Raw genomic sequence first — 57,671 nt, 5'->3', positions numbered from 1 at the left:
GCGTCCCGCGGCACGGGCACCGCGGCGTCCAGGTCAGTGGTGTCGACCAGCCGCAGCGTTTCCGCGTTCTGCGCGGCAAATGCCTCGAGTAAACCGGCCAGGGTTTCCTCGTGCCGCATCACAAATTCGTTGGCGTGTTCGGCGGTGCGTTGCGCTAACGGCCGCGGATCCTCGTGAGGGGCGTCCGGAGCGGCGGCCACCCGTGCCATCCATGCCCTTTGCATACCGGTGACGCGCTAGTTGCCGCAGGGCGGTCGCGGCGTGGGTGGCTTACGGCCAATTCTGGTAGTCCGCGGGCGGACCCCGAAGTGGCGGTGATTGCGCACGGCGAACACTCCGACGATGACGGGAGCCAGCCGCCAGGCGATGATGGTGAACGGCATCGGGCTGGGAGTCGGAAACACGAAATCCACCGAGGCGTCCGGATGCAAGGTCGGCAGTCCCGCATCGGCTGCCAGAAGTATTCGTCGTCGGTCAGGCCGTCCGGGCGCGGGCGCAGCTGGGTGTACCAGTGCCAGACTTGCAGTCGCATCGGATGTGGACGGCGGATGGCGTTGTACTTCGCGATGGTGGGCGCCGAGTTCGAGGTGCTGGAACCGGCGGAGGCGCGGCGGCGGGTGCTGTGGGCAAATGTCTTCGTCGTGACGGTAAGGCACCGTAAGGTGCGGTCATGCAACTGGTTTCGGCGGCATCCACCGAGCTGTTCGTAGGCCCGCCCGACCAGCCGCTGCAACTGGTACGCGTCGCCGTCGCCGGATGCGCCGAGCCGACACCGCTACGCGTCGACGGTGACGGCCTGCGCGGGGAGGCGGTCGTCGCTTCCGGCGAAGAGGTGGTCGAGATCGCGGTCTCGGTGAACCGCCCGGTGCTGGGGTCGCCGTTGCCTGCGTGGGTGCGCGCCCCTGGGGCCGGCCTGGCTTTCGAGTTCGTTGTGGCCGAGCCGGGCTGGACCATGTACATGGTCAGCCACTTCCACTACGACCCGGTGTGGTGGAACACCCAGGCCGGCTACACCAGCCAGTGGCGCGAAGACCCGCCGGGGAGAGCCCGGCAGGCCAACGGCTTCGAGCTCGTGCGCGCTCATCTGGAGCTGGCACGACGCGATCCCGACTATAAGTTCGTGCTCGCGGAAGTCGACTACCTCAAGCCGTACTGGGACACCCATCCCGAGGACCGTGCCGACCTGCGCCGGTTCCTCGCCGAGGACCGTGTCGAGGTGATGGGCGGCACCTATAACGAGCCCAACACCAATCTCACCGGTCCCGAGACGACGATTCGAAACCTGGTGCACGGCAGCGGGTTTCAACGTCACGTACTGGGCGCCGATCCGGCCACCGCCTGGCAGCTCGACGTGTTCGGCCACGACCCGCAATTTCCCGGCATGGCCGCCGACGCGGGGCTGACGTCCAGTTCTTGGGCTCGTGGGCCACACCATCAATGGGGACCTACCCAAGGCGGCCCGGTCGACCGGATGCAGTTTGCCAGCGAGTTCGAGTGGATCTCGCCGTCGGGCCGCGGATTGCTCACCCACTACATGCCGGCGCACTATTCGGCGGGCTGGTGGATGGATTCGTCGACGTCGCTGGCCGAGGCCGAGGAGGCTACGTACGCGCTTTTCGGCCAGCTCAAAAGCGTTGCGCTGACCCGCAATGTGCTGCTGCCGGTCGGCACCGATTACACCCCGCCGAACAAGTGGGTGACCGAGATCCACCGCGACTGGGCCGCGCGCTACACCTGGCCGCGGTTCGTGTGCGGGCTGCCGCGGGAGTTCTTCGCGGCGGTGCGCACCGAACTCGCCGATCGCGGTGCGGTGCCGTCGCCGCAGACCCGCGACATGAACCCGATCTACACCGGCAAGGACGTCTCCTACATCGACACCAAGCAAGCCAATCGGGCCGCCGAGAACGCGGTGTTGGACGCCGAACGATTCGCGGTGTTCGCCGCGGTGTTGACCGGCGCCCGGTATCCGCAGGCAGCGTTGGCCAAAGCCTGGGTGCAGTTGGCCTACGGCGCACACCACGACGCGATCACCGGGTCGGAATCCGACCAGGTTTACCTCGATCTGCTGACCGGCTGGCGTGACGCGTGGGAACTGGGCCGCACCGCCCGCGACAACGCGCTGGCAGCGATTTCCGGCCTGGTCGATGCTCCCGAGGGCGCCGTCGTCGTGTGGAATCCGCTGAGCCGCCGACGCACCGACATCGTCACGGTGCGGCTCGAAGCGCCGCAGGTCGCCGGGGTGCGGGTCTATGACTGCGAGGGCGCCGAGGTTCCCGCACTCGTCGAGCACGACGGGCGGACGGTCACCTGGCTGGCGCGGGACATGCCGTCGCTGGGCTGGCGGTGCTACCGGCTGGACACGGCCGACGGCCCGGCAGGCTGGCAACCGGCATCCGGTGACGCGGTCGCCAACGAGCACTACCGCTTGACCGTCGACCCCGCGCGCGGCGGAGCGGTGTCCTCGCTGATGCAGAACGGTCGTCAGCTCATCGCCGACGGCCGGGTGGGCAACGAGCTTGCCGTCTACGAGGAATACCCCGCGCACCCGACGCAGGGTGAGGGTCCGTGGCACCTGCTACCCAAAGGTCCGGTGGTCTGCTCGTCGGAATCGCCGGCGCAGGTGCGGGCCTACCGGTGCCCGCTGGGCGAGCGGCTGGTGGTGCGCGGCCGGATCGGCACGGTGTTGCGCTACACCCAAACCTTGACCCTGTGGAACGGCGTGCCCCGCGTCGACTGCCGCACCACGGTTGACGGGTTCACCGGCGAAGACCGCTTGCTGCGGCTGCGCTGGCCGTGCCCGGTTCCGGGCGCCATGCCGGTCAGCGAGGTGGGCGATGCCGTCGTCGGGCGCGGTTTCGCGCTGCTGCATGACGGGACTCGGTCGGTTGACACCGCAGACCACCCGTGGACGCTGGACAACCCCGCCTACGGCTGGTTCGGCTTGTCGTCGGCGGCACGGGTCCGGGCCGGCAGTGACGCGGTCCGGGCGGTATCGGTCGCCGAGGTGGTGTCGCCCGGTGAGGAGATGTCGGGCCCGATGGCTCGCGAGCTGATGGTCGCGCTGGTTCGCGCCGGCGTCACGGCCACCTGCAGCGGCGCCGACAAACCGCGCTACGGCAACCTCGACGTGGACTCCAACCTGCCGGATATCCGGATCGCGCTGGGCGGGCCCGACCGCAACGTCTTCACCAAGGCGGTGTTGGCCGAGGCCGCCCCGGCATACGCCGCCGAACTCCAGCGGCAGCTGGCCGAGAACGGCCGGGCCAGGGTGTGGGTGCCGGCCGCGGCGCCGTTGCCGGCGGTCTGGGTGCCCGGGGCGGACCTGCGCGCGCCGAACGCGCTGCCGGTCCTGGTGATCGACGGCCGCGACGACGCCAACCTCGCCGCGGCGATCACCTCGGTGATCGCCGACCTCGACGACGCCGAGATCGAGATCAGTCAACAGGCACCGGCTGCGATGGAACCCTTCGAGGCCCGCACCGTGGCGCTGCTCAACCGCGGGGTGCCCAGCTTCGCCGTCGACACCGAGGGCACCTTGCATACCGCGCTGATGCGCTCCTGCACCGGTTGGCCGTCCGGCGTCTGGATCGACGAACCGCGCCGCACCGCGCCCGACGGCTCGAACTTCCAGCTCCAGCACTGGACACACGATTTCGACTACGCTCTGGTCTGCGCTGACGGCGACTGGCGCCGGGCCGGCCTGCCCACGAGCAGCGCGCAGTTCTCGCATCCGCTCATCGCATTGACCCCGCGAAAATCGGCGGCAAGGCTGCCGTCGGCCGGCTCGCTGCTGCAGGTCGACCCCGCCGATGCGGTTCACCTGGGAGCACTTAAAGCGGCGGGCAACCCGTTGACGGCCGGCAGTGCCCGGCCCGTCGATCCCACGGTGGTCGCGCTGCGGCTGGTGGAGACCACCGGGGCCGCCACCCGCGTCCGGATCGGCTCCGACGTCGCTAAGGTAACCGGATTCCGGATGGCCGACCTGCTGGAATCCCCGCAGCAGCGCAAGCGATCAATCGACCTGCACGGCTACCAGGTCGCGACCGTGGTGGCCCGGCTCGACATCAGCGGGACCCCGGGCGACGCCGAGCTCGCGCCGCAAGCCGAAACGGCGCAGCCGCTGTATGCCCGTTACTGGCTGCACAATCGCGGCCCGGCACCGCTGGGCGGACTGCCGGCCGTCGCCTACCTACATCCCCGGCTGGTCAACGCCGACGCGGGAGACCAGGTGGTGTTGCGCCTCACCGCCGCGAGCGACTGCAGCGACTTCGCGTTGAGCGGCACGGTGGATGTGGTGTGTCCCGGCGGCTGGTCGGTGGCGCCGGCCCGGATGCCGTTCACCTTGGGTGCCGGTGAATGCCTGGAAGCCGATGTCGTTGTGATGATCCCGGCCGACACGCCGCCGGCGCTCTATCCGGTCCGAGCCCAGTTGACCGTCACCGATCGGGAGGCGCCGGCTGCGTGGCGGCAGGTGGTCGAGGACGTGTGCGTGCTCGCGGTTGGGACACCTCAGCAGGAGCTGGCCTACCTCCTCGACGGTCCGGCAGACGTCGATGTGGCCGCCGGCGACTCGGCTCGGCTCACCGTCAGCCTCGGCAGCCGTGCGGGCGCAGACGTGGCAGTCGAGGCCCACCTGATCAGCCCCTGGGGCACCTGGGAGTGGCTCGGTCCGGCCGTACGAGCTGCTGTCTTACCCGCCGGCGGCACGGTCGAGGTTGCATTCGACGTCACGCCGCCGTCGTGGCTGCTACCGGGCCAGTGGTGGGCGCTGGTGCGGGTCGGCTGCGCCGGCGGGCTGGTGTACTCGCCGGCGGTGAAGGTGACGGTGCGATGAGCGCCGACCTGGTTGCGACGGTCGCCGGCGTTCCCGTCCCTGTCGGGGAGGTCGACGTGCGGGAAGCATGGCTACGCAACGGTCCGGGTGCGGCCGCCCTGCCGCCGAGCGGCACCAGCGAGGGACGCCAGCTGCGGCGCTGGCTGACTCAGCTGATCGTCACCGAGCGAGTGATCGCCGCCGAGGTGGCCGCGCGCGGACTGACCGCGGCAGCCGCTCCGACCGAGGTCGAGTTGCTGCCGGATGTGGCGGCGCGATTGGAGATCGGCAGCGTCGCCGCGGCGGTGCTGGCCGATCCGTACGCGCGGGCGCTGTTCGCCGACGTCACCGCCGCGGTGGTGGTCACCGACGACCAGGTGGCCGACTACCATCGGCGCAACCCGCTGCGGTTCGCCGCGCCGCGTCGCGGTGGTCACGGCTGGCGCGTTCCCGCGGTTGCCCGTCCGCCGCTGGAGCAGGTGCGCCCGGCGATCACCGGGCATCTGCTGGACGCCGCCCGGCGGCGCGCCTTTCGAATCTGGCTGGATGCCCGCCGGGCCGCATCGGTGCGATTGGCCCCGGGGTATGAGCATCCCGGCGACCCGCGACAGCCCGACAACACCCACCGTCACTGATGCATACCCTCTGCCTTGACATCGGCGGCACCAAGATCGCCGTAGGCCTGGCCGACCCGGGCGGCTCTCTGGTGCACACCGCCGAACGTCCGACCCCGGCCGCCGAAGGAGCCGAACGGATTTGGGACGTGGTCGCCGCGATGATCGCCGATGCGTTGCTCGTCGCCGGTGGCGCCGTTCGTGGTGTGGGCATCGCGTCAGCCGGTCCGATCGACCGGCACAGCGGAACCGTCAGCCCGATCAACATCCCGTCGTGGCGGGGGTTTCCGGTGCGCGACCGGGTTTCGGCGGTGGTGCGCGGAGCGCCGGTGGAGCTGGGCGGCGACGGCGTGTGCATGGCGTTGGGCGAGCACTGGCTCGGCGCGGGACGCGGCGCCCGATTCCTGCTGGGGATGGTGGTGTCCACCGGTGTCGGCGGCGGATTGGTGCTCAACGGTGCTCCCTATCCCGGCCGCACCGGAAACGCCGGTCACGTCGGTCACGTCGTGGTCGACCAGGACGGCGCGCGGTGTGCGTGCGGTGGCCGCGGTTGCGTGGAGACCATCGCGTCCGGCCCGTCGATGGTGCGTTGGGCCCGCGACAACGGCTGGTCCGCGCCGAGGGGCGCCGGCGCCAAGGAGCTTGCCGAGGCAGCGGTGGCGGGAAATGCGTTGGCGCTGGGGGCTTTCCGGCGGGGCGCCACCGCGCTGGCGGCGATGATCGCGTCCGTCGGGGCGGTGTGCGATCTGGACCTCGTGGTCGTCGGCGGGGGAGTGGCCAAATCGGGGCGCCTGCTGTTCGACCCGCTGCGCGCGACGCTGGCCGACTATGCCCGGCTGGATTTCCTGGCCGGGCTGCGGGTGGTGCCGGCCCAGCTCGGCGGTGCGGCCGGGCTGGTCGGCGCGGCCCGTCTGGTGGGGCCCGGCTAACCACGAGCCGCGACGGACCAGAGTCGGCCGGTTGCACGCCAACCTGGTCGGACACGTCGGTGCGTCGCCGCGCGGCATGCTCATCCGGAGCCGTGGGCGCACACTCGATATGCCGGCGGTGCGCCGGGCCCACGTGGTTTTTGGCTGATCGAACCGGTACCGCTATTGTTGTGGCCGATCCACCGAAGACCGTCGGTCACCGAGCAATCGGTTGAAGGTCCGGGAACAACCCGGCGGCCCACGCAGGAGGACGAGGCATCAGCGCCGGCGCAAGCGTCGGTGCATCAGTTACGCCCCGTGCCGCTTCCTGCGCCGGGGCGTTCGTGATTCCTAGACATTGTTCGACGTTCTTAGACGCTTCGAGGTGGCCGCAGACGCCACGTCGCACACTTGTAGGAGGTATGCATGGCCAGGGCTGACAAGGCCACCGCCGTTGCAGACATCGCCGAGCGCTTCAAGGCCTCGACCGCGACCGTCATCACCGAATACCGCGGCTTGACGGTGGCCAACCTGGCCCAGCTGCGCCGATCGCTGGGCGAGTCGGCCACCTACGCCGTGGCCAAGAACACCCTCATCAAGCGAGCGGCCTCCGAGGCCGGTATCGACGGCCTCGATGAGCTGTTCGCGGGCCCCACGGCGATCGCGTTCGTCACCGGTGAACCGGTCGACGCGGCCAAGGCCCTCAAGACCTTCGCCCGGGAACACAAGGCGCTGGTCATCAAGGGCGGCTACATGGACGGCCACCCGTTGACCGTCGCGGAGGTGGAGCGGATCGCCGACCTGGAGTCGCGCGAGGTGCTGCTGGCCAAGCTGGCCGGCGCGATGAAGGGCAACCTCGCCAAGGCCGCCGGGCTGTTCAACGCGCCCGCCTCGCAGGTTGCCCGGTTGGCGGCGGCGCTGCAGGAGAAGCGGGCCGCGGCAGAACCTGCCGCGGACACAGCGGCTACTACGCCTGAAACCCCGGCTCCAGAACCAGCATCAGCCGAATAACCCCACTACCCGAAACCAGGAAGGACCCACACCATGGCCAAGCTCTCGACAGACGAACTGCTTGACGCGTTCAAGGAAATGACCCTGTTGGAGCTCTCCGACTTCGTCAAGAAGTTCGAGGAGACCTTCGAGGTCACGGCGGCCGCACCGGTCGCCGTCGCAGCGGCCGGTCCGGCCGCCGGTGGCGCGCCGGCCGAGGCCGCCGAAGAGCAGTCCGAGTTCGACGTGATCCTCGAGGCCGCCGGCGAGAAGAAGATCGGCGTCATCAAGGTTGTCCGCGAAATCGTCTCGGGCCTGGGCCTCAAGGAGGCCAAGGACCTGGTCGACAGCGCACCCAAGCCGCTGCTCGAAAAGGTTGCCAAGGAGGCTGCCGACGACGCCAAGGCCAAGCTCGAGGCCGCCGGCGCCACCGTCACCGTCAAGTAAGTCCGTACGCCAAGCCCCCGGTACCAGAACCGGGGGCTTGGTGCGATCAGCCGAACGCGGAGCGCTGCGACAGCCGCACCCGCTCGGGCGAATCACCCAGCGCCACAAGCAGGTTCGTGGTCATCGCGGCCAACACCGGTGGGACCGCCGCACCTTCCTCGCCGAAGAAGCCGGCCAGTTCGAGCATCACGAAGCCGTGGATCAACGCCCAGAACTGGGCGGCAACCGAAACGACCACCCGGTCCGGGACGTCGCCGTCGCCCGTCGACCCCACAGTGATTCGTCCCGCGATTCGTCCCGCCAGCATCGAGCGGTGCACCGCGCGCACCACGTGCGCGAAGCTGGGGTGGTGCTGCTCGATCTCCACGATGGTCAGCGTCAGGACATCGTGGGCCGGCGCCTTGATGCCATGTGCGCTGGTACTGCCGAACATCAGCCGATACATATGCGGCCGGTCGATGGCATAGCGTCGATACGCCGCTCCGACAACCAATAGATCGGCAACGGGGTCAGTCGTCGGTGCCACCGCCAGGGCGGCGTCGAACTGCCGCAATCCCTCTTCGGCCACCTCGGCAATGAGTTCCCGCATGCCGCCGAAATGGGTGTAGACCGACATCGTCGAGGTTCCGGCGGCTCCGGACACCTTGCGGGTTTGCAGGGCGTCGGGTCCATGCTCGTCGAGCAGGGCGACGGCGGCATGCACCATCTCCTCGCGAACACTGCGAATGCCGTGTTGGGCGTGCTCAGTCATTCTCGTCATCCCTTGCCATCGTCCCATCGCAGGCGTACGGTCCGAATAACACTGAAATAACGACGTTATAGGAGTTTGGCCGTGACGACAATGCGAACTGCCCAATCCCGGAACCCGTATCTCGAGGGTCTGCTGGCGCCGGTGCGCAACGAGGTGACCGCGACCGACCTGAAGGTCACCGGCCAGATCCCGGAGCATCTCGACGGACGGTATCTGCGCAATGGACCCAACCCCGTCGCCGAGGTCGATCCCGCCGTCTATCACTGGTTCAGCGGTGACGGGATGGTCCACGGGGTCGCCCTGGGTGAAGGGCGAGCCAGCTGGTATCGCAACCGCTGGGTGCGCAGCCTGCCGGTATGCGCGGCCCTCGGGGAGCCGGCTCCGAGCAGACTCGATCACCGGGCGGGCATGTTGTCCCTGGGCGCCAACACCAGCGTGCTGACCCACGCCGGACGAACCCTGGCGCTCGTCGAGGGCGGCGTCGCCAACTATGAGCTCACCGAGGACCTCGACACCGTCGGGACATGCGACTTCGACGGCACATTGACGGGCGGCTACACCGCCCACCCACACCGCGACCCGCGGACTGGCGAACTGCATGCGGTGTCGTACTCGTTTGCTCGCGGACGGACCGTGCAGTACTCCGTGATCGACACCCAGGGGCGGGCACGGCGCACCGTGGATATCGAGGTGACCGGGTCGCCGATGATGCACGACTTCTCCTTGACCGACAAGTACGTGGTGATCTACGACCTGCCGGTCACCTTCGACGCGTCGCAGGTGCTACCCGCGAAGCTGCCGGGCTGGCTGAGTTTGCCCGCGCGACTGGTAATGCAGGCGGTGATCGGTCACGTCCGGGTCCCCGGCCCGATCGCCGCGATGATGAACCGCAACCCCAAGCCGTCCGATCGGATGCCCTACGCCTGGAACCAGGACTACCCGGCCCGCATCGGAGTCATGCCCCGAGACGGCGGCAACGAGGACGTCCGGTGGTTCGACATCGAACCCTGCTACGTCTACCACCCGCTCAACGCCTACACCGAAACCCGAGACGGGTCCGAACTGCTGATACTCGACGTGGTGCGGTATGCGCGAATGTTCGACCACGACCGGCACGGCCCCGGCGACACCCGTCCGTCATTGGATCGCTGGACCATCAATCTGGCCACCGGTGCCGTCACCACCGAATGCCGCGACGACCGGCCGCAGGAGTTTCCCCGGATCAACGAGACCTTGCTCGGCGGTCGGCATCGGTTCGGCTACACCCTCGGGGTGGACGGCGGCTACCTGACCGGCGGAACGACGGAAATGTCCACCTCGCTGTACAAGCACGACTACGAGACCGGATCTAGCCAGGCGGCCCCGCTGGATGCCGCCCTGCTGATCGGCGAGATGTGCTTCGTCCCGAACCCGCGGGACACTTCCGGGGAACGGGCGGAGGACGACGGCATCCTCATGGGGTACGGCTACCACCGCGACCGCGACGAGGGCCAGCTGTTGTTGCTGGACGCCCAGACGTGCGAATTGATGGCCACCGTGCACCTGCCGCAGCGGGTCCCGATGGGCTTCCACGGCAACTGGGCGCCGGCGACCCGTTGAGGCCCCCGACACCGCCCGCCAGCCCCGGCCAGGATTGTTATGTATCCAACCCTGATGTCGCGCCCCAGCGGTGCGCTACAGTGACTCAAGCCACATAAAGTGGCAGGTGGCGGGCATCTTGCCAATGTTGAGCGTCGGAAGGATTTCCCATGGGCGTCGCTATCGAGGTCAACGGACTCACGAAGTCCTTCGGTTCCTCGAGGATCTGGGAGGACGTCACGCTCACGATCCCCGCCGGCGAGGTCAGCGTGTTGCTGGGGCCGTCGGGTACCGGCAAGTCGGTGTTCCTGAAGTCCCTGATCGGCCTGCTTCGGCCGGAACGCGGCTCGATCGTCATCGACGGCACCGACATCATCGAGTGCTCGGCCAAAGAGCTCTACGAGATCCGGACGCTGTTCGGTGTGCTTTTCCAGGACGGTGCGCTGTTCGGATCGATGAACCTGTTCGACAACACCGCTTTCCCGCTGCGTGAGCACACCAAGAAAAAAGAAAAAGAGATCCGCGACATCGTCATGGAGAAGCTGGCGCTGGTCGGCTTGGGCGGTGACGAGAAGAAGTTCCCCGGCGAGATCTCCGGCGGTATGCGCAAGCGTGCCGGGCTGGCGCGGGCGCTGGTCCTCGATCCGCAGATCATCCTCTGCGACGAGCCCGACTCTGGCCTGGACCCCGTCCGTACCGCCTATCTGAGCCAGCTGATCATGGACATCAATGCCCAGATCGACGCGACCATCCTCATCGTGACCCACAACATCAACATCGCCCGTACGGTGCCCGACAACATGGGCATGTTGTTCCGCAAGCACCTGGTCATGTTCGGGCCCCGCGAAGTGCTGCTGACCAGCGACGAGCCGGTGGTGCGACAGTTCCTCAACGGCCGGCGCATCGGGCCGATCGGCATGTCCGAAGAGAAGGACGAGGCCACCATGGCCGAAGAGCAGGCGCTGCTCGACGCCGGTCACCAGGCGGGCGGTGTCGAGGAGATCGAGGGCGTGCCGCCGCAGATCACCGCGACGCCGGGCATGCCGGAGCGCAAAGCGGTGGGGCGGCGCCAGGCCCGGGTGCGCGCCATGCTGCACACCCTGCCGAAGAAAGCGCAGGAAGCGATCCTCGACGATCTCGAGGGCACGCACAAGTATCACGCGAGCGAGTTCGGCGGCTAGCCCCGTCGCGCCGGCGCTCAAGCGTCGCACCCTGTAGCGGTGACGGCGGCTGTTTGGTCGATCTCATCCGCGGTGACGCAACTAACAGTGGCCGTATCCGCGGCCGGCCGGTGAGCAAGAATTCACGCTAACTTGCGGTAACTTGCCGCCCGTCCCCTTGACGACGGCGCGTAAACGGGTCAATCTGTTGGGCAGCATGTGTTGTACCTGTACCTGGGCAAGTCGAAATGCCAGCCAGCGCCGCTTCCCGGGGACACATATCGGTAGCTATTTGAGGAATGCGCCGTCCTGCGCTAGTGTAGGACGTTGCGCTGGCTACCTCCTGCCCACCTCACCCGCCACTTGACATCGTGGTCTAAGCCTGAGCCCAGTTTCCGGCTCAGTTGTTTGGTTGCGTGCGTGAGATCCGGACAGTTCGTTCGCCGGCCTAACCGACACAATTATCTGCGGCGAACAGGTCCGGTGACCGCCGGCTCCAGGTAGTCGCACGAGGTGCTGGAAGGACGCATCTTGGCTGATTTCCGCCAAAGCAAAACAGACGCTAGTCCCGCTCAGAGTCGCCCGCAAAGTTCTTCAAACAGCTCCGTGCCCGGAGCGCCTAATCGGGTTTCCTTCGCCAAGCTCCGCGAACCCCTGGAGGTTCCGGGGCTGCTTGACGTGCAGATTGACTCGTTCGAGTGGCTGATCGGCTCCCAGCGCTGGCGGGACTCCGCTATCGCCCGAGGCGAGGCCGCAGGCGGGATGAACCCGATCGGTGGCCTGGAGGAGGTGCTCGACGAGCTTTCGCCGATCGAGGATTTCTCCGGCTCGATGTCGCTGTCTTTCTCCGACCCCCGCTTTGACGAGGTCAAAGCACCGGTCGACGAGTGCAAAGACAAGGACATGACCTACGCCGCCCCGCTGTTCGTGACGGCCGAATTCATCAATAACAACACCGGCGAGATCAAGAGCCAGACGGTGTTCATGGGTGACTTCCCGATGATGACCGAGAAGGGCACGTTCATCATCAACGGGACCGAACGGGTGGTGGTCAGCCAGCTCGTCCGGTCGCCCGGTGTCTACTTCGACGAGACCATCGACAAGTCCACCGACAAGACGCTGCACAGCGTCAAGGTGATTCCCAGTCGGGGGGCCTGGCTGGAATTCGACGTCGACAAGCGCGACACCGTCGGCGTGCGCATCGACCGCAAGCGCCGCCAGCCGGTCACGGTGTTGCTCAAGGCCCTCGGCTGGACCAGCGAGCGGATCACCGAGCGGTTCGGGTTCTCCGAGATCATGATGTCGACGCTGGAAAAAGACAACACCGCCGGCACCGACGAAGCGCTGCTGGACATCTACCGCAAGCTGCGTCCGGGCGAGCCGCCGACCAAAGAATCCGCGCAGACCCTGCTGGAGAACCTGTTCTTCAAGGAGAAGCGCTACGACCTGGCCCGCGTCGGCCGCTACAAGGTCAACAAGAAGCTCGGCCTCAACACCAAGGACCCGATCACCACGACGACGCTGACCGAAGAAGACGTCGTCGCCACCATCGAGTACCTGGTCCGCCTGCACCACGCTTCTCAGGATGGCCAGCCCGCGGTCATGACGGTCCCGGGCGGGGTCGAGGTGCCGGTGGAAACCGACGACATCGACCACTTCGGCAACCGTCGGCTGCGCACCGTGGGCGAGCTGATCCAGAACCAGATCCGGGTCGGCATGTCGAGGATGGAGCGCGTCGTCCGGGAGCGGATGACCACTCAGGACGTCGAGGCGATCACGCCACAGACCCTGATCAACATCCGCCCGGTAGTCGCCGCCATCAAGGAGTTCTTCGGCACCAGCCAGCTCTCCCAGTTCATGGACCAGAACAACCCGCTGTCGGGCCTGACCCACAAGCGCCGGCTTTCGGCGCTGGGCCCCGGCGGTTTGTCCCGTGAGCGGGCCGGCCTGGAAGTGCGTGATGTGCACCCGTCGCACTACGGCCGGATGTGTCCGATCGAAACCCCGGAGGGTCCGAACATCGGCCTGATCGGCTCGCTGTCGGTGTACGCGCGGGTCAACCCGTTCGGCTTCATCGAGACGCCGTATAGACGCGTCGTCAGCGGAGTTGTTACGGATGAGATCCACTACTTGACGGCCGACGAGGAGGATCGCCACGTCGTGGCGCAGGCCAACTCGCCGATCGACGCGCAGGGCCGCTTCGTCGAGCCCCGGGTGCTGGTGCGCCGCAAGGCCGGCGAGGTCGAGTACGTGGCCTCGTCGGAGGTGGACTACATGGATGTGTCGCCACGCCAGATGGTGTCGGTGGCCACGGCCATGATTCCGTTCCTCGAGCACGACGACGCCAACCGGGCCCTGATGGGCGCCAACATGCAGCGCCAGGCGGTACCGCTGGTGCGCAGTGAGGCGCCGCTGGTGGGCACCGGCATGGAGTTGCGTGCGGCCATCGACGCCGGCGACGTCGTCGTCGCCGAGAAGTCGGGGGTGATCGAGGAGGTGTCCGCCGACTACATCACCGTGATGGCCGACGACGGCACCCGGCACACCTACCGGATGCGCAAGTTCGCCCGCTCTAACCACGGCACCTGCGCCAACCAGTCTCCGATCGTGGACGCCGGAGACCGGGTCGAGGCCGGGCAGGTCATCGCCGACGGTCCGTGTACGCAAAACGGCGAGATGGCGCTGGGCAAGAACCTGCTGGTGGCGATCATGCCGTGGGAGGGTCACAACTACGAGGACGCCATCATCCTGTCCAACCGGCTCGTCGAGGAGGACATCCTCACCTCGATCCACATCGAGGAGCACGAGATCGACGCCCGCGACACCAAGCTTGGCGCCGAGGAGATCACCCGCGACATCCCGAACGTCTCCGACGAGGTGCTGGCGGACCTGGACGAGCGTGGCATCGTGCGCATCGGCGCCGAGGTCCGTGACGGCGACATCCTGGTCGGCAAGGTCACCCCGAAGGGGGAGACGGAGCTGACCCCCGAGGAGCGGCTACTGCGGGCGATCTTCGGCGAAAAGGCCCGAGAGGTCCGCGACACCTCGCTGAAGGTGCCGCACGGCGAGTCCGGCAAGGTGATCGGCATCCGGGTGTTCTCCCGCGAGGACGATGACGAGCTTCCCGCCGGCGTCAACGAACTGGTCCGCGTCTACGTGGCCCAGAAGCGCAAGATCTCCGACGGCGACAAGCTGGCCGGGCGGCACGGCAACAAGGGCGTCATCGGCAAGATACTCGCGCAAGAGGACATGCCGTTCCTGCCGGACGGGACTCCGGTGGACATCATCCTCAACACCCACGGTGTGCCGCGACGGATGAACATCGGCCAGATCCTGGAGACCCACCTGGGGTGGTGCGCGCACAGCGGGTGGCAGATCGCGGGTACACCCGACTGGGCGGCCAACCTGCCCGAGGCGTTGCGCAGCGCCGAGCCGAACCAGATCGTGTCCACTCCGGTGTTCGACGGCGCCCAGGAGGCCGAACTGCAGGGACTGTTGTCATCGACATTGCCCAACCGTGACGGCGACGTGCTGGTCGACGGCGACGGCAAGGCGGTCCTCTTCGACGGCCGTAGCGGAGAGCCGTTCCCGTACCCGGTGACCGTTGGCTACATGTACATCATGAAGCTGCATCACCTGGTGGACGACAAGATCCACGCCCGCTCCACCGGCCCGTACTCGATGATCACCCAGCAGCCGCTGGGCGGTAAGGCGCAGTTCGGTGGCCAGCGGTTCGGCGAGATGGAGTGCTGGGCCATGCAGGCCTACGGCGCGGCGTACACGCTGCAGGAGTTGCTGACCATCAAGTCCGACGACACCGTCGGCCGGGTCAAGGTCTACGAGGCGATCGTCAAGGGCGAGAACATCCCCGAGCCGGGCATCCCCGAGTCGTTCAAGGTGCTGCTCAAGGAGCTGCAGTCGTTGTGCCTCAACGTGGAGGTGCTGTCGTCCGACGGCGCGGCGATCGAGCTGCGCGAAGGCGAGGACGAGGACCTGGAGCGTGCGGCGGCGAATCTCGGAATCAACTTGTCCCGCAACGAATCCGCCTCTGTCGAGGACTTGGCCTGAACCTTCTTGGAAGTAACTAAACCCGCAAGGGGAAAGGGAGTTACGTGCTAGACGTCAACTTCTTCGATGAACTCCGTATCGGCCTGGCCACCGCGGAGGACATCCGGCAGTGGTCCTACGGCGAGGTCAAGAAGCCGGAGACCATCAACTACCGCACGCTCAAGCCGGAGAAGGATGGCTTGTTCTGCGAGAAGATCTTCGGGCCGACTCGCGACTGGGAGTGCTACTGCGGCAAGTACAAGCGGGTGCGCTTCAAGGGCATCATCTGCGAGCGTTGCGGTGTCGAGGTGACCCGCGCCAAGGTGCGCCGGGAACGGATGGGCCACATCGAGTTGGCCGCACCCGTCACCCACATCTGGTACTTCAAGGGCGTGCCGTCGCGCCTGGGCTACCTGCTGGACCTGGCGCCCAAGGACCTCGAGAAGATCATCTACTTCGCCGCCTACGTAATCACCGCGGTCGATGACGAGATGCGGCACAACGAGCTGTCCACCCTCGAGGCCGAAATGATGGTGGAGCGCAAGGCCGTTGAGGACCAGCGTGACGCGGACCTGGAAGCGCGTGCCCAAAAGCTGGAGACCGACCTGGCCCAGCTGGAGGCCGAGGGCGCCAAGGCCGACGCCCGGCGCAAGGTTCGCGACGGCGGCGAGCGCGAGATGCGTCAGCTGCGCGACCGCGCCCAGCGCGAGCTGGACCGGCTGGAGGACATCTGGAACACCTTCACCAAGCTGGCGCCAAAGCAGCTGATCGTCGACGAGAACCTCTACCGCGAACTGCAGGACCGTTACGGCGAATACTTCACCGGCGCCATGGGTGCGGAGTCGATCCAGAAGCTCATCGAGAACTTCGACATCGACGCCGAAGCCGAGTCGCTGCGTGAGGTCATCCGAAGCGGCAAGGGGCAAAAGAAGCTTCGTGCCCTCAAGCGTCTGAAGGTGGTGGCGGCTTTCCAGCAGTCCGGCAACTCGCCGATGGGCATGGTCCTGGACGCCGTCCCGGTGATCCCGCCGGAGCTGCGTCCGATGGTGCAGCTCGACGGTGGCCGCTTTGCCACCAGCGACCTCAACGACCTCTACCGCCGGGTGATCAACCGCAACAACCGGCTCAAGCGGCTGATCGATCTCGGCGCGCCCGAGATCATCGTCAACAACGAGAAGCGGATGCTGCAGGAGTCGGTGGACGCGCTGTTCGACAACGGCCGCCGCGGCCGTCCGGTCACCGGGCCGGGCAACCGTCCGCTGAAGTCGCTGTCGGATCTGTTGAAGGGCAAGCAGGGCCGGTTCCGTCAGAACCTGCTCGGCAAGCGTGTCGACTACTCGGGCAGGTCCGTGATCGTGGTCGGTCCGCAGCTCAAGTTGCACCAGTGCGGTCTGCCCAAGCTGATGGCGTTGGAGTTGTTCAAGCCGTTCGTGATGAAGCGTCTGGTCGACCTCAACCACGCGCAGAACATCAAGAGCGCCAAGCGGATGGTGGAACGTCAGCGTCCCCAGGTGTGGGATGTGCTCGAGGAGGTCATCGCCGAGCACCCGGTGTTGCTGAACCGGGCGCCCACCCTGCACCGGCTGGGCATCCAGGCGTTCGAGCCGATGCTGATCGAGGGCAAGGCGATTCAACTGCACCCGCTGGTGTGTGAGGCGTTCAACGCCGACTTCGACGGTGACCAGATGGCCGTGCACCTGCCGTTGTCCGCCGAGGCCCAGGCCGAGGCACGCATCCTGATGCTGTCATCCAACAACATCCTGTCGCCGGCTTCGGGTCGCCCGTTGGCCATGCCGCGGCTGGACATGGTGACCGGGTTGTACTACTTGACCACCGAGGTCGACGGCGACACCGGCGAATACCAGCCGGCCGCAGCCGACCGTCCCGAGACGGGGGTGTACTCCTCGCCGGCCGAAGCCATCATGGCTGCCGACCGCGGTGTGCTCTCGGTGCGGGCCAAGATCAAGGTGCGGCTGACCCAGTTGCGTCCGTCCGCTGAGATCGAGTCCGAGCTGTTCGGGGCCAACGGCTGGCATCCGGGCGAGCCCTGGATTGCCGAGACGACGCTGGGCCGGGTGCTGTTCAACGAGCTGCTGCCGCCGGGCTATCCGTTCGTGAACAAGCAGATGCACAAGAAGGTTCAGGCCGCGATCATCAACGACCTGGCCGAGCGTTACCCGATGATCGTGGTGGCGCAGACCGTCGACAAGCTCAAGGACGCAGGGTTCTATTGGGCAACCCGAAGCGGTGTCACGGTCTCGATGGCCGACGTGCTGGTTCCACCCCGCAAGAAGGAGATCCTCGACCGCTACGAGGATCGCGCCGACAAGGTCGAAAAGCAGTTCCAGCGTGGTGCTTTGAACCACGACGAACGCAACGAGGCCTTGGTGGAGATCTGGAAGGAAGCCACCGACGAGGTGGGCCAGGCGCTGCGGGAGCACTATCCCAGCGACAATCCGATCATCACCATCGTCGACTCGGGTGCCACGGGTAACTTCACCCAGACCCGGACGCTGGCCGGGATGAAGGGTCTGGTGACCAACCCCAAGGGTGAGTTCATCCCGCGTCCGGTCAAGTCGTCGTTCCGTGAGGGCCTGACCGTGCTGGAGTACTTCATCAACACCCACGGTGCTCGAAAGGGCTTGGCCGACACCGCGTTGCGTACCGCCGACTCGGGCTACCTGACCCGTCGTCTGGTGGACGTGTCCCAGGATGTCATCGTGCGCGAGCACGACTGCGGCACCGAGCGCGGCATCGTGGTCGAGCTGGCCGAGCGTCAGCCCGACGGTGCGCTGATCCGCGACCCGTATATCGAAACCTCAGCCTACGCAAGGACTTTGGGTATCGACGCGGTCGACGAGGCGGGCAACGTGGTGGTCGCGCGCGGCGAGGATCTGGGTGATCCGGAGATCGATGCGTTGCTGGCCGCGGGGATCACGCAGGTGAAGGTGCGTTCGGTGCTGACCTGCACCACCGGCACCGGCGTGTGCGCGACGTGTTATGGGCGCTCGATGGCCACCGGCAAGCTGGTCGACATCGGTGAAGCGGTCGGTATTGTGGCCGCCCAGTCGATTGGTGAGCCGGGCACCCAGTTGACCATGCGTACCTTCCACCAGGGTGGTGTCGGTGAGGACATCACCGGCGGTCTGCCACGGGTGCAGGAGCTGTTCGAGGCCCGGGTGCCGCGCGGCAAGGCGCCGATCGCCGACGTCACCGGCCGGGTCCGGCTGGAAGACGGTGAGCGTTTCTACAAGATCACCATCGTGCCCGACGACGGCAGCGAGGAGGTCGTGTACGACAAGCTCTCCAAGCGGCAGCGGCTGCGGGTGTTCAAGCACGAGGACGGCTCGGAGCGGGTGCTTTCCGACGGCGACCACGTCGAGGTGGGCCAGCAGCTGATGGAAGGCTCGGCCGACCCGCACGAGGTGCTGCGGGTCCAGGGTCCCCGCGAGGTGCAGATCCACCTGGTCCGCGAGGTCCAGGAGGTGTACCGGGCGCAGGGTGTGTCGATCCACGACAAGCACATCGAGGTGATCGTGCGCCAGATGCTGCGCCGGGTCACCATCATCGACTCGGGCTCGACGGAGTTCCTGCCCGGCTCGTTGATCGATCGTGCCGAGTTCGAGGCGGAGAACCGCCGGGTGGTGGCCGAGGGCGGCGAGCCCGCCGCCGGCCGTCCGGTGCTGATGGGTATCACGAAGGCGTCGCTGGCCACCGACTCGTGGCTTTCTGCGGCGTCGTTCCAGGAGACCACCCGGGTGCTGACCGATGCGGCGATCAATTGCCGCAGCGACAAGCTCAACGGTCTGAAGGAGAACGTGATCATCGGCAAGCTGATCCCGGCCGGTACCGGTATCAACCGGTATCGCAACATCGCGGTGCAGCCCACCGAGGAGGCGCGCGCCGCGGCGTACACGATCCCGTCGTACGAGGATCAGTACTACAGCCCGGACTTCGGCCAGGCCACCGGGGCCGCGGTGCCGTTGGACGACTACGGCTACAGCGACTACCGGTAGACGCGCATAGAAGAAAGCCCCGGGCCTTGCCCGGGGCTTTCTTCTATGCCGAGTTTCTATGCCGAGCAGTCGCAGAATCGCACGTTGTGGGCTCGCGCAGGGCGATTCTCTGTCTGCTCGCCGCATTACACTGGGCCGGGTGCTGATAGGTTCCCATGTCCACTCGGACGATCCCCTGGCCGCCGCCCAGGCCGACGGCGCCGATGTGGTGCAATTCTTCCTCGGCAACCCGCAGAGCTGGAAGAAGCCCAAGCCGCGGGACGACGCCGAGACGCTGAAGGCGTCGACCATTCCGCTGTACGTCCACGCGCCGTATCTGATCAACGTCGCATCGGCCAACAACCGCATCCGCATCCCGTCGCGCAAGATCCTGCAGGACACCTGCGACGCGGCCGCGGCAATCAACGCGACGGCGGTGATCGTGCATGGCGGCCACGCCGACGACAACGACATGGAGGCCGGCTTCGAGCGGTGGGTCAAAGCGCTGGATTACCTCGAAACAGACGTGCCGGTGTACCTGGAAAACACCGCGGGCGGCGACCACGCGATGGCCCGCTATTTCGACACCATCGGCAGGCTGTGGGATCGTATCGGCGACAAGGGAATTGGCTTCTGCCTGGACACCTGCCACGCCTGGGCCGCGGGTGAGCAGCTGATCGACGCGGTCGACCGGATCAAGGCCTTGACCGGCCGCATCGACCTGGTGCACTGCAACGACTCGCGCGACGCCGCGGGCTCAGGCGCCGACCGGCACGCCAACATCGGCAACGGTCGCATCGATCCCGACCACCTCGTCGCGGTGGTGAAGGCCGCCGATGCCCCGGTGATCTGCGAAACCGCCGACGAGGGCCGCAAGGACGACATCGCGTTTCTGCGGGAAAAAGTCAACGGCTGATTTCACGGCTCATTTAATACTCGTTAAGCAAGTGTCGCGGGCCTACCGTTAACCTATGGTTCGCCGGTTGGTCACCCTGCTGGGCGTCGTGGGGATGCTCGTTGGCTGCGCCCACGCTCCGCCGCCGCCGCCCGCCGGCTTCGGAAGCGGCACCAGCTTCCACACCATCGACGTCGGCGGAGTCCAGCGCTCCTACCGGCTCTATAAGCCCGCGGGACTGCCCTCGTCGGCACCGCTGGTCGTTATGCTGCACGGTGGTTTCGGCAGCGCCCGGCAGGCTGAAAGATCTTACGACTGGGACGAATTGGCCGATTCGGAGAAGTTCGTCGTCGCCTACCCCGACGGTCTGAACAGAGCGTGGAACGCCAACGGCGGCGGCTGCTGCGGCCGGTCCGCACGCGAAGGCGTCGACGACGTCGCCTTTGTCAGCGCGGCGGTTGCCGACGTCGCCGCGAACGTGCCCGTCGACCCGGCCAGGATCTACGCCACCGGCATGAGCAACGGTGCCATCATGGCCTATACCCTGGCCTGCAACACCGGCATCTTCGCCGCGATCGGCCCGGTCTCGGGAACACAACTGGACCCGTGCCCCTCCCCGCATCCGGTGTCGGTCATGCATATCCACGGCACCGGGGATCCGCTTGTCCGCTACTTCGGCGGGCCGGGGGCCGGCTTCGCCCACATCGACGGGCCACCGGTCGAACAGCTGAATGCGTTCTGGCGCAATGTGGATCACTGTGCGCCCCCTGCCACCACGACCAGTGGCCGGATTACCACGTCGAACGCCGCGTGCGCGAACAACCGCAGCGTGGTGCTGGTTACCGTTGACGACGGCGGCCATGAGTGGCCATCGGTAGCCACCGAAATGCTGTGGAAGTTCTTCGCCGCCCATCCCCGCTGAGCAAGGCATTACACCTCTTGTACGGTTGTCGGGAAAATGTAATATGGGTGGCATGCCAGACACCCATGTCGTCACCAATCAAGTCCCGCCGCTGGAGAACCACAATCCCGCTACCTCTCCGATGCTTGTCGAAGCGCTGATCCGCGAGGGCGGGCAGTGGGGACTGGACGAGGTGAACGAGCTCGGGGCGATCTCCGGCGGCCACGAAGCCCAGCGTTGGGGTGAGCTGGCCGATCGCAACCGGCCCGTCCTGCACACCCACGACCGGGTCGGCCACCGCATCGACGAGGTCGAATACGACCCGGCTTACCACGAACTGATGCGCACCGCGATCGCGCACGGGCTGCACGCCGCCCCCTGGGCCGACGACCGGCCGGGTGCCCACGTCGTGCGCGCCGCAAAGATGTCGATCTGGAACGTCGAGCCCGGACACACCTGCCCGATCTCGATGACCTACGCCGTCGTGCCGGCGCTGCGCCACAACCCCGAGCTGGCCAGCGTTTACGAACCGCTGCTGACCAGCCGCGAGTACGATCCGGAGCTCAAGCTCGCCACCACGAAACGCGGTATCACCGCAGGCATGTCGATGACCGAGAAGCAGGGCGGCTCGGACGTGCGCGCCGGCACCACCGAGGCGAGCCCCAACGCCGATGGCACCTACAGCCTGACCGGCCACAAGTGGTTCACCTCCGCGCCGATGTGCGACATCTTCCTGGTGCTCGCGCAGGCCCCAAAGGGATTGTCCTGCTTCATGCTGCCGCGGATCCTGCCCGACGGCACCCGCAACCGGATGCTGCTGCAGCGCCTCAAGGACAAGCTCGGCAACCACGCCAACGCCTCGAGCGAGGTCGAATACGACGGCGCCATCGCGTGGCTGGTCGGCGAGGAGGGCCGCGGCGTCCCCACCATCATCGAAATGGTCAACCTCACCCGGCTGGACTGCACCTTGGGCAGCGCCACCAGCATGCGCACCGGTCTGACCCGTGCCATCCATCATGCGCAGCACCGAAAGGCGTTTGGCGCCTACCTCATTGACCAGCCGCTGATGCGCAACGTGCTGGCCGACCTGGCGGTCGAAGCCGAGGCCGCCACCATCGTCGCGATGCGGATGGCCGGGGCCACCGACAACGCGGCACGCGGCGACCACAAAGAGGCGCTGCTGCGCCGCATCGGCCTCGCGGCCAGCAAGTACTGGGTATGCAAACGCTCCACCCCGCACGCCGCCGAAGCGCTGGAATGCCTGGGCGGCAACGGCTACGTCGAGGACTCCGGCATGCCGCGGCTATACCGGGAGGCGCCGCTGATGGGCATCTGGGAGGGCTCGGGCAATGTCAGCGCGCTGGACACGTTGCGCGCCATGGCCACTCGGCCGGAATGCGTCGAGGTGCTGTTCGACGACCTGGCTACCAGCGCGGGCCAGGATGCCCGGTTGGACCGCCATGTCGAGCGGCTGCGGGAGCAGCTGGGGGATCTGGACACCATCCAGTACCGGGCCCGCAAGATCGCCGAGGACATCTGCCTGGCGCTGCAGGGATCGCTGCTGGTGCGCCACGGGCATCCGGCCGTCGCCGAGGCGTTCTTGGCCACCCGGCTCGGCGGCCAGTGGGGCGGGGCGTTCGGCACCCTGCCGACCGGACTGGATCTGGCGCCCATCCTCGAACGTGCTTTAGTCAAGGGATGACACACGCGATCCGGCCGGTCGATTTCGACAATCTGAAAACGATGACCTATGAGGTCACCGATCGGGTAGCACGGATCACGTTCAATCGGCCCGAGAAGGGCAACGCGATCGTCGCGGATACCCCGCTGGAACTCTCGGCGCTGGTGGAGCGCGCCGACCTCGATCCCAACGTGCACGTCATTCTGGTGTCCGGCCGCGGCCAGGGCTTCTGCGCCGGCTTCGACCTGTCCGCTTACGCGGATGGCACCGGCTCCGCGGGCGGCACCGGCGCATACCAGGGCACGGTGCTGGACGGTAAGACCCAGGCCGTCAACCACCTGCCCAACCAGCCGTGGGACCCGATGATCGACTACCAGATGATGAGCCGGTTCGTGCGCGGGTTCTCCAGCCTGATGCATGCCGACAAGCCGACGGTGGTCAAGATCCACGGCTACTGCGTGGCCGGTGGCACCGACATCGCGCTGCACGCCGATCAGGTGATCGCCGCCGCAGACGCCAAGATCGGCTACCCGCCCACCCGGGTCTGGGGTGTACCCGCGGCTGGCTTATGGGCACACCGCCTCGGCGACCAGCGTGCCAAACGCCTGCTGTTCACCGGCGATTGCATCACCGGCGCCCAAGCGGCCGAATGGGGTCTTGCGGTTGAGGCGCCGGATCCCAAAGACCTCGACGAGCGGACCGAGCGGCTGGTGCAGCGCATCGCCGCGCTGCCGGTCAATCAGCTGGTCATGATCAAGCTGGCGCTCAATTCGGCTCTGCTGCAACAGGGTGTGGCCACCAGCAGGATGGTCAGCACGGTGTTCGACGGCATTGCCCGGCACACGCCCGAGGGACACGCCTTCGTCGCCGACGCGGTCGAGTACGGCTTTCGGGATGCGGTCAAGCACCGCGACGAGCCGTTCGGCGACTATGGCCGGAAAGCGTCCGGAGTGTAGCTTCATGCCGAAATCGCTGGCGCGCATGACCGCCCGGTCCGTGGTGCTCAGCGTGCTGCTCGGCGCGCATCCCGCGTGGGCCAGCGCCAGCGAATTAGTCAGGCTTACAGCCGATTTCGGTATCAAGGAAACGGCGTTGCGGGTGGCCCTGACCCGCATGGTCAGCGCCGGTGATCTGGTCCGGTCCGCCGACGGTTATCGGCTTTCGGATCGGTTGCTGGCCCGGCAGCGGCGCCAGGACGAGGCCATGCGTCCGCCGGTGCGGGCCTGGCACGGCTACTGGCACATGATCGTCGTCACCAGTGTCGGCGATGACGCACGCACCCGCGCCGCATTGCGAAACACGCTGCAGGACAAGCGGTTCAGTGAACTGCGTGAAGGGGTGTGGCTACGTCCCGACAATCTCGGCCTGGAACTGCCCCCCGATATTCAGGCCCGGGTACGGGTGTTCAGAACCCACGACGACGCGCCCGCCGAGCTGGCCGCGCGACTATGGGACCTAGCCGAGTGGGCCGACGCCGGACAGCAATTGCTGGAGGAGATCTCCCAAGCCACAGACATTCCCGGTCGCTTCGTGGTGGCCGCCGCCATGGTCCGTCATCTGCTCACCGACCCGATGCTGCCCGCCGAACTGCTGCCAGCTCACTGGCCGGGTGCTCCGCTGCGCGCGGCATACCACGACTTCGCCATCGAGCTGGCGAAACGCCTTGACCCATCCCAACTCCTGGAGGCGACATGAGCGATCTGGTGCAAGTGGAGCACACCGGTCCGGTGACCACGGTGATCATCAACCGGCCGGCGGCACGCAACGCAGTCAACGGGCCGACGGCCGCCGCGCTCTACTCGGCGTTCGAGCAGTTCGACCGTGACGACGCGGCTGCGGTGGCGGTGTTGTGCGGCAACGGCGGAACCTTTTGCGCCGGAGCCGATTTGAAGGCCTTCGGCACAGCGGAGGCCAATGCCGTACACCGCACCGGCCCGGGCCCGATGGGCCCGTCGCGAATGGTGCTGTCCAAACCGGTGATCGCCGCTGTCAGTGGCTACGCCGTAGCCGGTGGTCTGGAATTGGCGTTGTGGTGCGACCTGCGGGTGGCCGAGGAGGACGCCGTGTTCGGGGTGTTCTGCCGCCGCTGGGGCGTACCGCTGATCGACGGCGGCACGGTACGGCTGCCGCGGCTGATCGGGCACAGCCGGGCGATGGACATGATCCTTACCGGCCGGGCGGTGGCGGCCGATGAGGCGCTGGCGATGGGACTGACCAATCGGGTGGTGCCCAAAGGGCAGGCAAGGCAGGCGGCCGAGGCGTTGGCGGCCGAATTGGCCGCCCTGCCTCAGCAGTGTCTGCGGTCGGATCGGTTGTCGGCGCTGCACCAATGGGGACTGCCGGAGTCGGCGGCGCTCGACCTGGAATTCGCCAGCATCTCCCGGGTGGCGGCAGAGGCCTCGACGGGGGCCGCACGCTTCGCGGGAGGTGCCGGCCGCCACGGCGCGCCGGCGTGACCTGTCGGCCGGTCAGCCGCCCTTGTTGATGGTGTTGCCCGACCCGATGTTGTCGACTTGCGGGTCACCATTCTTGTAGGTGATGGAGTTGTTGAGTCCCAGCACGCTCAGGTGCTGGTCGATCTTGTCGAAGGTGATCTTGTTGTTGGTGCCGCCAATGGTCACCGTCGAGCAGGTGCCGTTGACGGTAAGGGTGTTTTCCGAGCCGGCGACATTCAGTGACTTGCCGTCGGCGCAGTCCAGGGTGGCGGTCGTCCCGATCGATCCGTAGTTCAGCATGTTGCCGATCTCGATCGACGCGGTCGTGGGGGGCCCGGCTGACGTGGACGGCGCCGCCGTTCCGCTACTCGGCGCGGTTGTGGGCTTTGCGGAGCTGCTGGTGGCCGGCGGGGGATTGGCGGTCGAACTGCAGCCGACCAGTCCGGCGGCCGTTGCACCAAAGGCCAGTGTCAGAGCGATCGCAGACAGCCGCGAGGTGGGGACATGAACGCGCATAGGCTCCTCGATTCCTTAAGGGCCCACTCGCTGGAGCCGATTGACCATACCCAGTTCGCGGCCGCGATCCCAGATGAACGGATCGCCGTTCTTGAAGAACACCGTCTGATCCCAACCGTAGACGGTGATGTCGTTGATCACCGTGTCGGCAACGACGGTGTTGGACGAGCCCATTACCGTCACCGCCCAGCACGTTCCCTTCGCGGTGATGATATTGGCGGTGCCGTTGACCAACAGGGTGGAATCGTTGCAATCCAAAACCTGCTCGAGGCCCTCGCCGGTGATATGGGTGTCGCCGTTTTTTGCGTGCGCGGCCGGCGGTAGCGCGAGTGACGTGACTGCGGTGGTGACGATGGTGACGACGCAGCTGGCCAGTGACGCGGCGGCGGTTGTCCATCTCACTGCGGGCCCCCCTCCGTTGGCGCGTGATCGGTGCTCGATCGAGGTGTGCACCTAGCCTAGGTGTAGTGCCCTGCCCGACGACAGCGTTGACGGCATTTGGTTGACACCCCGCCGCGCCCGCATCTGACGCGGTCGATCGACGGTCGAGTCAACTAGAGTCATTAGTTGACCCACCGTTGACCTCCCACAACCGCAGCGGCGATGACTCACTGTCATTCGCACGTCGAACAATTATAAGGACGATCCTCATGGCAGCTTCGCCGGAACCGCCCTCAACGGCTGGTCGCCAGCGCGCTGTGAAAGCCGCGGCGCGGCCGGCCAAGTTGAGCCGCGATTCCATCGTCGAGGGTGCCCTGAACTTTCTGGACCGGGAGGGCTGGGATTCGCTGACCATCAACGCGTTGGCGACCCAACTGGGGACCAAGGGGCCGTCGCTGTACAACCACGTGGACAGCCTCGAGGACCTGCGCCGCGCGGTGCGGGTTCGGGTGATCGACGACATCATCATGATGCTGAACCGGGTCGGCGAGGGGCGCTCCCGCGATGACGCGGTATTGGTGATGGCCGGTGCCTACCGCAGCTATGCCCACCACCATCCGGGTCGGTACTCGGCATTCACCCGGATGCCGTTGGGCGGGGACGATCCCGACTACGCCGCGGCGACCAGAAGTGCTGCCGCGCCGGTGATCGCCGTGCTGTCCTCCTACGGCCTGGAAGGCGAAGAGGCCTTCTACGCGGCGCTGGAGTTCTGGTCGGCACTACACGGGTTTGTGCTGCTGGAAATGACTGGCGTGATGGATGAGATCGATACCGACGCGGTGTTCTCCGACATGGTGTTGCGCCTGGCGGCGGGGATGGAAAAGCGCACCGCGGAGCCCGGCGCCAAGCAGGCCTAACGCTGATCGGGGACGCCCGGGTAACGGATCTCCGCTTGGTTTGGGCACCACTTTGACCTGCCTGACCGGCGAGCGGTATTGTGGTTGCTCGTGCCTGGCGGCCTACAGCGCCCGACTTGAGGGCGTGGATGCCGGGCCAATTCGCATGTCCATGATTTCGCCGAGATGTCATGTACGAGGCGGGTTGAGTTCGGAGCCCAACCGCATGCGACACACCCGGCAGCGGGGTACGGCGTTTATACGGCGTTGGTTCCGAGGCAGGGCATAACTGCAGTACAAGGACTTGTAACAATACGGGGACCGGAGCCGGACCCTCAGACAGCGACACAGAAAGCCGGTAGATGCCAACCATTCAGCAGCTGGTCCGCAAGGGTCGTCGGGACAAGATCGCCAAGGTCAAGACCGCGGCCCTCAAGGGCAGCCCGCAGCGCCGTGGCGTGTGCACCCGGGTGTACACCACCACTCCGAAGAAGCCGAACTCGGCGCTTCGCAAGGTCGCGCGGGTGAAGCTGACGAGTCAGGTTGAGGTCACGGCGTACATCCCCGGCGAGGGCCACAACCTGCAGGAGCACTCGATGGTGCTGGTGCGAGGCGGCCGGGTGAAGGACCTGCCCGGTGTTCGGTACAAAATCATCCGCGGTTCGCTCGACACCCAGGGAGTGAAGAACCGCAAGCAGGCTCGCAGCCGTTACGGCGCCAAGAAGGAGAAGAGCTGATGCCGCGCAAGGGGCCGGCGCCTAAGCGTCCGTTGGTCAACGACCCGGTGTACGGGTCGCAGCTGGTCACCCAACTGGTGAACAAGGTTCTGCTGAAGGGGAAGAAATCGCTGGCCGAGCGCATTGTTTATGGTGCGCTCGAGCACGCCCGCGACAAAACCGGCACCGATCCCGTGATCACCCTCAAGCGCGCTCTGGACAACGTGAAACCGGCCTTGGAGGTTCGCAGCCGCCGCGTGGGTGGTGCGACCTACCAGGTGCCTGTCGAAGTGCGCCCGGACCGGTCGACCACGCTCGCGCTGCGCTGGCTCGTCGGCTACTCGCGGCAACGCCGGGAGAAGACGATGATCGAACGGTTGGCAAACGAGATTCTGGATGCCAGCAACGGCCTTGGGGCTTCTGTCAAGAGGCGTGAGGACACCCACAAGATGGCCGAGGCGAACCGCGCCTTTGCGCATTACCGCTGGTGAAAGCCGCCGGCGAACAGCAGCCGGGCGCACCTGACAGCGAACTGACTTAGCAACCGAAAGAGTGGGAAGACTTCTGTGGCACAGAAGGACGTGCTAACTGACCTGAGCAGGGTCCGCAACTTCGGCATCATGGCACACATCGATGCCGGCAAAACGACGACGACCGAACGCATCCTGTACTACACCGGCATCAACTACAAGATCGGCGAGGTGCACGACGGCGCCGCGACGATGGACTGGATGGAGCAGGAGCAGGAGCGCGGCATCACCATCACCTCTGCTGCGACGACGACGTTCTGGAAAGACAACCAGCTCAACATCATTGACACGCCGGGGCACGTCGACTTCACCGTCGAGGTGGAGCGCAACCTGCGGGTGCTCGACGGGGCCGTCGCCGTTTTCGACGGGAAGGAGGGCGTCGAGCCGCAGTCCGAGCAGGTCTGGCGCCAAGCCGACAAATACGACGTCCCGCGCATCTGCTTCGTCAATAAGATGGACAAGATCGGTGCCGACTTCTACTTCTCGGTGCGCACCATGGAGGAGCGGCTGGGGGCCAACGCCGTGCCGATCCAGTTGCCCATCGGCTCCGAGGCGGACTTCGAAGGCGTCGTCGACCTGGTCGAGATGAACGCCAAGGTATGGCGCGGCGAGACCAAGCTGGGCGAGACCTACGACACCATCGAAATCCCGGCCGAACTGCAGGAAAAGGCCGAGGAATACCGCACCAAGCTAATCGAGACGGTCGCCGAGACCGACGAGGAATTGCTGGAGAAGTACCTCGGCGGCGAGGAGCTCACCGTCGCGGAGATCAAGGCCGGGATCCGCAAGCTGACGATCGCCAGTGAGATCTACCCGGTGCTGTGCGGCAGCGCCTTCAAGAATAAGGGCGTGCAGCCGATGCTCGACGCCGTGGTGGATTACCTGCCGTCGCCGCTGGATGTGCCGCCGGCAATCGGCCACCCGCCCGGCAAGGAGGACGAAGAGGTCGTCCGCAACGCGACCACCGACGAGCCGTTCGCCGCGCTGGCGTTCAAGATCGCCACTCACCCGTTCTTCGGCAAGTTGACCTACATCCGGGTGTACTCGGGCACCGTCGAGTCCGGCAGCCAGGTCATCAACGCCACCAAGGGCAAAAAGGAGCGGCTGGGCAAGCTGTTCCAGATGCATTCCAACAAGGAGAACCCTGTCGAGCGGGCCAGCGCCGGCCACATCTACGCGGTCATCGGCCTGAAGGACACCACGACCGGTGACACGCTGGCCGACCCGAACAACCAGATCGTGCTCGAGTCGATGACCTTCCCCGACCCGGTGATCGAGGTGGCCATCGAACCCAAGACCAAGAGCGACCAGGAGAAGCTGAGCCTGTCGATCCAGAAGCTCGCCGAGGAGGACCCCACCTTCAAGGTCCATCTGGATCAAGAAACCGGCCAGACCGTGATCGGTGGCATGGGCGAGCTGCACCTGGACATCCTGGTGGACCGGATGCGCCGGGAGTTCAAGGTCGAGGCCAATGTCGGCAAGCCGCAGGTGGCCTACAAGGAGACCATTCGCCGCGTGGTGGACACCGTCGAGTACACCCACAAGAAGCAGACGGGCGGCTCCGGCCAGTTCGCCAAGGTGATCATCAAACTGGAGCCATTCACCGGCGAAGACGGTGCGACCTACGAGTTCGAGAACAAGGTCACCGGTGGCCGCATCCCGCGCGAGTACATCCCGTCGGTCGACGCCGGGGCCCAGGACGCCATGCAATACGGCGTGCTGGCCGGCTACCCGCTGGTGAATTTGAAGGTCACCTTGCTCGACGGCGCCTTCCACGAGGTCGACTCCTCGGAAATGGCATTCAAGATCGCCGGTTCCCAGGCGCTGAAAAAGGCGGCGGCACAGGCCCAGCCGGTCATCCTGGAGCCGATCATGGCCGTCGAGGTCACCACGCCCGAAACGTATATGGGCGATGTGATCGGCGACTTGAACTCCCGCCGTGGTCAGATTCAGGCCATGGAGGAGCGGGGCGGTTCGCGCGTCGTGAAGGCGCACGTGCCGCTGTCGGAGATGTTCGGCTACGTCGGCGACCTGCGGTCCAAGACTCAAGGCCGGGCGAACTACTCGATGGTGTTCGATTCCTACGCCGAAGTGCCGGCTCAGGTGTCGAAGGAGATCATCGCGAAGGCGACGGGCGAGTAGGCGGCGTGAGGTGACGGCGAGTGATTTGCGCGTAAGCTAGCCCGGTCAACACCGCGGCATAACTGAAAACATCAACACTGCTTTTATAAGCACCAACAGTCCAGGAGGACACAACAGTGGCGAAGGCGAAGTTCCAGCGGACCAAGCCCCACGTCAACATCGGGACCATCGGTCACGTTGACCACGGCAAGACCACCCTGACCGCGGCTATCACCAAGGTCCTGCACGACAAGTTCCCGGACCTGAACGAGTCGAAGGCGTTCGACCAGATCGACAACGCGCCCGAGGAGCGTCAGCGCGGTATCACCATCAACATTGCGCACGTGGAGTACCAGACCGAGAAGCGGCACTACGCACACGTCGACGCGCCGGGCCACGCCGACTACATCAAGAATATGATCACCGGCGCCGCCCAGATGGACGGCGCGATCCTGGTGGTCGCCGCCACGGACGGCCCGATGCCGCAGACCCGTGAGCACGTGCTGCTCGCGCGTCAGGTGGGTGTGCCCTACATCCTGGTCGCGCTGAACAAGGCCGACGCGGTCGACGACGAGGAGCTGCTCGAGCTCGTCGAGATGGAGGTCCGCGAGCTGCTGGCCGCCCAGGAGTTCGACGAGGACGCCCCGGTAGTGCGGGTTTCGGCACTGAAGGCTCTCGAGGGCGACCCCAAGTGGGTGGAGTCGGTGGAGCAGCTGATGGATGCGGTCGACGAGTCGATCCCCGACCCGGTCCGTGAGACCGACAAGCCGTTCCTGATGCCCGTCGAGGACGTCTTCACCATCACCGGCCGCGGCACCGTCGTCACCGGTCGTGTGGAGCGCGGCGTGGTCAACGTCAACGAGGAAGTCGAGATCGTCGGCATCCGCCCGACGACCACCAAGACCACCGTCACCGGTGTGGAGATGTTCCGCAAGCTGCTCGACCAGGGGCAGGCCGGTGACAACGTCGGGCTGTTGCTGCGTGGCGTCAAGCGTGAGGACGTCGAGCGCGGCCAGGTCGTCATCAAGCCCGGCACCACCACCCCGCACACCGAGTTCGAGGGTCAGGTCTACATCCTGTCCAAGGACGAGGGCGGCCGGCACACGCCGTTCTTCAACAACTACCGTCCGCAGTTCTACTTCCGCACCACCGACGTGACCGGTGTGGTGACCCTGCCGGAGGGCACCGAGATGGTGATGCCCGGTGACAACACCAACATCGCCGTCAAGCTGATCCAGCCCGTGGCCATGGACGAAGGTCTTCGGTTCGCGATCCGTGAAGGCGGCCGTACCGTCGGCGCCGGCCGGGTCACCAAGATCATCAAGTAGCGCTAACCGGTTCATCACCAGGCCCGGATTGCCGATCATGGCAATCCGGGCCTGGTGCTTGGTGCCCTCGGCAACCGACCGGGCCAGCGGCACAGTATGTGATCGGTAGCCGAGTGTGCGCGCTAATCTGACACGACCTAACCGTGAAGCGAGGAGCAGGCACATGCTGGCGCGCTATATCAAGATGCAGTTGTTGGTGCTGTTGTGCGGCGGTCTGGTCGGGCCGATCTTTCTGATCGTCTATTTCACGCTGGGCGTGGGCAGCCTGCTGTCGTGGATGTTCTATGTCGGTCTGCTGATCACCGTGGCGGATGTGCTGATCGCGCTGGCATTGACCAACTGGGGCGCCAAGACGGCGGCCAAGACGGCCGAACTCGAGCAGCACGGGGTGTTGGTGCTCGCGCAAATCACCGGTCTCACCGAAACCGGGACCAGGATCAACGACCAACCGGTGGTCAAGGTGCACCTGCATATCGCCGGACCCGGCATCGTGCCGTTCGACAGCGAAGACCGGGTGATCGCCAGCGTGACCCGGCTGGGCAACCTGACCGCGCGCAAGCTGGTCGTCCTGGTCGATCCGACTACCCAGCAATACCTGATCGACTGGGAGCGCAGCTCTCTGGTCAACGGCCTGCTCCCGGCGCAGTTCACCCTGGCCGAGGACAACAAGACCTACGACTTGAGCGGTCAGGCCGGCCCGTTGATGGAGATCCTGCAGATCCTGAAGGCCAATGGCATTCCACTCAACCGAATGGTCGACATCCGGTCGAATCCGGCGTTGCGTCAGCAAGTCCAAGCGGTGGTGCGGCGGGCGGTCGCGCAGCAGGCGCCGGCATCCCAGCCGGCCGCCTCGCAAGCGTCGATCGCCGAGCGATTGCAGGAGCTGGAGTCATTGCGGGCCAGCGGAGTGGTGAACGATCAGGAGTATGCCAGCCGGCGGGCTCAGATCATCGCCGAGATCTGAGCGGGCTAGTCGCCGGGCTCGTTGGATCCGGTAGCGGCGATCCGAGCGGCCGTCCACGCGCTCGGGGGTGGGGCTTTCGCTAGGTGCGTACGGCGCCCTGCCGGCCCCGGCGCGGACCGTGGAGCCGGGTGTTAGAACACGTTCCAATTCCGCTGCTAGCCTGACAGCGGCGGAAGGGGTACACGTGGCTGGATCACTACAGGGACGGGTCGCATTCGTCACCGGAGCTGCCCGCGCTCAGGGACGGTCGCACGCGGTGCGGCTGGCCCGGGAGGGCGCCGACATCATCGCGCTGGACATCTGTGCGCCGGCGTCGGACTGTCTCACCTACCCCGCGGCCACACCGGAGGACCTCAACGAAACCGTTCGCGCGGTGGAGGCCGAGGGCCGCAAGGTGCTGGCGCGCGAGGCGGATGTCCGCGATGGCGCGGCACTACGGCAGCTGGTCGCCGACGGGCTCGAGGCTTTCGGCCGGCTGGACATCCTGGTGGCCAATGCCGGGGTGCTGGGCTGGGGGCGGCTCTGGGAACTCACCGATGAGCAGTGGGACACCGTCGTCGGGGTCAATCTCACCGGCACCTGGCAGACGCTGCGCGCCGCGGTGCCCGCCATCATCGAGGCGGGCAACGGCGGGTCGATCGTGGTGGTCAGCTCTGCGGCGGGGCTGAAGGCCACACCGGGTAACGGACACTACGCGGCGAGCAAGCACGGGTTGGTTGCGTTGACCAACACGCTGGCGCTCGAGCTCGGCGAATTCGGTATCCGGGTCAACTCCATCCACCCGTATTCGGTCCGCAGCCCGATGATCGAGCCGGAAGCGATGATGCAGATATTCGCCGAGCACCCCGGCTATGTGCACAGCTTCCCGCCAATGCCGTTGCAGCCCAAGGGATTCATGACCCCCGATGAGGTCTCCGACGTGGTCGTGTGGTTGGCCGGCGACGGCTCGGGCACCCTGACCGGAACGCAGATACCCGTCGACAAGGGCGCCTTGAAGTATTGACGCGCGATCGTGTATGAACTGCAGGTGACCAGTAGCGAAGGCGTCAACGAAGTTGACACGCACCCGGAATCGGGGCCTGACTCCGGTGCTGATAACGGGATCGTGATCGTCGGTGGGGGACTGGCCGCGGCCCGGACCGCCGAGCAACTGCGCCGGGCCGGCTACGCGGGTCGCCTCACCATCGTCAGCGACGAGGTCCACCTCCCCTACGACCGGCCGCCCCTGTCCAAGGAGGTGCTGCGCAAGGAGGTCGACGATGTCGCCCTCAAACCGCGTGAGTGGTACGACGAGAAGGACATCACGCTTCGGTTGGGGTCGGCGGCCACCGGCCTCGACACCGTCGCGCAGACACTCACTTTGGCCGACGGAACCATGTTGCGCTACGACGAGCTCGTCATCGCGACCGGCCTGGTGCCGCGGCGCATTCCGACGTTCCCGGACATCGAGGGCATTCGGGTGCTGCGGTCGTACGACGAGTGCATGGCGTTGCGCGCCCACGCGTCGGCCGCCACCCGCGCCGTCGTCGTCGGGGCGGGTTTCATCGGCTGCGAGGTGGCGGCCAGCCTGCGCGGGCTGGGTGTGGCGGTGGTGCTGGTCGAGCCGCAGCCGACGCCGCTGGCATCGGTGCTTGGCGAGCAGATCGGTCAGCTGGTCGCCCGCCTGCATCGGGACGAGGGCGTCGACGTGCGCACCGGCATCGGCGTGGCCGAGGTCCGCGGGGCGGGCCATGTCGACACGGTGGTCCTGACCGACGGTACCGAACTACCGGCCGACCTGGTTGTCGTCGGCATCGGGTCGCATCCGGCGACCGGCTGGCTTGACGGTACCGGCGTCAAGGTCGACAACGGCGTGATCTGTGACGCAGCCGGACGCACCAGTGCGCCCAACGTATGGGCGCTGGGTGATGTCGCCTCCTGGCGCGATCCGATGGGACACCAAGTGCGCGTGGAACATTGGAGCAATGTTGCCGACCAGGCCCGGGTGGTGGTGCCGGCGATGCTGGGCCGTGACGTACCGTCCAACGTGGTCGTTCCCTATTTCTGGAGCGACCAGTATGACGTCAAGATTCAGTGCCTGGGTGAGCCGCACGCCACCGATATCGTCCATCTCGTCGAGGACGACGGCCGAAGGTTCCTGGCCTACTACGAGCGCGATGGTGTGCTGGTCGGTGTCGTGGGTGGCGCGATGCCGGGCAAGGTCATGAAGGTGCGCTCCAAGATCGCCGCCGGCGCGCCCATCTCCGAAGTGCTGGAATCACCGGATGCCGGTTGAGCCTCATTGAGCGAGGGTCTGACGGGGTCCGCGTGGCCGTTGCCAGTTCTGCCGCGGCGGTCGACGGACGCGTAGCAGGGCCCGGATGCAGAAGGCGCCGTAGTTGCTGCCGCACACCACTACCGGCGTCGCGCTCATAACAGCGTGGGGTGATGCTGGGCCGGGCCGGCGGCGAGCTCGCGTTCGGGCACGCTCAGCCGACCTCGTGCACGGGGTTCTCATCGGTGACGCGGCCGAGGACAACGACAGGTCGGGCGCCACGACTTTCACGAGCGACACCGATCCGCCGATCGGCGGACAGCCGGCGATGCGGGTGCGACAACTACTGACAAGAACTACTGCCAGGTCACCGGTGGCCCGTGCGGATGACATTCGCCCAGGACCCGCGTCCGCCCGTCAGGCCAACTGGCGGCGCGGACCAGGAACTTCAGCGGACTACCGGGTCCGTTGCGCGCCGGCTCGAGCGTCAGGTGCGCGAAGGGGGTGCGTGCGCCGGCTTGCGCGCCCAGGTGCTCGACCGCGGCGCGGATCGCGGACCGCTCGTCGGTGGACAGGTACTGCCAGGTGATCGAATGCCATAGCACCGTCAGCGCACCGTCGGCCAGAGCCAGGGCGGCGACCGCCTCGGCCGCGGTCTGACGTTGCAGTTCCGCCGGAACCTTGCGGGCGACCTCGATGGCGCCGCGCAGCCGCTTCAAACGGGCGTGCTGGTCGGGCCAGACGTAGCTCAACACGGTCAATTCGCCGTCGGCGCCGGTCACATCGATGGGCGCGATGTCGTACCCGTGGCGCTCCGCGATGCGCACCGCAGCGGGCGGCGGCAACCGACCGTGCCACGCATCGGCGATCGTCACCGGCGTCTCGGCCGGTCCCCACTGGCCGCGGTCGTAGCGGTAGCGGTACCGGTCTGCCCGCAGATTCAGGCCGGCACTGGCACCGATCTCGAAAAGCCTTATCGGCAACCCGAATTCGTGGTTGACGTGCAGCAGGCCGCCGATCAGCGCGGCGGATCGGCCGACCTCGTTGGTTTGTGGTGGTTGGTCCAGGGCCGCCCGCAACACATCGCTGCGATCAACCGCGACGCGCACGATGGCGGGCCAGGCGGCCGCGGCGTCCCAGCTGCCGCCGGTGCTCGGATACCAGCTGCGCAACGTCGGCGCCCGGCCGTCCAGCACCAACCGGTGCAGGCCGCCGAGTAGCCGCAGCGGCACCGCGTGGCGCGCTGGGTCGTCCTCGTGACCGGCAAGGATGGTCGCGAAGACGCCGCCCGCTTCGACGTCGGCGGCCACCAGCTCGAACAGCTCGCCGTACATCGGTGAGCCGGAGCCGGCGCAGAACCGTCCCTGCGATCGCAGGGTATGCGGCAAGTGCTCACCACTCGCGGGGCCGCTCATCCGAGCCGGTCCAATCCGGCGCCGACGACGTCGAAGGCATTGCCGAGCGCCTCGGGTAGCGAGACGGATTCGTCAGCCAGCCAGTTTTCGTAGGCGCTCAAAGCGACCCCGAGCATCGTCCAGGCGATGGTCTGAGGCAATAGGTCGGTGGCCTTGCCGCCGAGCCTGCGGGCCACGAACCCGGCGATCACCGCTCGCCAGCCGGCATACATCGTCATCGAATACGCTTGCAGCTCAGCGGTTTCCAGAATGATGCGCATACGCTGGCGGTGCCGGACGGTCTCGGATTCGTCGAAGGTGTTGAACGCCAGCAGCGCCGCACGCAACGCCGCGCCCAGTCGGACCCGCGGATCGATGTTGTCGAGCAGCTGCTGTAGCTGCGCGAGGTGGGCGTCGAAGTCACCCCACGGAATCGCGTTCTTGGATACGTAGTAGCGAAACAGGGTGCGCCGGGCGATGCCGGCCGCCTGTGCGACGTCGTCGACGCTGACCTCGGCGAAGCCGCGGGCCGCGAACAACTCGATGGCAACGTCGGTGATGTGGTGCTTGGTCGTCGAGCGGCGTCGGCCCACCCGCGACTGGTGCAGCATCAGACCCGCCCTTTCATTTCGGCACTCGATGCCATATTCTGGCGATCAGTGTGACCAGTACCACCTCACATTGTCGAGGCCCAGGACGACCCAGGACGAAAGGCATCCACGTGGACCACGAGACTGACACCGACGTCGAGCTCGTCACCGAGACCCTGGTTGAAGAGGTTTCCATTGACGGCATGTGCGGGGTCTACTGACCCGGTGCCGGCAGTGCCCGACGACTTCGACCCGGATCGCGGCTGGCGGCTGCATCCGCGGGTGGCGGTTCGGCCCGAGCCCTTCGGCGCGCTGCTGTATCACTTCGGCACCCGCAAGCTGTCGTTTCTGAAGAATCGCACCATCCTGACGGTGGTGCAGTCGCTGGCCGATTATCCCGACGTGCGCTCCGCCTGCCGGGGCGCCGGTGTGGCGGATTCCGGGCAGGGTCCCTATCTGCATGCGCTGGGTGTGCTGGCCGCTTCGGCGATGCTGGTTCCGCGGGAGGGCCCGTGACGGTGCCCCGGCTCATCGAGCAGTTCGAACACGGGCTGGACGCCCCGATTTGTCTGACGTGGGAGCTGACCTACGCCTGCAACCTGGCGTGTGTGCACTGCCTTTCGTCGTCCGGCCGACGTGATCCGCGCGAGCTGTCCACGCGCCAGTGCAAGGACATCATCGACGAGCTGGAACGCATGCAGGTGTTCTACGTGAACATCGGCGGTGGTGAACCCACGGTGCGTCCCGACTTCTGGGAGCTGGTGGACTACGCGACCGCGCACCGCGTCGGCGTGAAGTTCTCCACCAACGGCGTGCGGATCACCCCCGAGGTGGCAGCGCGGTTGGCGGCCAGCGACTACGTGGACGTCCAGATATCTCTCGACGGCGCGACCGCCGAGGTCAACGACGCGGTCCGGGGCACCGGGTCGTATGCGATGGCGGTGCGCGCCCTGGAGAACCTGGCCGCAGCCGGATTCGGCAAGACCGGAGCCCCCAAGATCTCGGTGGTGGTCACTCGTCACAACGTTGGCCAGCTCGATGAATTCGCTGCCCTGGCAAGCGGTTACGGTGCCACCCTGCGGATCACCCGACTGCGTCCGTCGGGGCGGGGCGCCGATGTCTGGGAGGACCTGCACCCCACCGCCGATCAGCAGGTGCAGCTCTACGACTGGCTGGTGCTCAACGGCGAGCGGGTGCTCACCGGTGATTCCTTCTTCCACCTTTCCCCACTGGGCGAATCCGGGGCGCTGGCCGGGCTCAACATGTGCGGCGCCGGTCGGGTGGTCTGCCTGATCGACCCGGTGGGCGACGTGTATGCCTGCCCGTTCGCCATCCATGACCGCTTCCTCGCCGGAAACGTGTTGTCCGACTCCGGTTTTGGAACTGGCTTCGACAACATTTGGAAGAACGCTCCGTTATTTCGTGAATTGCGGTCGCCGCAGTCCGCGGGCGCCTGCGGCAGCTGCGGGCACTACGACAGCTGCCGGGGCGGCTGCATGGCGGCCAAGTTCTTCACCGGCCTGCCGCTGGACGGGCCGGATCCCGAATGCGTCCAAGGACACGGAATGCCGGCCCTGGCCCGGCAGCGCGAGGCGCCGCGCCCGCGCGTCGACCATTCGCGAAAGACGAGTCGACCCGTACCCCTGACACTGAACGTCAGACCGCCGGCCCGGCTCTGCGACGAAAGCCCGCTGTAGTCATGGCCGATGCCTGGTTCGAAACGGTGGCCATCGCCCAGCAACGCGCAAAATGGCGATTGCCCAAGTCCGTGTACTCGTCGCTGATCGCGGCAAGCGAAAACGGCATCACGGTCGCCGACAATGTCGCGGCATTCGCTGAACTCGGCTTCGCGCCACACGTCATCGGCGCGACGGAAAAGCGTGACTTGGCCACGACCGTGATGGGCCAAGACATTTCGCTGCCGGTGATCATTTCGCCGACCGGTGTGCAGGCGGTCGATCCCGACGGCGAGGTGGCCGTCGCCCGGGCGGCGGCGGCCCGGGGCACCGCGATGGGCTTGTCCTCGTTTGCCAGCAAGCCGATCGAAGAGGTCGTCGCCGCCAATCCCAAGATCTTCTTCCAGATCTACTGGCTCGGCGGCCGCGACGCCATCGCCGAGCGTGTCGACCGGGCGCGGCGGGCCGGGGCGGTGGGGTTGATCGTCACCACCGACTGGTCGTTCTCGCATGGGCGGGACTGGGGTAGCCCCAAGATCCCCGAAGAGATGAGCTTGTGGTCGGTGGTGCAGCGGTTCCCGGAGGCGATCGTCCGGCCGCGCTGGTTGTGGAAGTTCGGCAAAACGCTGCGCCCACCGGATCTGCGGGTGCCCAATCAGGGCCGCCGCGGCGAACCCGGGCCGACGTTCTTCGCCGCCTACGGCGAATGGCTGGGCACCCCGCCGCCGACCTGGGAAGACGTCGCCTGGCTGCGGGAGCTATGGGGGGGCCCGTTCATGCTCAAGGGCGTGATGCGGGTTGACGACGCCAAAAGAGCGGTCGATGCCGGCGTCTCCGCGATATCGGTGTCCAACCACGGCGGAAACAACCTGGACGGCACGCCTGCCTCGATCCGTGCCCTGCCCGCCGTGGCGGCGGCGGTCGGCGACCAGATCGAGGTGTTGCTGGACGGCGGTATCCGGCGGGGCAGCGACGTCGTCAAAGCGGTGGCGTTGGGAGCTCGGGCAGTGATGATCGGCCGCGCATACCTCTGGGGACTGGCCGCCAACGGCCAAGCCGGCGTCGAAAACGTCCTCGACATCCTGCGCGGCGGCATCGACTCCGCACTGATGGGCCTCGGCCGTAGTTCGGTCCATGACCTGCGGCCGGACGACATCATCGTGCCCGCCGGGTTCGCTCGGGAATTGGGTGTGTAACGTCCAAGTAAATTCCGGCCGCGTCAATATCGGTGGCGCAGAAAAAAATTCGGTAGAAGAGGTAACAATCGGTGCACGGCAGGTAAATTCGGCCTACCATCGGCGAGTGCCCGTACGCGGCGAACTGGCGAACTCGACGTCGAGCCAGCTACCACGCAACTCGCCGTCGATAGTGGTCCCGCTGGGGTCTACCGAACAACACGGTCCCCACCTGCCGCTGGATACCGACACGCGGATCGCGACCGCCGTCGCCCGGGCGGTGGCCGCACATCTATCCGGGCCGGACTGGCTGGTGGCTCCCGCGCTCGCCTACGGCGCCAGCGGTGAGCATCAGAGCTTTGCCGGGACCATCTCCATCGGTGTCGACGCCCTGGCCATGCTGCTGGTGGAGTACGGCAGGTCGGCCGGCTGCTGGGCCGATCGGCTGGTTTTCGTCAACGGTCACGGCGGCAATATCGCGGCGTTGCGCCGCGCAGTCGGCATGCTGCGCTCCGAAGGTCGCGACGCCGGATGGTGTTCATGTCGCGCCGTGGGTGGTGACGCGCATGCCGGGCACACCGAAACATCGGTATTGCTGCATCTTTCGCCGGACGATGTGCTGACCGATCGGTTGCTGGCCGGCAACGGCGCGCCGCTGCCGGAATTGCTGCCGTCGATGCGGCGCGGCGGAGTCGCGGCCGTCAGTCCGACCGGGGTGCTGGGCGACCCGACCACGGCGACGGCGGCGGCGGGAAGACGGATCTTCGCGGAGATGGTCGATGATTGCCGGCGTCGGATTGCCAGGTGGTTGCCCGGACCCGACGGGATGCTGGCATGACCCAGACCCGACTGCCGGATGGATTCGCGGTGCAGGTCGACCGCCGCGTGCGGGTGCTCGGCGACGGGTCGGCCCTGCTCGGTGGTTCACCGACCCGGCTGCTGCGGCTGGCTCCCGCCGCTCAGCACATGCTTTCCGACGGCCGGCTCAAGGTGCGCGACGAGCTCAGCGCACAACTGGCCCGCACCCTGCTGGATGCCACGGTGGCGCATCCGCGCCCCGCCAGCGGTCCCTCATATCGTGACGTCACCGTGGTGATACCGGTGCGCGACAACATATCTGGTGTACGCCGGCTGGTGGCCGCACTGCGTGGATTGCGGGTCATCGTGGTCGACGACGGGTCGGCGTGCCCGGTCGAGTTGGAGGACTTTCCCGGGGCGCGCTGCGACATCGAGGTGCTGCATCACCCGCGCAGCAAGGGTCCGGCGGCGGCACGCAACACCGGTCTGGCGGCGTGCACCACCGACTTCGTGGCATTCCTGGATTCCGACGTGGCGCCACGCCGCGGATGGCTCGAAGCGTTGCTGGGCCACTTCTGTGATCCCACTGTCGCTTTGGTCGCGCCCCGCATCGTCGGTATGGCGCAAAGCGAGAACCTGGTGGCTCGCTACGAGGCGGTGCGCTCGTCGCTGGATCTCGGTCTGCGGGAGGCGCCGGTGTTACCGCACAGCCCGGTGTCCTACGTACCGAGCGCCGCGATCGTCTGCCGCGCCGCGGCCCTGCGCGACGTGGGTGGTTTCGACGAGACCCTGCATTCGGGGGAGGACGTCGACCTGTGCTGGCGGTTGATCGAAGCGGGCGCCCGGCTGCGCTACGAGCCGATCGCGCTGGTCGCGCATGACCATCGCACGCAGCTACGGGACTGGATCGCGCGCAAGGCCTTCTACGGCGGTTCGGCCGCGCCCCTGTCGGTGCGCCACCCCGACAAGACCGCGCCGCTGGTGATTTCCGGCTGGGCACTGACGGCCTGGATCCTGATGTCGCTGGGTACCGGGCTTTGTCAACTGGCATCGCTGGTCATCGCGGTGGTGACCGGTCGTCGCATCGCCAGGACCATGCGCAGCGCCGACACCTCACTGTCGGATGTGCTGGTAGTCGCCACCCGCGGATTGTGGTCCGCGGCTTTGCAGTTGGCGTCGGCCATGTGCCGGCACTACTGGCCGGTGACCTTGATTGCCGCCCTGCTGTTTCGGCGTTGCCGGCGGGTGGTGCTGGTCGCGGCGATCGTCGACGGCGTGGTCGACTGGCTGCGCCGCAAAGAGGCCAGGGATGGCGATGCCGGCGATACCGAACCGCTCGGCGTGCTGACCTACGTGTTACTCAAGCGCGTCGACGACCTCGCCTACGGCCTGGGCCTGTGGTACGGCGTGGTGCGCGAACGCAATGTCGGCGCGCTCAAACCGCAAATTCGGGTATAACGGCCACCTTGACTGCTGCCGCCGGGCACAGCGACGTGTTGATCGTCGGCGCGGGCAGCGCCGGATCGGTGGTGGCCGCCCGCCTTTCTGCCGATCCCCGCTGTGTCGTGACCGTCCTCGAGACGGGCCCCGGCCTCGCCGATCCGCAGTTGCTGGCGCAAACCTCCAATGGGTTTCGCCTCCCGATCGGCGTGGGCAGTCCGCTGGTCCGGCGATACCAGACCCAGCTCACCGACCGGCCGATTCGCCGACTGGCGATCGTGCGCGGAGCGACCCTCGGTGGTTGCGGTGCAATCAACGGCGGCTACTTCTGCCGCGGACTACCACAGGATTTCGATCGCGCTGCGCTACCCGGCTGGGCATGGCCCGACGTACTCGAACACTTCCGGGCCATTGAGACAGATCTGGACTTCAGTACGTCCGCGCACGGTGGCGACGGCCCCATCCTGGTTCGGCGAACGCACGAGATCACCGGCATCACCCAGCGCTTCATCAGTGCCGCCGAGCGCGCCGGGTTCCCCTGGATCGACGACCTCAACGACGTTGGTCCGTCGAGTGTCTCGGGGGTGGGCGCGGTCCCGCTGAACATCGTGGACGGTGTCCGGACCGGGTCCGGCGCCGGGTATCTGCTGCCCGCGCTGCGCCGACCAAACCTGACACTGCTGGAACAGACCCGGGCATTGCGATTGCGCTTCTCCGGCGCCAGAGCCGTCGGTGTCGACGCGGTTGGCCCATCCGGGCCGATCACTCTGGCGGCCAACCGAATTGTTCTGTGCGCCGGTGCGATTGAGTCGGCACATCTGCTGATGCTGTCCGGGGTCGGTGACGAGGCGATGCTTCGTGCGGTCGGCGTTCCGGTGGTGGCGGCGTTGCCGGTCGGAATGAGTTGCAGCGACCACCCGGAATGGGTGCTCCCCACGACGTGGGTCGTTGCTCCCGAACGGCCGGTGGTGGAGGTGGTGCTGCACACCGCAGACGACCTCGAGATCAGGCCCTATACCGGTGGTTTCGTGGCTATGACCGGTAATGGCCTTGGGGGACAGCCTGATTGGCCGCATATCGGGGTGGCGCTCATGCGGCCGCGGGCCCGTGGTCGGATCACGCTGCTCTCGGCGGATCCCGACGTGCCGCCGCGGATCGAGCATCGATACGACAGCGAGCCGGCCGACGTCGCCGCGCTGCGGCGGGGCGTCGATCTAGCCCGCGAAATAGCGGGTGCGGCAACGGATGTCGGGCAAGTCGCGTGGTCCACGTCACAACATCTGTGTGGCAGTGCCCCCATGGGGGTTGACGGTGACCCCGGGGGCGTCGTCGACGTCCGGTGCCGGGTGTACGGTATCGAAAATCTATGGGTGATCGACGGCTCCGTGCTGCCGGTGATCACCAGCCGCGGTCCGCATGCCACCATTGTGATGTTGGGGCATCGGGCGGCCGAATTCGTCGTATGAGCGTCAGGCTCGGTGCCGTCCTGCCGTTGCCGGCGCGGGTGCGACGACCCGGCGGATCGGCCCCAGTTGCCGGCCATCTCGGCCGGGTGCCCACAATCCGATCAGCACCGCTGCGATGGCCACAATCACGGCCATCACCAGCGTCGAGGCGTGCATGGCGGTCAGGAACGCCGCCTTGCTGACGTCGGCAAGCTGCTTTCCCTGGGGCCCAAGCCGATTGGCTACCTCCACGGCCTGGGCCAGCGAATCGGTCGCCGCGCCGCGGACGGCCGGTGGGAAGGCCGACAAACTCGTCGCCAGCTCTTGGGCGTAGCGTCCGGCCAGTATCGAGCCGGCCACCGCGATTCCCAACGCTCCGCCCACCTCCCTGGTGGTGTCGTTGACCGCCGATGCCACGCCTTGCTTTTCGTCGGGAACGGCCGCCATGATCGCCGAAGTCGTCGGTGCCGTGCATAACCCGATGCCCGCGCTGAGTATCAACGCGGGCCAGGCCAGGTCGAAATACGATGAGTCCACCGACAGCCCGCGCATGCACAGGAAGCCCACCGACATCACCAGCATGCCCACCAGCAACACCAGCCGCAGACCGAGTTTCGGGACGTACCAGAACGACAGTGCCGACAAGATGCCCAGCGGCACCATGAACGGGCCGAAGGCGACCGCCGTCATCAGAGCGGAGTAGCCCATGATCTGCTGGACGTATTGCATGCCGAGGTAGAAGAAGCCGAAGGTCGCCCCGAACAGCATGACGATGGTTCCCACCCCGGTGGCAAATCCGGGATCGGCGAACAGCCGCACGTCGAGAAGCGGCTGCCGGCGCCGGAATTCGACGACACCGAACGCCCCGGCAAGAACCGCTCCGACGACAAGGCCGCCGACGACGACGGCGTCGCCCCAGCCGCGCTGGGGTGCTTGCAAGATACCGAATACCGACACCGCGACGGCGGCGCCGATCAGTACGGCACCCAGCCAGTCGACTCGCGGCGCATCGGGTTCGCGTGACGACGCGACGGAGCACGTCAGCGCAAAGACCAACGCGCCGGCGGCCCCGAGCGCCCAGAAGATCGACTTCCAATCCCAGAAGCTGAGCAGGATGCCGGAACCGAACATGCCCAGCACCCCGCCCGAGCCGGCGACTCCGGCCCAGATCCCGACGGCCTTCATCCGCTCTTCTTTCGGATAGGCAACGGTCAGCAGGGAGAGCGTCGCGGGCATCACGAACGCCGCTCCGGTCCCGGCGACCGCCCGGGCCACGATGATCTGCAGCGGGGTGTCGAAGATCGCCGGCGCCACCGAGGCCACCGAGAAGACGGTCAGACCGAACAACAGCGCGCCTCGTCGCCCGTAACGGTCGCCGATGGCCCCGGCCGGTAGCAGCAGGCAGGCCAGCGCGACGGTGTAACCGTCGACCACCCAGGTCAGCTGAGACTGCGTCGCCGAGGTCGCCACCGCAAGGTCGCCCAGTGCCGTGTTCAACGCGACCATCGACGCGACGACGAGCGACACGCCCGTGCAGGCCACCGTCAGGGTCCAGATTCGAGCGCGATGGGAGGTGCCCGACGGCATCCCGTCGGTACGCTGATGAGGCCGGACGAGGGTGTTCACCATGCTGCACGCCTCCTTCCGGCGGCGAGTACTTGCCGAGACTAACGGTCTTGCATATAGACGGATAGTCTCGTTCTTAAACGGAGGTAGTGCAGATCGCCGGCAGTAGCGTTGATCCCCGCCCGGAGCGGTCTCGGGCTCGGTTACTGGAAGCCGCCACTGCGTTGCTGCGGTCCGGCGGGCCGAAGGCGGTGACCGTGGAGGCGGTCACCCGTGGCGCCAACGTTGCCAGAGCCACGCTGTACCGCCACTTCGCCAGTGGGAACGACCTGCTGGCCGCGACGTTCAACAGCCTGATACCGCCGGCGCCCATGCCGCCTTCGGAAGGTTCGCTGCGGGATCGGCTCATCGCGTTGTTACAGGCTCAGGCCGAGCTGATTGCCGAAGCGCCGGGCATGCTGACCGCGATGGCCTGGGTCGCGCTGGGCGGCGATCTTGAACAACTGCCGGAAGCGCGGCACGCCCATAGCGGTGACAGCACTGCGCTTGCCACCTTGCGCGAACGCATCGCCCAGCAGTATGCGGCGCCATTCGACGCGATTTTCGACAGCCCGGAGGCGGCCGAATTGGGCGAGATCGACCGGTCCCGCGCGATCGCCCTGTTGATCGGCCCCCTGGTGCTGGGACGGTTGAGCACCCTGCCGGACTTCGACTATCGGGAATGCGCGCGGGCAGCAGTCGACGGCTTTCTGTTCGTCCAGCGCCGGCGGGGTGGAGCGGTGGCGGCCACCAACATCGAATCGGCATGAGTCAACGGACGGATCTTCATCCCGCTCAACGGATTTGAGCTGCGTTACCGGCCGGTCCGATCCTTGATCCGCTGCCTGACCGCGGCTTTGCCTTCGGCCAGTGTGGCCAAGCCCAGGCGGGTAGCGCTCCACCTGAGCTCGTTATTGATGATCCAGCGCGCCAGAATCAATTCGGAGTGCTCCAACAGCTGAATGGCTTCCAGCATCGGTTCCAGCACCGGTCTGGCCGGCACAATGAGGCCGCGGCGCCTCGGGAAGCCGCGGAACATCCAGTCGGTGAACTCCGACAACGCCAGGGCCGGCGCATCGCTGGGCATGTTCGGGTCGAAGGCCGCCATCAGTTCGGCGGCTAATTCGCCCGGCGGGGCGCCGTTGATCCAGTCGACCATCGGTTGCGCGGCGTCAGGTGCCCCCAAATCCGGCCCGATCACGGGATGAGAGCGTAGGCTTGGCCGCCACCGCCCGGTGGAACAAACCAAAAGCCCTGGTGGGGTCGCTGCCGGCGATGATCGTGGACCGCCCGGCGGACACCGCCGGCGGCCCACCGATGCCGATGACCCGGGATTTGGCCGAAGCGGTGATCTGGGGCATACTGTTCAGGTTGCCTTGCGCCAGGTTTGCGCCTGGCCAGGCACACGACCGGCGCCCACACGGGCGCGTCCGGCCCCATCCTTGGAGCGCGACCGATTTCGGCGCCTACAAGGCTGCGTGCGGGCGACACGCCCGACCGCGGGGGTCGGTGGACCACGACAGGTAAACAGCGGCGCAGTATCCGGCGCACGCTAGTTCGACCCGGGATCGGCCGGCGTCGATCGGCGGGCTGGCGGCACCAGGTCCGGACCCGGGCCTGAAGTATTGGAGTGAGGTAGGAGAAGCGTGGCGGGACAGAAGATCCGCATCAGGCTCAAGGCCTACGACCATGAGGCTATCGACGCTTCGGCGCGCAAGATCGTCGAGACCGTCGTCCGCACGGGTGCCAGCGTCGTAGGTCCGGTGCCACTGCCGACCGAGAAGAACGTGTATTGCGTCATCCGCTCCCCGCATAAGTACAAGGACTCGCGGGAGCACTTCGAGATGCGCACCCACAAGCGGTTGATCGACATTCTCGACCCGACCCCGAAGACGGTTGACGCACTCATGCGCATCGATCTTCCGGCCAGCGTCGACGTCAACATCCAGTAGGAGTCTGCAGAGCAATGGCACGAAAGGGCATTCTCGGTACCAAGCTGGGCATGACGCAGGTATTCGACGAGAACAACAGAGTCGTACCGGTGACAGTGGTCAAGGCGGGCCCGAACGTCGTGACGCGCATCCGCACGCCGGAGCGCGACGGCTACAGCGCCGTGCAGCTGGCCTACGGCGAAATCAGTCCCCGCAAGGTCACCAAGCCGCTGAGCGGTCAGTACACCGCCGCGGGCGTCAATCCGCGGCGGCACCTGGCCGAGCTGCGCCTCGATGACCCGGACGCGGTGGCCGAATACGAGGTCGGCCAGGAGCTGACGGCCGAGATCTTCGCCGACGGCAGCTACGTGGATGTGACCGGGACCTCCAAGGGCAAAGGCTTCGCCGGCACCATGAAGCGGCACGGCTTCCGCGGTCAGGGAGCTGCTCACGGTGCCCAGGCGGTGCACCGGCGTCCCGGCTCCATCGGCGGTTGCGCCACCCCGGCGCGGGTGTTCAAGGGCACCCGGATGGCCGGCCGGATGGGCAATGACCGGGTAACCGTGCAGAACCTGTTGGTGCACAAGGTCGATGCCGAAAATGGCGTGCTGTTGATCAAGGGTGCGGTTCCCGGCCGCACCGGCGGACTCGTGATGGTCCGCAGCGCGATCAAACGAGGTGAAAAGTAATGGCTGCCACCACCCTCAAGATTGACGTCAAGACGCCGGCCGGCGAAGTCGAAGGCTCCATCGAGCTGCCGGCCGAGTTGTTCGACGTACCGGCCAACATCGCGTTGATGCACCAGGTGGTCACCGCGCAGCGGGCGGCGGCCCGCCAGGGCACACACTCGACGAAGACACGCGGCGATGTCAGCGGCGGTGGTCGTAAGCCGTACCGGCAGAAGGGCACCGGTCGAGCCCGGCAGGGATCGACGCGGGCCCCGCAATTCACCGGCGGGGGCGTGGTGCACGGTCCCAAGCCTCGTGACTACAGCCAGCGCACCCCCAAGAAGATGATCGCCGCCGCGTTGCGGGGCGCGTTGTCGGACCGCGCGCGCAACGGGCGCATCCACGCGGTCACCGAGTTGGTTGCCGGCCAAACCCCCTCTACCAAGAGCGCCAAGACATTTCTGGCGACGCTGACCGACCGCAGGCAGCTGCTGGTGGTCATCGGGCGCGACGACGAGACGGCGGCCAAGAGCGTCCGCAACCTGCCCGGTGTGCACGTCCTGTCGCCCGATCAACTCAACACCTACGACGTGCTGCGCGCCGACGACGTGGTTTTCAGCGTCGCGGCGCTCAACGCCTACATAGCCGCTAATACAGCCGCCAACACTCCCGAGGAGGTTTCGGCCTGATGGCGACCATCGCCGACCCCCGCGACATCATCCTGGCCCCGGTGATCTCGGAGAAGTCCTACGGGTTGCTCGACGACAACGTCTACACGTTCGTAGTGCATCCCGATTCCAACAAGACGCAGATCAAGATCGCTATCGAGAAAATCTTCGCGGTCAAGGTCGCATCGGTGAACACCGCCAACCGGCCGGGCAAGCGCAAGCGCACCCGTACCGGATACGGCAGGCGCAAGAACACCAAGCGCGCCATCGTGACCCTGGCGCCGGGCAGCAAGCCGATTGACCTGTTCGGAGCACCGGCCTAGCCGCGCGCGAGAGAAAGACCTGATTAGACATGGCAATTCGCAAATACAAGCCGACGACGCCGGGCCGCCGCGGCGCCAGTGTGTCGGATTTCGCCGAGATCACCCGGTCCACGCCGGAGAAGTCACTGGTGCGTCCGTTGCACGGCCACGGCGGCCGCAACGCGCACGGCCGGATCACCACGCGCCACAAGGGCGGCGGTCACAAGCGCGCCTACCGGCTCATCGACTTCCGTCGTAACGACAAGGACGGGGTCAACGCCAAGGTCGCGCACATCGAGTACGACCCGAACCGCACCGCAAGGATCGCACTGCTGCATTATCTCGACGGCGAAAAGCGCTATATCATTGCGCCCAACGGGCTTACGCAGGGCGACGTGGTGGAATCGGGTCCCAATGCCGACATCAAGCCCGGTAACAACCTTCCGCTGCGCAACATCCCGGCCGGCACCTTGGTCCACGCGGTGGAGTTGCGGCCCGGCGGCGGGGCCAAGCTTGCGCGCTCGGCCGGGTCGAGTATCCAGTTGCTCGGCAAGGAAGCCAGTTACGCGTCGCTGCGGATGCCCAGTGGCGAAATCCGCCGGGTCGACGTCCGCTGCCGCGCGACGGTCGGCGAGGTGGGCAATGCCGAGCAAGCGAACATCAACTGGGGCAAGGCCGGTCGGATGCGATGGAAGGGCAAGCGCCCGTCGGTCCGTGGCGTGGTGATGAACCCCGTCGACCACCCGCACGGTGGTGGCGAGGGTAAGACCTCCGGTGGCCGTCACCCGGTCAGCCCCTGGGGCAAGAAGGAAGGGCGCACCCGCCATCCGAACAAGCAAAGCAACAAACTCATCGTCCGCCGCCGGCGCACCGGCAAGAAGCATGGCCGCTAGCCTGGCGACGATGCGCGCGGGCAAATTAGACCCAGGAAGTTTCAGGAGTAGCCAACTATGCCACGCAGCCTGAAGAAGGGCCCGTTCGTCGACGACCATCTGCTCAAGAAGGTCGACGTACAGAACGAGAAGAACACCAAGCAGGTCATCAAGACCTGGTCGCGGCGTTCGACCATCATCCCCGACTTCATCGGCCACACCTTCGCGGTACACGACGGCCGCAAGCATGTCCCGGTGTTCGTCACCGAGGCGATGGTGGGTCACAAGCTCGGTGAATTCGCGCCGACGCGCACCTTCAAGGGACACATCAAGGACGACCGGAAGAGTAAGCGGCGATGACTACCACCACTGAATATCCGTCGGCCGTCGCCAAGGCACGGTTTGTGCGGGTATCGCCGAGAAAGGCGCGCCGGGTCATCGATCTGGTTCGGGGCCGCTCGGTATCGGATGCACTCGACATCCTGCGCTGGGCGCCGCAGGCCGCCAGTGAGCCGGTGGCCAAGGTGATCGCCAGTGCCGCCGCCAACGCGCAGAACAACAACGGCCTGGACCCGACGACGTTGGTGGTCGCCACGGTCTATGCCGACGAGGGTCCGACCGCCAAACGCATCCGTCCGCGTGCTCAGGGTCGTGCGTTCCGAATTCGGCGGCGCACCAGCCACATCACCGTGGTGGTGGAGAGTCGCCCGGCCAAGGACGAGCGGTCTTCGAAGTCGTCGAGGGCGCGTCGGGCCGAGGGCAGCAAGGCCGCCGCGAAGGCACCTGCGAAGAAAGCCCCTGCTGTTTCGGGGACCAAAGCACCGGCCAAGAAAGCGGCGACCAAAGCGCCCGCCAAGAAAGCACCCGCAAAGACTTCTGAGACTTCTGCATCTGAGAATTCCGTTGGGAAGGGAGGCTCAGACTAGTGGGCCAGAAGATCAATCCGCACGGCTTCCGGCTGGGCATCACCACCGACTGGAAGTCGCGCTGGTACGCCGATAAGCAGTACGCCGAGTACGTCAAGGAGGACGTCGCGATCCGCCGGCTGCTGTCGAGCGGCCTGGAGCGCGCCGGTATCGCCGACGTGGAGATCGAGCGGACCCGCGATCGGGTCCGGGTGGACATTCACACCGCCCGCCCGGGCATCGTCATCGGCCGCCGCGGCACCGAGGCCGACCGGATTCGCGCCGATCTGGAGAAGCTGACCAAAAAGCAGGTTCAGCTAAACATTCTCGAGGTGAAAAACCCCGAGTCGCAAGCTCAATTGGTGGCCCAGGGGGTTGCCGAACAGTTGAGCAACCGGGTGGCGTTCCGCCGCGCGATGCGCAAGGCCATCCAGTCGGCGATGCGTCAGCCCAACGTCAAGGGCATCCGGGTGCAGTGCTCGGGCCGCCTTGGCGGTGCCGAGATGAGCCGCTCGGAGTTCTACCGCGAAGGCCGGGTTCCCCTGCATACCTTGCGCGCGGACATCGACTACGGCCTGTACGAGGCCAAGACCACCTTCGGCCGGATCGGCGTGAAGGTGTGGATTTACAAGGGCGACATCGTCGGTGGCAAGCGCGAATTGGCCGCCGCGGTCCCCGCGGGCCCCGAACGGCCGCGCCGCGAACGGCCGGCGGGCACCCGTCCGCGCCGCAGCGGTGCCTCGGGCACGACGGCCACGGGCACCGACGCGGGCCGCGCCGCGGGCGGCGAAGAGAGCACCGCGGGGGCCGGCAACGAGACCGCGCCGGCGGTCGAAGCGCAGAGTACGGAGTGAATGAATCATGCTGATTCCCCGCAAGGTCAAGCACCGCAAGCAGCATCATCCCCGCCAGCGAGGCATCGCCAGCGGTGGAACGTCGGTGAATTTCGGCGACTACGGGATCCAGGCCCTCGAGCACGCCTATGTCACCAACCGGCAGATCGAGTCGGCCCGTATCGCCATCAACCGGCACATCAAGCGTGGCGGCAAGGTGTGGATCAACATCTTTCCGGACCGCCCGTTGACCAAGAAGCCCGCCGAGACCCGGATGGGTTCGGGCAAGGGCTCCCCGGAGTGGTGGGTGGCCAACGTCAAGCCGGGCCGGGTGCTGTTCGAACTCAGCTACCCCAATGAAGCGATCGCGCGGGCCGCGCTGACCCGTGCGATCCACAAGTTGCCGATCAAGGCACGCATTATCACTCGAGAGGAGCAGTTCTGATGGCAGTGGGAATTTCCCCTGGCGAACTGCGTGAGCTCACCGACGAGGAACTGACCGAGCGACTGCGCGAATCCAAGGGAGAGTTGTTCAACCTGCGCTTCCAGATGGCGACCGGCCAGCTCAACAACATCCGCCGGCTCCGCACGGTGCGTCGGGAAATCGCCCGCGTCTATACGGTGCTGCGCGAACGAGAACTGGGTCTGGCTTCCGGTCCCGATGGTCCCGAAGGCCCCGAAGGCCCCGAAGGTAAGGAATCGTGATGGCAGAGGCTAAGACTGGCGCAAAGGCGGCACCCGCGGCGGCTAAAGCCCCACGCAAGGCAGCGTCCAAAGAGGCCGCACCCAAGGATGTCCCCTCGAAAGCGAAGGGCCCCAAGCACACTCCGAGCGCTCCCAAGCCGCGAGGCCGTCGCAAGACACGCATCGGCTACGTGGTGAGCGACAAGATGCAGAAGACCATCGTGGTCGAGCTGGAAGACCGCATGCGGCACCCGTTGTACGGCAAGATCATTCGCACCACCAAGAAGGTCAAGGCGCACGATGAGAACAGCATCGCCGGCATCGGCGACCGCGTTTCGCTGATGGAGACGCGTCCGCTGTCGGCGACCAAACGCTGGCGGCTGGTCGAGATCCTCGAGAAGGCCAAGTAACGGCCGAAAGAGCTTTGCGGAGCGCCGGGTCAGACGATTTTCGTCGCCTGACCCGGCGCTTCTTCGTGGACATGACAGTTTGCGTGTGGTGAGGCGAATCGCCGGACACCTCGGCCACTGCCAGATGTAGGACTGCACTTGTCCACCGCTGGTAGGACAAGCAATGATCCAGGTAAATCCGCCCATAATGGGACAGAGTTTGCCGGCGTGGGTTGCTAATTTTCGGGTGGAAAAGACATCTGCATCATGTCCGCCTTGCGCGCGCATGGCAGGTCTGTGAATCGATACGAGGAGGAAATTTCATGTCCCACGAGATGCTGTTCGCCGAATGCGAGCTCGTCTACTCGGCTCCTATCTGCAAGGCCGACGAAATCTGCGAGTGAATCTAACCTGACTGGCCGGGCGGGATCTGATATCCCAAGGTGGTCAGATCCCGCACCGGTCGAGACCCGCGACGCCGCCCGGCGGCATTGAATCCCAAAATCGGATTCGAGGAGAGCAGAATGACGCCAGGCTCCGCTGGTCCTGTCGTAGCTTCGCTGTTCGGAATCGACCTGACAAATCCGGACACCTTTGCGAACGGCTTCCCGCACCACGTATTTGAGAGCCATCGCACTGAAGCACCGGTGTTCTGGCACTCGCCCACTGAGCACACTCCCGATGGTGAAGGCTTCTGGTCGGTAGCCACCTATGCCGAGGTACTGGCAGTACTGCGTGACTCAGCGACCTTCTCATCGGAAGCCGGCGGCCAACGGCCGTTCGGTGGCACCTTGTTGCAGGATCTGCCAATCGCCGGTCATGTGCTCAACATGATGGATGATCCGCGGCATGCTGCGATCCGGCGGCTGGTCAGCTCTGGTCTAGGGCCACGAATGATTCGCCGAATCGAACACGACCTGCGCCAACGGGCCCGAAGGCTGCTCAACCGGATCGAGCCCGGTGTAGCGTTGGACTTCGCGGTTGATATCGCTGTCGACCTGCCGATGCAGGCGATCTGCATCTTGTGCGGAATTCCGGAGATCGACCGGCACTGGTTGTTGGAGGAGTTTGAGGCGGGTCTGGATTTTCGCGGAACCCGAGCGGAGTACATGGCATGGGCGCTTGGTGAAGGTGCCGAATCACGGCGGGACAGCTACTGTCGGGAGCTGATTGCGCGCAAACGCGCTGAGCCGGCCGACGACTTGCTGTCTATCGTCGCCAACGCAACCGAACCTTTCCTGTCGGACGCCGAGGTTCACTTGTTTTTCAACACGATGTTCAGCGCGGGCTCAGACACTACTCGCAATGCGATTGCGGTTGGGCTGCTTGCTCTGGCCGAACGTCCCGACCAATGGCGGCAACTGCGCGGGGATTTGAAGTTGTTGCCGTCGGCGATCGAGGAAATGGTGCGTTGGTCATCGCCATCGCCGTCGAAGCGGCGCACGGCCACTCGCGCCGTCACCTTGGGAGGCCACTGGATCGAGGCTGGCCAAAAGGTGTTGGTGTGGGAGGGCTCGGCCAACCGCGATCCCAGCGTGTTCGACCGTCCAAACGAATTCGACATCACCCGAAAGCCCAACCCGCACCTCGGTTTTGGCCAAGGGGTGCACGCTTGCATGGGCGCAAATCTGGCCCGGATGGAGCTGCGGCTGTTTTTCGAGGAACTGCTCCCGCGCTTCGAAGCAATCCAGTTGACGGGGCCCGTGGAATGGATCGGCACTAACCGCCGCAACGGCTTGCGGCACCTGGTGTTGGAATTCAACTGACCGCACCACCGGCGCCGGTGGCCGGGAAGCCGCCGAAAGTCGCGGGGCCCGCGGAGCGCCCGGCCAGACCCCGATACCGGCCTCGCGAAATTTGTCATACTATGTTGACAATGTAAGGTGACGGCAGGCCGCAAGATCAGGCAAGCGCCCAAATTGTGCACTGCCGCGTCGTTGTGCGGTCGGGTCACCCCTGTTCGGGGTAATCTCCACGCGACGCCGATAAATGTGCGTACAGAAAGTGGGTGTGTTGCAGTGACGACGGGGTCGACCGAGTTTCAAGGCAAGATCGAGCTGGATATCCGTGACTCGGAACCGGATTGGGGTCCCTACGCGGCGCCGACGGCGCCCGAGAACGCGCCCAACATCTTGTATCTGGTCTGGGACGACACCGGCATCGCGACCTGGGACTGCTTCGGTGGCGTGGTGGAGATGCCCGCCATGACGCGCATCGCCGAGCGCGGCGTGCGCCTGACGCAATTCCACACCACCGCGTTGTGTTCGCCAACGAGGGCGTCGCTGCTGACCGGTCGCAACGCGACTACCGTCGGCATGGCGACCATCGAAGAATTCACCGACGGTTTCCCCAACTGCAACGGACGGATACCGGCCGATACCGCCCTTCTTTCGGAGGTGCTCGCCGAAGGCGGCTACAACACCTATTGCGTGGGCAAGTGGCACCTGACACCGCTCGAAGAGGCCAACATGGCCGCGACGAAGCGGCACTGGCCCACGTCTCGGGGATTCGAACGCTTCTACGGATTCATGGGCGGCGAGACCGACCAGTGGTATCCCGACCTGGTGTACGACAACCACCCGGTCAGCCCACCCGGCACCCCAGAGGACGGCTATCACCTGTCGAAGGACCTGGCGGACAAGGCGATCCAATTCATCCGCGATGCCAAGGTGATCGCGCCGGACAAGCCGTGGTTCACTTACCTGTGCCCGGGCGCCGGGCATGCGCCGCACCACGTCTTCAAGGAGTGGGCGGACAAATATGCCGGCAAGTTCGACATGGGCTATGAGCAGTATCGCGAGGTTGTGCTGGAGCGGCAGAAGTCGATGGGGATCGTCCCGCCGGACACCGAATTGTCGCCGATCAACCCATATCTCGACGTGAAGGGGCCCCAAGGCGAGTCGTGGCCGCTGCAGGACACCGTGCGGCCGTGGGGCTCGCTCAACGATGAAGAGAAGAAGCTGTTTTGCCGGATGGCCGAAGTGTTCGCCGGCTTCCTGAGCTACACCGATGCGCAGATCGGCCGGATCCTGGACTACCTCGAGGAATCGGGACAACTGGACAACACCATCATCGTGGTGATCTCCGACAACGGTGCCAGCGGTGAGGGCGGACCCAACGGGTCGGTCAACGAAGGAAAATTCTTCAACGGCTATATCGACACCGTCGAAGAGAGCATGAAGCTCTTCGACCACCTGGGTGGCCCGCAAACCTACAACCACTACCCGATCGGGTGGGCGATGGCCTTCAACACCCCCTACAAGCTGTTCAAGCGCTACGCCTCGCACGAGGGCGGGATCGCCGATACGGCCATCATCTCCTGGCCGGCCGGGATCACGGCCCACGGCGAAGTCCGGGACAATTACGTCAACGTCGCCGATATCACCCCGACCGTTTACGAGCTGCTGGGCATGACCCCGCCGGATACCGTCAAGGGCATCACCCAGAAGCCCCTGGATGGGGTGAGTTTCAAAGCCGCCCTGGACGATCCAGCCGTCGACACCGGCAAGCACACCCAGTTCTACGCCATGCTCGGCACCCGCGGAATCTGGCACGAGGGCTGGTTCGCCAACACCATCCACGCCGCCACACCAGCCGGCTGGTCGCATTTCGACACCGATCGGTGGGAACTGTTCCACATCGAAAAAGACCGCAGCCAATGCCATGACCTCGCTGCCGAGCATCCCGACAAGCTCGAAGAACTCAAGGCGCTGTGGTATTCCGAGGCCGCCAAATACAACGGTCTGCCACTGTCGGATCTCAACATCGTGGAAACCATGATGCGGTCGCGGCCCTATCTGGTCACCGAACGATCCACCTACATCTACTATCCCAACTGCGCTGACGTCGGTATCGGAGCCGCCGCCGAAATCCGCGGCCGTTCGTTCGCCGTCGTGGCCGACGTGACGGTGGACACCACCGGCGCCGAAGGGGTGCTGTTCAAGCAGGGCGGTGCGCACGGCGGGCACGTATTGTTCATCCAGGACGGACGCCTGCACTACGTCTACAACTTCCTCGGTGAGCGCCAGCAGGTGCTCTCGTCGGTCGGCCCGATCCCGCTCGGCCGACACCTGCTCGGCGTGCGCTACGCGCGGACGGGAACCGTGCCCAACAGCCACACCCCGCTGGGTGACTTGACGATGTACTTCGACCAGCACGAGGTCGGCGGACTTGCTGATGTGACCACCCACCCGGGAACATTCGGGTTGGCAGGTGCCGGCATCACCGTCGGACACAACGGCGGTTCGGCGGTGTCCAGCCGCTACATGGCGCCATTCGCCTTCACTGGCGGAACTATTGCCCAAGTGACGATCGACCTATCCGGACGACCGTATGAAGACGTGGAAAAAGAACTCGCCCTTGCGTTTTCGCGAGACTAGCCGCTCGGCACAGCTGCTGCGCGCAGCGGCGCTGCTATGCCTGTCGGGCATCGTGGCCGGCTGCGGTGAGCGCGGCGGTGGGCCGGGCGCGCCCGCACATCCTGACCCGGCGGAGCCGGTGCCGGGGATCGTGACGACGCACCCCGAGCACGTCCCGCCCGACACGGTCGCCTGTTCGCCGTCGCTGACCGGCGAGGGCCGCGCGACGCTTGCCAGTGTCTCGGACCCGGCCGCACCCAGGATCACGATCAGCGTGCCCGACGGTTGGACGTCGACCCCCGGCAGCGGGGCTACGGCGCTGACTTTGACCGGCCCCAACGGCATGTCGGCGTCAGTGACCATCGCCCCCACCGACCGACAGCCGGACAGCGCGTTCCTGGCCTACACCGCCAGCCTGGGAGGGTCGATGCGGCGGCTGAATTTCCTGGTCGCCGGCGTCCCGTTCTGCGGCTTCAGCAGCCAGCTGTTGACCGGCACCCTGCAGGGATCGTCCGGCCCGATCGAATTCGCCGACCGCATCGCTCACATCTGGACGAACACCAAGAACTACCTGGTCGCCGTCCACCTGGAGGGTCCGGCGGCGGTGCCCGGGTTCCGTTCGGCAAAATCCGCTTTGATGCAGAACTTCGCTGTCCTCATACCCTGAGCCATACCCTGAAGCCGTGTTAACCGAACTGGTTGAGCTGCCGGGCGGATCGTTCCGCATGGGGTCGACGAGCTTCTACCCCGAGGAAGCGCCGATACACACCGTCATCGTGCCCGCGTTCGCGATCGAGCGCCACCCGGTCACCAATGCGCAGTTTGCCGAATTCATCGCTGCCACAGGGTATACCACCGTGGCGGAACAACCTCTGGACCCCACGCTCTATCCGGGGGCAAACCCCGACGACCTGTGTCCGGGCGCGATGGTGTTCCGTCCGACCGCGGGTCCGGTGGACCTGCGTGACTGGCGGCAGTGGTGGGATTGGGTGCCGGGCGCGAGCTGGCGCCATCCCT

General features: G+C 66.3%; 54 protein-coding genes and 2 pseudogenes (2 of these 56 only partly in view). 46 read left to right on the top strand and 10 right to left on the bottom strand.

Features of this window, described 5'->3' with window-relative positions:
* Positions 1-230 (bottom strand): annotated as a pseudogene (locus tag BST40_RS01035) (mycothiol transferase) (its annotated part extends 196 nt beyond the left edge of the window); the annotation flags it as partial.
* Positions 205-532 (bottom strand): annotated as a pseudogene (locus BST40_RS01030) (DinB family protein); the annotation flags it as partial. The pseudogenes BST40_RS01030 and BST40_RS01035, both read right to left, overlap by 26 nt.
* 138 nt (positions 533-670) lie before the next feature.
* On the opposite strand from BST40_RS01030, the gene BST40_RS01025 reads away from it, so the two are divergent.
* From BST40_RS01025 to rplL, 5 genes are all read left to right on the top strand, one after another.
* On the top strand, positions 671-4,834 hold the full coding sequence (locus tag BST40_RS01025) for a glycoside hydrolase family 38 N-terminal domain-containing protein (RefSeq protein ID WP_075547004.1): 4,164 nt from the start codon (positions 671-673) through the stop codon (positions 4,832-4,834).
* A complete protein-coding gene (locus BST40_RS01020) occupies positions 4,831-5,448 on the top strand; it encodes a DUF7158 domain-containing protein (protein ID WP_075547005.1) in 618 nt (205 codons plus the stop codon). Before BST40_RS01025 ends, BST40_RS01020 begins: the two co-directional genes overlap by 4 nt.
* Complete coding sequence (locus BST40_RS01015; protein ID WP_083153145.1) at positions 5,448-6,356, top strand: ROK family protein; 909 nt, start codon at positions 5,448-5,450, stop codon at positions 6,354-6,356. The genes BST40_RS01020 and BST40_RS01015 overlap by 1 nt, the downstream gene beginning before the upstream one ends.
* A 405-nt stretch (positions 6,357-6,761) precedes the next feature.
* Entirely contained in the window at positions 6,762-7,346 is a 585-nt protein-coding gene (gene rplJ / locus BST40_RS01010; RefSeq protein WP_075547007.1) for a 50S ribosomal protein L10, read from the top strand.
* A 33-nt stretch (positions 7,347-7,379) separates the two neighbouring features.
* The gene (gene rplL / locus BST40_RS01005; RefSeq protein ID WP_023370846.1) at positions 7,380-7,772 is read left to right on the top strand and encodes a 50S ribosomal protein L7/L12; all 393 of its coding nucleotides are present in this window, start codon (positions 7,380-7,382) and stop codon (positions 7,770-7,772) included.
* Between the two features lie 46 nt (positions 7,773-7,818).
* Here rplL and BST40_RS01000 read toward each other — a convergent pair whose 3' ends face one another.
* The gene (locus BST40_RS01000; RefSeq protein WP_425270684.1) at positions 7,819-8,532 is read right to left on the bottom strand and encodes a TetR/AcrR family transcriptional regulator; all 714 of its coding nucleotides are present in this window, start codon (positions 8,530-8,532) and stop codon (positions 7,819-7,821) included.
* 81 nt (positions 8,533-8,613) lie between these two features.
* Here BST40_RS01000 and BST40_RS00995 point away from each other — a divergent pair, with 81 nt between their 5' ends.
* The 10 genes from BST40_RS00995 to BST40_RS00950 all read left to right on the top strand — a co-directional run bounded on the left by BST40_RS00995 (position 8,614) and on the right by BST40_RS00950 (position 25,236).
* Positions 8,614-10,122 carry a carotenoid oxygenase family protein gene (locus tag BST40_RS00995; RefSeq protein ID WP_425270686.1) on the top strand — a complete coding sequence of 503 codons (1,509 nt, stop codon included), beginning with the start codon at positions 8,614-8,616 and terminating at the stop codon, positions 10,120-10,122.
* Positions 10,123-10,271: 149 nt separating this feature from the next.
* Entirely contained in the window at positions 10,272-11,282 is a 1,011-nt protein-coding gene (locus tag BST40_RS00990) for an ABC transporter ATP-binding protein (RefSeq protein WP_075511133.1), read from the top strand.
* Positions 11,283-11,792: 510 nt separating this feature from the next.
* Entirely contained in the window at positions 11,793-15,329 is a 3,537-nt protein-coding gene (rpoB, locus tag BST40_RS00985) for a DNA-directed RNA polymerase subunit beta (RefSeq protein ID WP_089024964.1), read from the top strand.
* 44 nt (positions 15,330-15,373) lie between these two features.
* Positions 15,374-19,324, top strand: a complete 3,951-nt coding sequence (locus tag BST40_RS00980) for a DNA-directed RNA polymerase subunit beta' (RefSeq protein ID WP_075547011.1) — start codon at positions 15,374-15,376, stop codon at positions 19,322-19,324.
* Between the two features lie 139 nt (positions 19,325-19,463).
* Positions 19,464-20,219, top strand: coding sequence for a deoxyribonuclease IV (locus BST40_RS00975; RefSeq protein ID WP_083153140.1), 756 nt, complete (start codon positions 19,464-19,466; stop codon positions 20,217-20,219).
* 55 nt (positions 20,220-20,274) lie between these two features.
* A complete protein-coding gene (locus tag BST40_RS00970) occupies positions 20,275-21,120 on the top strand; it encodes an extracellular catalytic domain type 1 short-chain-length polyhydroxyalkanoate depolymerase (protein WP_075547013.1) in 846 nt (281 codons plus the stop codon).
* A 52-nt stretch (positions 21,121-21,172) separates the two neighbouring features.
* Positions 21,173-22,801 (top strand): acyl-CoA dehydrogenase family protein, encoded by a 1,629-nt coding sequence (locus BST40_RS00965; protein ID WP_075547014.1) that lies wholly within the window; start codon positions 21,173-21,175, stop codon positions 22,799-22,801.
* A complete protein-coding gene (locus BST40_RS00960; protein WP_083153138.1) occupies positions 22,798-23,736 on the top strand; it encodes a crotonase/enoyl-CoA hydratase family protein in 939 nt (312 codons plus the stop codon). The genes BST40_RS00965 and BST40_RS00960 overlap by 4 nt, the downstream gene beginning before the upstream one ends.
* 16 nt (positions 23,737-23,752) lie before the next feature.
* Positions 23,753-24,475 carry a PaaX family transcriptional regulator C-terminal domain-containing protein gene (locus BST40_RS00955; RefSeq protein ID WP_089024963.1) on the top strand — a complete coding sequence of 241 codons (723 nt, stop codon included), beginning with the start codon at positions 23,753-23,755 and terminating at the stop codon, positions 24,473-24,475.
* Positions 24,472-25,236: a crotonase/enoyl-CoA hydratase family protein gene (locus BST40_RS00950; RefSeq protein WP_075547017.1), complete on the top strand. Its 765-nt coding sequence runs from the start codon at positions 24,472-24,474 to the stop codon at positions 25,234-25,236. The genes BST40_RS00955 and BST40_RS00950 overlap by 4 nt, the downstream gene beginning before the upstream one ends.
* Positions 25,237-25,248: 12 nt before the next feature.
* Here the strand turns inward: BST40_RS00950 and BST40_RS00945 are convergent, their stop codons facing one another.
* Both BST40_RS00945 and BST40_RS00940 read right to left on the bottom strand, forming a co-directional pair.
* Positions 25,249-25,731, bottom strand: coding sequence for a DUF3060 domain-containing protein (locus tag BST40_RS00945; protein ID WP_075547018.1), 483 nt, complete (start codon positions 25,729-25,731; stop codon positions 25,249-25,251).
* A gap of 15 nt (positions 25,732-25,746) precedes the next feature.
* Positions 25,747-26,133 (bottom strand): DUF3060 domain-containing protein, encoded by a 387-nt coding sequence (locus BST40_RS00940; protein ID WP_075547019.1) that lies wholly within the window; start codon positions 26,131-26,133, stop codon positions 25,747-25,749.
* A 248-nt stretch (positions 26,134-26,381) separates the two neighbouring features.
* On the opposite strand from BST40_RS00940, the gene BST40_RS00935 reads away from it, so the two are divergent.
* The 8 genes from BST40_RS00935 to BST40_RS00900 all read left to right on the top strand — a co-directional run bounded on the left by BST40_RS00935 (position 26,382) and on the right by BST40_RS00900 (position 34,942).
* On the top strand, positions 26,382-27,029 hold the full coding sequence (locus BST40_RS00935) for a TetR/AcrR family transcriptional regulator (protein WP_075547020.1): 648 nt from the start codon (positions 26,382-26,384) through the stop codon (positions 27,027-27,029).
* A 341-nt stretch (positions 27,030-27,370) separates the two neighbouring features.
* Complete coding sequence (rpsL, locus tag BST40_RS00930) at positions 27,371-27,745, top strand: 30S ribosomal protein S12 (RefSeq protein WP_007167812.1); 375 nt, start codon at positions 27,371-27,373, stop codon at positions 27,743-27,745.
* Positions 27,745-28,215, top strand: coding sequence for a 30S ribosomal protein S7 (rpsG, locus tag BST40_RS00925; protein ID WP_023370878.1), 471 nt, complete (start codon positions 27,745-27,747; stop codon positions 28,213-28,215). Before rpsL ends, rpsG begins: the two co-directional genes overlap by 1 nt.
* Positions 28,216-28,290: 75 nt before the next feature.
* Complete coding sequence (gene fusA, locus BST40_RS00920) at positions 28,291-30,396, top strand: elongation factor G (RefSeq protein ID WP_075547021.1); 2,106 nt, start codon at positions 28,291-28,293, stop codon at positions 30,394-30,396.
* A 116-nt stretch (positions 30,397-30,512) separates the two neighbouring features.
* Positions 30,513-31,703, top strand: coding sequence for an elongation factor Tu (tuf, locus tag BST40_RS00915; RefSeq protein WP_023370882.1), 1,191 nt, complete (start codon positions 30,513-30,515; stop codon positions 31,701-31,703).
* A 163-nt stretch (positions 31,704-31,866) separates the two neighbouring features.
* On the top strand, positions 31,867-32,667 hold the full coding sequence (locus tag BST40_RS00910) for an SHOCT domain-containing protein (RefSeq protein WP_075547022.1): 801 nt from the start codon (positions 31,867-31,869) through the stop codon (positions 32,665-32,667).
* A gap of 184 nt (positions 32,668-32,851) precedes the next feature.
* On the top strand, positions 32,852-33,670 hold the full coding sequence (locus BST40_RS00905) for a mycofactocin-coupled SDR family oxidoreductase (protein WP_083153136.1): 819 nt from the start codon (positions 32,852-32,854) through the stop codon (positions 33,668-33,670).
* A gap of 18 nt (positions 33,671-33,688) precedes the next feature.
* Positions 33,689-34,942 (top strand): NAD(P)/FAD-dependent oxidoreductase, encoded by a 1,254-nt coding sequence (locus BST40_RS00900; RefSeq protein ID WP_373420103.1) that lies wholly within the window; start codon positions 33,689-33,691, stop codon positions 34,940-34,942.
* A gap of 335 nt (positions 34,943-35,277) precedes the next feature.
* Here the strand turns inward: BST40_RS00900 and BST40_RS00895 are convergent, their stop codons facing one another.
* Entirely contained in the window at positions 35,278-36,336 is a 1,059-nt protein-coding gene (locus BST40_RS00895; RefSeq protein ID WP_083153135.1) for a DUF2332 domain-containing protein, read from the bottom strand.
* The gene (gene mftR, locus BST40_RS00890; RefSeq protein WP_083153133.1) at positions 36,333-36,926 is read right to left on the bottom strand and encodes a mycofactocin system transcriptional regulator; all 594 of its coding nucleotides are present in this window, start codon (positions 36,924-36,926) and stop codon (positions 36,333-36,335) included. Before mftR ends, BST40_RS00895 begins: the two co-directional genes overlap by 4 nt.
* 110 nt (positions 36,927-37,036) lie before the next feature.
* On the opposite strand from mftR, the gene mftA reads away from it, so the two are divergent.
* From mftA to mftG, 7 genes are all read left to right on the top strand, one after another.
* Positions 37,037-37,126, top strand: coding sequence for a mycofactocin precursor MftA (gene mftA, locus BST40_RS00885; RefSeq protein ID WP_036395329.1), 90 nt, complete (start codon positions 37,037-37,039; stop codon positions 37,124-37,126).
* A gap of 4 nt (positions 37,127-37,130) precedes the next feature.
* Positions 37,131-37,421, top strand: coding sequence for a mycofactocin biosynthesis chaperone MftB (gene mftB, locus BST40_RS00880; RefSeq protein ID WP_082275391.1), 291 nt, complete (start codon positions 37,131-37,133; stop codon positions 37,419-37,421).
* Positions 37,418-38,602 (top strand): mycofactocin radical SAM maturase, encoded by a 1,185-nt coding sequence (mftC, locus tag BST40_RS00875; RefSeq protein WP_083153132.1) that lies wholly within the window; start codon positions 37,418-37,420, stop codon positions 38,600-38,602. The genes mftB and mftC overlap by 4 nt, the downstream gene beginning before the upstream one ends.
* A 2-nt stretch (positions 38,603-38,604) precedes the next feature.
* Entirely contained in the window at positions 38,605-39,777 is a 1,173-nt protein-coding gene (gene mftD, locus BST40_RS00870) for a pre-mycofactocin synthase MftD (RefSeq protein WP_083153130.1), read from the top strand.
* 67 nt (positions 39,778-39,844) lie between these two features.
* Positions 39,845-40,594, top strand: a complete 750-nt coding sequence (gene mftE / locus BST40_RS00865; RefSeq protein WP_075547158.1) for a mycofactocin biosynthesis peptidyl-dipeptidase MftE — start codon at positions 39,845-39,847, stop codon at positions 40,592-40,594.
* The gene (gene mftF, locus BST40_RS00860; RefSeq protein WP_083153128.1) at positions 40,591-42,012 is read left to right on the top strand and encodes a mycofactocin biosynthesis glycosyltransferase MftF; all 1,422 of its coding nucleotides are present in this window, start codon (positions 40,591-40,593) and stop codon (positions 42,010-42,012) included. Before mftE ends, mftF begins: the two co-directional genes overlap by 4 nt.
* Before the next feature lie 8 nt (positions 42,013-42,020).
* Positions 42,021-43,460 carry a mycofactocin dehydrogenase MftG gene (gene mftG / locus BST40_RS00855; RefSeq protein ID WP_083153127.1) on the top strand — a complete coding sequence of 480 codons (1,440 nt, stop codon included), beginning with the start codon at positions 42,021-42,023 and terminating at the stop codon, positions 43,458-43,460.
* A 3-nt stretch (positions 43,461-43,463) separates the two neighbouring features.
* On the opposite strand, the gene BST40_RS00850 is transcribed toward mftG, so the two are convergent.
* Positions 43,464-45,068 carry an MFS transporter gene (locus BST40_RS00850; protein WP_083153125.1) on the bottom strand — a complete coding sequence of 535 codons (1,605 nt, stop codon included), beginning with the start codon at positions 45,066-45,068 and terminating at the stop codon, positions 43,464-43,466.
* Between the two features lie 143 nt (positions 45,069-45,211).
* Here BST40_RS00850 and BST40_RS00845 point away from each other — a divergent pair, with 143 nt between their 5' ends.
* On the top strand, positions 45,212-45,814 hold the full coding sequence (locus tag BST40_RS00845) for a TetR/AcrR family transcriptional regulator (protein ID WP_075547159.1): 603 nt from the start codon (positions 45,212-45,214) through the stop codon (positions 45,812-45,814).
* 44 nt (positions 45,815-45,858) lie between these two features.
* Here BST40_RS00845 and BST40_RS00840 read toward each other — a convergent pair whose 3' ends face one another.
* Together BST40_RS00840 and BST40_RS30665 are read right to left on the bottom strand one after the other, a co-directional pair.
* Positions 45,859-46,245 carry a hypothetical protein gene (locus tag BST40_RS00840; RefSeq protein ID WP_131808291.1) on the bottom strand — a complete coding sequence of 129 codons (387 nt, stop codon included), beginning with the start codon at positions 46,243-46,245 and terminating at the stop codon, positions 45,859-45,861.
* The gene (locus BST40_RS30665; protein WP_075547033.1) at positions 46,217-46,405 is read right to left on the bottom strand and encodes a hypothetical protein; all 189 of its coding nucleotides are present in this window, start codon (positions 46,403-46,405) and stop codon (positions 46,217-46,219) included. Before BST40_RS30665 ends, BST40_RS00840 begins: the two co-directional genes overlap by 29 nt.
* 285 nt (positions 46,406-46,690) lie before the next feature.
* Here BST40_RS30665 and rpsJ point away from each other — a divergent pair, with 285 nt between their 5' ends.
* The 15 genes from rpsJ to BST40_RS00765 all read left to right on the top strand — a co-directional run.
* Complete coding sequence (gene rpsJ, locus BST40_RS00835; protein WP_003873519.1) at positions 46,691-46,996, top strand: 30S ribosomal protein S10; 306 nt, start codon at positions 46,691-46,693, stop codon at positions 46,994-46,996.
* A gap of 14 nt (positions 46,997-47,010) precedes the next feature.
* A complete protein-coding gene (rplC, locus tag BST40_RS00830) occupies positions 47,011-47,664 on the top strand; it encodes a 50S ribosomal protein L3 (RefSeq protein WP_075547034.1) in 654 nt (217 codons plus the stop codon).
* A complete protein-coding gene (rplD, locus tag BST40_RS00825) occupies positions 47,664-48,332 on the top strand; it encodes a 50S ribosomal protein L4 (RefSeq protein ID WP_075547035.1) in 669 nt (222 codons plus the stop codon). Before rplC ends, rplD begins: the two co-directional genes overlap by 1 nt.
* Positions 48,332-48,634, top strand: a complete 303-nt coding sequence (gene rplW, locus BST40_RS00820; RefSeq protein WP_023370924.1) for a 50S ribosomal protein L23 — start codon at positions 48,332-48,334, stop codon at positions 48,632-48,634. Before rplD ends, rplW begins: the two co-directional genes overlap by 1 nt.
* A 29-nt stretch (positions 48,635-48,663) precedes the next feature.
* Positions 48,664-49,506, top strand: coding sequence for a 50S ribosomal protein L2 (gene rplB, locus BST40_RS00815; RefSeq protein WP_075547036.1), 843 nt, complete (start codon positions 48,664-48,666; stop codon positions 49,504-49,506).
* A gap of 57 nt (positions 49,507-49,563) precedes the next feature.
* Positions 49,564-49,845: a 30S ribosomal protein S19 gene (gene rpsS, locus BST40_RS00810; protein WP_003892827.1), complete on the top strand. Its 282-nt coding sequence runs from the start codon at positions 49,564-49,566 to the stop codon at positions 49,843-49,845.
* Positions 49,842-50,411 (top strand): 50S ribosomal protein L22, encoded by a 570-nt coding sequence (gene rplV / locus BST40_RS00805; RefSeq protein ID WP_075547037.1) that lies wholly within the window; start codon positions 49,842-49,844, stop codon positions 50,409-50,411. Before rpsS ends, rplV begins: the two co-directional genes overlap by 4 nt.
* Positions 50,411-51,244, top strand: a complete 834-nt coding sequence (rpsC, locus tag BST40_RS00800) for a 30S ribosomal protein S3 (RefSeq protein ID WP_075547038.1) — start codon at positions 50,411-50,413, stop codon at positions 51,242-51,244. The genes rplV and rpsC overlap by 1 nt, the downstream gene beginning before the upstream one ends.
* Before the next feature lie 7 nt (positions 51,245-51,251).
* Positions 51,252-51,668: a 50S ribosomal protein L16 gene (gene rplP / locus BST40_RS00795; protein ID WP_011739064.1), complete on the top strand. Its 417-nt coding sequence runs from the start codon at positions 51,252-51,254 to the stop codon at positions 51,666-51,668.
* The gene (gene rpmC / locus BST40_RS00790) at positions 51,668-51,928 is read left to right on the top strand and encodes a 50S ribosomal protein L29 (RefSeq protein ID WP_075547039.1); all 261 of its coding nucleotides are present in this window, start codon (positions 51,668-51,670) and stop codon (positions 51,926-51,928) included. The genes rplP and rpmC overlap by 1 nt, the downstream gene beginning before the upstream one ends.
* Entirely contained in the window at positions 51,925-52,317 is a 393-nt protein-coding gene (rpsQ, locus tag BST40_RS00785) for a 30S ribosomal protein S17 (protein WP_089024958.1), read from the top strand. Before rpmC ends, rpsQ begins: the two co-directional genes overlap by 4 nt.
* 503 nt (positions 52,318-52,820) lie before the next feature.
* On the top strand, positions 52,821-54,062 hold the full coding sequence (locus tag BST40_RS00780; RefSeq protein ID WP_075547041.1) for a cytochrome P450: 1,242 nt from the start codon (positions 52,821-52,823) through the stop codon (positions 54,060-54,062).
* A gap of 252 nt (positions 54,063-54,314) precedes the next feature.
* Complete coding sequence (locus BST40_RS00775; RefSeq protein WP_075547042.1) at positions 54,315-56,675, top strand: arylsulfatase; 2,361 nt, start codon at positions 54,315-54,317, stop codon at positions 56,673-56,675.
* On the top strand, positions 56,656-57,321 hold the full coding sequence (locus BST40_RS31370; protein WP_240316574.1) for a hypothetical protein: 666 nt from the start codon (positions 56,656-56,658) through the stop codon (positions 57,319-57,321). Before BST40_RS00775 ends, BST40_RS31370 begins: the two co-directional genes overlap by 20 nt.
* A 16-nt stretch (positions 57,322-57,337) precedes the next feature.
* Positions 57,338-57,671: the beginning of a formylglycine-generating enzyme family protein gene (locus BST40_RS00765; protein ID WP_075547043.1), read on the top strand. It continues 557 nt past the right edge of the window; the window shows 334 of its 891 coding nt (coding positions 1-334); its start codon is at positions 57,338-57,340; its stop codon lies beyond the right edge, outside the window.

It is taken from the genome of Mycobacterium persicum, assembly GCF_002086675.1.
GTDB classification, from domain to species: domain Bacteria; phylum Actinomycetota; class Actinomycetes; order Mycobacteriales; family Mycobacteriaceae; genus Mycobacterium; species Mycobacterium persicum.
The sequence above is the reverse complement of the archived record's forward strand: the minus strand, read 5'-3'. Positions and strand labels throughout refer to the sequence as shown.

Excerpts from the sequence above, each read along its gene's own strand:
- BST40_RS01000 (WP_425270684.1), bottom strand. The coding sequence starts at position 8,532 with ATGACGAGAATGACTGAGCACGCCCAACACGGCATTCGCAGTGTTCGC.
- BST40_RS00970 (WP_075547013.1), top strand. The coding sequence starts at position 20,275 with ATGGTTCGCCGGTTGGTCACCCTGCTGGGCGTCGTGGGGATGCTCGTT.
- rplV (WP_075547037.1), top strand. The coding sequence starts at position 49,842 with ATGACTACCACCACTGAATATCCGTCGGCCGTCGCCAAGGCACGGTTT.
- rpmC (WP_075547039.1), top strand. The coding sequence starts at position 51,668 with ATGGCAGTGGGAATTTCCCCTGGCGAACTGCGTGAGCTCACCGACGAG.
- rplB (WP_075547036.1), top strand. The coding sequence starts at position 48,664 with ATGGCAATTCGCAAATACAAGCCGACGACGCCGGGCCGCCGCGGCGCC.
- BST40_RS00995 (WP_425270686.1), top strand. The coding sequence starts at position 8,614 with ATGCGAACTGCCCAATCCCGGAACCCGTATCTCGAGGGTCTGCTGGCG.
- BST40_RS01025 (WP_075547004.1), top strand. The coding sequence starts at position 671 with ATGCAACTGGTTTCGGCGGCATCCACCGAGCTGTTCGTAGGCCCGCCC.
- BST40_RS00965 (WP_075547014.1), top strand. The coding sequence starts at position 21,173 with ATGCCAGACACCCATGTCGTCACCAATCAAGTCCCGCCGCTGGAGAAC.
- rplJ (WP_075547007.1), top strand. The coding sequence starts at position 6,762 with ATGGCCAGGGCTGACAAGGCCACCGCCGTTGCAGACATCGCCGAGCGC.
- rplD (WP_075547035.1), top strand. The coding sequence starts at position 47,664 with ATGGCTGCCACCACCCTCAAGATTGACGTCAAGACGCCGGCCGGCGAA.
- BST40_RS00945 (WP_075547018.1), bottom strand. The coding sequence starts at position 25,731 with ATGCGCGTTCATGTCCCCACCTCGCGGCTGTCTGCGATCGCTCTGACA.
- mftF (WP_083153128.1), top strand. The coding sequence starts at position 40,591 with ATGACCCAGACCCGACTGCCGGATGGATTCGCGGTGCAGGTCGACCGC.
- rpsS (WP_003892827.1), top strand. The coding sequence starts at position 49,564 with ATGCCACGCAGCCTGAAGAAGGGCCCGTTCGTCGACGACCATCTGCTC.
- BST40_RS00910 (WP_075547022.1), top strand. The coding sequence starts at position 31,867 with ATGCTGGCGCGCTATATCAAGATGCAGTTGTTGGTGCTGTTGTGCGGC.
- BST40_RS00895 (WP_083153135.1), bottom strand. The coding sequence starts at position 36,336 with ATGAGCGGCCCCGCGAGTGGTGAGCACTTGCCGCATACCCTGCGATCG.
- BST40_RS30665 (WP_075547033.1), bottom strand. The coding sequence starts at position 46,405 with ATGCCCCAGATCACCGCTTCGGCCAAATCCCGGGTCATCGGCATCGGT.
- BST40_RS01015 (WP_083153145.1), top strand. The coding sequence starts at position 5,448 with ATGCATACCCTCTGCCTTGACATCGGCGGCACCAAGATCGCCGTAGGC.
- rplP (WP_011739064.1), top strand. The coding sequence starts at position 51,252 with ATGCTGATTCCCCGCAAGGTCAAGCACCGCAAGCAGCATCATCCCCGC.
- mftD (WP_083153130.1), top strand. The coding sequence starts at position 38,605 with ATGGCCGATGCCTGGTTCGAAACGGTGGCCATCGCCCAGCAACGCGCA.
- BST40_RS00990 (WP_075511133.1), top strand. The coding sequence starts at position 10,272 with ATGGGCGTCGCTATCGAGGTCAACGGACTCACGAAGTCCTTCGGTTCC.
- rpsL (WP_007167812.1), top strand. The coding sequence starts at position 27,371 with ATGCCAACCATTCAGCAGCTGGTCCGCAAGGGTCGTCGGGACAAGATC.
- BST40_RS00960 (WP_083153138.1), top strand. The coding sequence starts at position 22,798 with ATGACACACGCGATCCGGCCGGTCGATTTCGACAATCTGAAAACGATG.
- mftR (WP_083153133.1), bottom strand. The coding sequence starts at position 36,926 with ATGCTGCACCAGTCGCGGGTGGGCCGACGCCGCTCGACGACCAAGCAC.
- BST40_RS00935 (WP_075547020.1), top strand. The coding sequence starts at position 26,382 with ATGGCAGCTTCGCCGGAACCGCCCTCAACGGCTGGTCGCCAGCGCGCT.
- rpsG (WP_023370878.1), top strand. The coding sequence starts at position 27,745 with ATGCCGCGCAAGGGGCCGGCGCCTAAGCGTCCGTTGGTCAACGACCCG.
- BST40_RS00950 (WP_075547017.1), top strand. The coding sequence starts at position 24,472 with ATGAGCGATCTGGTGCAAGTGGAGCACACCGGTCCGGTGACCACGGTG.
- rplW (WP_023370924.1), top strand. The coding sequence starts at position 48,332 with ATGGCGACCATCGCCGACCCCCGCGACATCATCCTGGCCCCGGTGATC.
- rplC (WP_075547034.1), top strand. The coding sequence starts at position 47,011 with ATGGCACGAAAGGGCATTCTCGGTACCAAGCTGGGCATGACGCAGGTA.
- BST40_RS00780 (WP_075547041.1), top strand. The coding sequence starts at position 52,821 with ATGACGCCAGGCTCCGCTGGTCCTGTCGTAGCTTCGCTGTTCGGAATC.
- rplL (WP_023370846.1), top strand. The coding sequence starts at position 7,380 with ATGGCCAAGCTCTCGACAGACGAACTGCTTGACGCGTTCAAGGAAATG.
- BST40_RS00850 (WP_083153125.1), bottom strand. The coding sequence starts at position 45,068 with ATGGTGAACACCCTCGTCCGGCCTCATCAGCGTACCGACGGGATGCCG.
- BST40_RS01020 (WP_075547005.1), top strand. The coding sequence starts at position 4,831 with ATGAGCGCCGACCTGGTTGCGACGGTCGCCGGCGTTCCCGTCCCTGTC.